Source organism: Sphingomonas sp. LR59, assembly GCF_036855945.1.
Lineage (GTDB): Bacteria > Pseudomonadota > Alphaproteobacteria > Sphingomonadales > Sphingomonadaceae > Sphingomonas.
Genome location: NZ_JASPFL010000001.1, coordinates 516,009 through 573,679, shown reverse-complemented (window position 1 = coordinate 573,679; position 57,671 = coordinate 516,009). Strand labels below are relative to the sequence as shown.

Annotated in this window: 49 protein-coding genes, 3 tRNA genes and 1 pseudogene (1 of these 53 only partly in view); 25 read left to right on the top strand and 28 right to left on the bottom strand. The window is 62.6% G+C overall.

Annotated features, from left to right (window positions below):
* The 6 genes from QP164_RS02690 to QP164_RS02665 form a co-directional block, all read left to right on the top strand.
* Window positions 1-242, top strand: partial view of an SNF2-related protein gene (locus QP164_RS02690; RefSeq protein ID WP_333922038.1) — the end only. 1,060 nt of this gene lie to the left of the window's left edge; the window shows 242 of its 1,302 coding nt (coding positions 1,061-1,302); its start codon lies beyond the left edge, outside the window; the stop codon is at window positions 240-242.
* Window positions 239-1,306 carry a hypothetical protein gene (locus tag QP164_RS02685; RefSeq protein WP_333922037.1) on the top strand — a complete coding sequence of 356 codons (1,068 nt, stop codon included), beginning with the start codon at window positions 239-241 and terminating at the stop codon, window positions 1,304-1,306. Before QP164_RS02690 ends, QP164_RS02685 begins: the two co-directional genes overlap by 4 nt.
* Window positions 1,267-2,067, top strand: coding sequence for a C-terminal helicase domain-containing protein (locus tag QP164_RS02680; RefSeq protein ID WP_333922036.1), 801 nt, complete (start codon window positions 1,267-1,269; stop codon window positions 2,065-2,067). The genes QP164_RS02685 and QP164_RS02680 overlap by 40 nt, the downstream gene beginning before the upstream one ends.
* Entirely contained in the window at window positions 2,067-5,486 is a 3,420-nt protein-coding gene (locus QP164_RS02675; RefSeq protein WP_333922035.1) for a type ISP restriction/modification enzyme, read from the top strand. The genes QP164_RS02680 and QP164_RS02675 overlap by 1 nt, the downstream gene beginning before the upstream one ends.
* Window positions 5,487-5,631: 145 nt before the next feature.
* Window positions 5,632-7,719 (top strand): AAA family ATPase, encoded by a 2,088-nt coding sequence (locus QP164_RS02670; RefSeq protein WP_333922034.1) that lies wholly within the window; start codon window positions 5,632-5,634, stop codon window positions 7,717-7,719.
* A gap of 17 nt (window positions 7,720-7,736) precedes the next feature.
* Window positions 7,737-9,098: an ATP-dependent DNA helicase gene (locus tag QP164_RS02665; RefSeq protein ID WP_443027411.1), complete on the top strand. Its 1,362-nt coding sequence runs from the start codon at window positions 7,737-7,739 to the stop codon at window positions 9,096-9,098.
* A gap of 563 nt (window positions 9,099-9,661) precedes the next feature.
* On the opposite strand, the gene QP164_RS02660 is transcribed toward QP164_RS02665, so the two are convergent.
* Window positions 9,662-10,012 carry a helix-turn-helix transcriptional regulator gene (locus QP164_RS02660; protein ID WP_333922032.1) on the bottom strand — a complete coding sequence of 117 codons (351 nt, stop codon included), beginning with the start codon at window positions 10,010-10,012 and terminating at the stop codon, window positions 9,662-9,664.
* Window positions 10,013-10,152: 140 nt separating this feature from the next.
* On the opposite strand from QP164_RS02660, the gene QP164_RS02655 reads away from it, so the two are divergent.
* Window positions 10,153-10,977 (top strand): hypothetical protein, encoded by an 825-nt coding sequence (locus tag QP164_RS02655; RefSeq protein WP_333922031.1) that lies wholly within the window; start codon window positions 10,153-10,155, stop codon window positions 10,975-10,977.
* Complete coding sequence (locus tag QP164_RS02650) at window positions 10,977-12,038, top strand: hypothetical protein (protein ID WP_333922030.1); 1,062 nt, start codon at window positions 10,977-10,979, stop codon at window positions 12,036-12,038. Before QP164_RS02655 ends, QP164_RS02650 begins: the two co-directional genes overlap by 1 nt.
* A 76-nt stretch (window positions 12,039-12,114) precedes the next feature.
* Here QP164_RS02650 and QP164_RS02645 read toward each other — a convergent pair whose 3' ends face one another.
* On the bottom strand, window positions 12,115-12,828 hold the full coding sequence (locus QP164_RS02645; protein ID WP_333922029.1) for a hypothetical protein: 714 nt from the start codon (window positions 12,826-12,828) through the stop codon (window positions 12,115-12,117).
* Window positions 12,825-13,751, bottom strand: a complete 927-nt coding sequence (locus tag QP164_RS02640; RefSeq protein WP_333922028.1) for an ArdC family protein — start codon at window positions 13,749-13,751, stop codon at window positions 12,825-12,827. The genes QP164_RS02645 and QP164_RS02640 overlap by 4 nt, the downstream gene beginning before the upstream one ends.
* A 432-nt stretch (window positions 13,752-14,183) precedes the next feature.
* Between QP164_RS02640 and QP164_RS02635 the strand changes: the two genes are divergently transcribed.
* Genes QP164_RS02635 through QP164_RS02625 form a run of 3 tightly spaced genes read left to right on the top strand, consistent with a single transcriptional unit; the run spans window position 14,184 to window position 22,624 of the window.
* Complete coding sequence (locus QP164_RS02635) at window positions 14,184-18,623, top strand: CHC2 zinc finger domain-containing protein (protein ID WP_333922027.1); 4,440 nt, start codon at window positions 14,184-14,186, stop codon at window positions 18,621-18,623.
* Window positions 18,620-21,703, top strand: coding sequence for a hypothetical protein (locus tag QP164_RS02630; protein WP_333922026.1), 3,084 nt, complete (start codon window positions 18,620-18,622; stop codon window positions 21,701-21,703). Before QP164_RS02635 ends, QP164_RS02630 begins: the two co-directional genes overlap by 4 nt.
* A complete protein-coding gene (locus QP164_RS02625; protein ID WP_333922025.1) occupies window positions 21,704-22,624 on the top strand; it encodes a 3'-5' exonuclease in 921 nt (306 codons plus the stop codon). It begins immediately after the preceding gene.
* Between the two features lie 432 nt (window positions 22,625-23,056).
* Here the strand turns inward: QP164_RS02625 and QP164_RS02620 are convergent, their stop codons facing one another.
* The 7 genes and pseudogenes from QP164_RS02620 to QP164_RS02595 form a co-directional block, all read right to left on the bottom strand.
* Complete coding sequence (locus QP164_RS02620) at window positions 23,057-23,404, bottom strand: DUF2958 domain-containing protein (protein WP_333922024.1); 348 nt, start codon at window positions 23,402-23,404, stop codon at window positions 23,057-23,059.
* A 7-nt stretch (window positions 23,405-23,411) separates the two neighbouring features.
* Window positions 23,412-24,515 carry a PGN_0703 family putative restriction endonuclease gene (locus QP164_RS02615; RefSeq protein WP_333922023.1) on the bottom strand — a complete coding sequence of 368 codons (1,104 nt, stop codon included), beginning with the start codon at window positions 24,513-24,515 and terminating at the stop codon, window positions 23,412-23,414.
* Between the two features lie 74 nt (window positions 24,516-24,589).
* Window positions 24,590-24,841 carry a hypothetical protein gene (locus QP164_RS02610; protein WP_333922022.1) on the bottom strand — a complete coding sequence of 84 codons (252 nt, stop codon included), beginning with the start codon at window positions 24,839-24,841 and terminating at the stop codon, window positions 24,590-24,592.
* Between the two features lie 200 nt (window positions 24,842-25,041).
* Window positions 25,042-26,565, bottom strand: coding sequence for a site-specific integrase (locus QP164_RS02605; protein WP_333922021.1), 1,524 nt, complete (start codon window positions 26,563-26,565; stop codon window positions 25,042-25,044).
* A gap of 33 nt (window positions 26,566-26,598) precedes the next feature.
* Window positions 26,599-26,766 (bottom strand): annotated as a pseudogene (locus tag QP164_RS19705) (DUF6538 domain-containing protein); the annotation flags it as partial.
* Window positions 26,767-26,869: 103 nt separating this feature from the next.
* Window positions 26,870-26,944: transfer RNA gene (locus QP164_RS02600), tRNA-Gln, on the bottom strand.
* 52 nt (window positions 26,945-26,996) lie between these two features.
* Window positions 26,997-28,106 (bottom strand): branched-chain amino acid aminotransferase, encoded by a 1,110-nt coding sequence (locus QP164_RS02595; RefSeq protein WP_277982235.1) that lies wholly within the window; start codon window positions 28,104-28,106, stop codon window positions 26,997-26,999.
* A gap of 40 nt (window positions 28,107-28,146) precedes the next feature.
* Here QP164_RS02595 and QP164_RS02590 point away from each other — a divergent pair, with 40 nt between their 5' ends.
* The gene (locus QP164_RS02590) at window positions 28,147-28,653 is read left to right on the top strand and encodes a MarR family transcriptional regulator (RefSeq protein WP_132738463.1); all 507 of its coding nucleotides are present in this window, start codon (window positions 28,147-28,149) and stop codon (window positions 28,651-28,653) included.
* A 407-nt stretch (window positions 28,654-29,060) separates the two neighbouring features.
* Here the strand turns inward: QP164_RS02590 and QP164_RS02585 are convergent, their stop codons facing one another.
* From QP164_RS02585 to QP164_RS02565, 5 genes are all read right to left on the bottom strand, one after another.
* Window positions 29,061-29,855 carry a pyrroline-5-carboxylate reductase family protein gene (locus QP164_RS02585; protein WP_435368398.1) on the bottom strand — a complete coding sequence of 265 codons (795 nt, stop codon included), beginning with the start codon at window positions 29,853-29,855 and terminating at the stop codon, window positions 29,061-29,063.
* Between the two features lie 2 nt (window positions 29,856-29,857).
* The gene (locus QP164_RS02580) at window positions 29,858-30,364 is read right to left on the bottom strand and encodes a YbjN domain-containing protein (protein WP_165886520.1); all 507 of its coding nucleotides are present in this window, start codon (window positions 30,362-30,364) and stop codon (window positions 29,858-29,860) included.
* A gap of 97 nt (window positions 30,365-30,461) precedes the next feature.
* Window positions 30,462-30,761 carry an accessory factor UbiK family protein gene (locus tag QP164_RS02575; RefSeq protein ID WP_333922019.1) on the bottom strand — a complete coding sequence of 100 codons (300 nt, stop codon included), beginning with the start codon at window positions 30,759-30,761 and terminating at the stop codon, window positions 30,462-30,464.
* A 28-nt stretch (window positions 30,762-30,789) separates the two neighbouring features.
* A complete protein-coding gene (locus QP164_RS02570) occupies window positions 30,790-31,308 on the bottom strand; it encodes a TspO/MBR family protein (protein WP_431358244.1) in 519 nt (172 codons plus the stop codon).
* 243 nt (window positions 31,309-31,551) lie between these two features.
* A complete protein-coding gene (locus QP164_RS02565; RefSeq protein ID WP_333922018.1) occupies window positions 31,552-32,325 on the bottom strand; it encodes a TlyA family RNA methyltransferase in 774 nt (257 codons plus the stop codon).
* 199 nt (window positions 32,326-32,524) lie between these two features.
* Between QP164_RS02565 and QP164_RS02560 the strand changes: the two genes are divergently transcribed.
* Window positions 32,525-33,196 (top strand): RBBP9/YdeN family alpha/beta hydrolase, encoded by a 672-nt coding sequence (locus QP164_RS02560; protein ID WP_132738478.1) that lies wholly within the window; start codon window positions 32,525-32,527, stop codon window positions 33,194-33,196.
* A 143-nt stretch (window positions 33,197-33,339) separates the two neighbouring features.
* Here the strand turns inward: QP164_RS02560 and QP164_RS02555 are convergent, their stop codons facing one another.
* Window positions 33,340-33,507: a hypothetical protein gene (locus tag QP164_RS02555; RefSeq protein WP_156362292.1), complete on the bottom strand. Its 168-nt coding sequence runs from the start codon at window positions 33,505-33,507 to the stop codon at window positions 33,340-33,342.
* Window positions 33,504-35,426: a 1-deoxy-D-xylulose-5-phosphate synthase gene (dxs, locus tag QP164_RS02550; protein ID WP_333922017.1), complete on the bottom strand. Its 1,923-nt coding sequence runs from the start codon at window positions 35,424-35,426 to the stop codon at window positions 33,504-33,506. Before dxs ends, QP164_RS02555 begins: the two co-directional genes overlap by 4 nt.
* Before the next feature lie 89 nt (window positions 35,427-35,515).
* Here dxs and QP164_RS02545 point away from each other — a divergent pair, with 89 nt between their 5' ends.
* On the top strand, window positions 35,516-36,049 hold the full coding sequence (locus QP164_RS02545) for a GNAT family N-acetyltransferase (protein ID WP_435368403.1): 534 nt from the start codon (window positions 35,516-35,518) through the stop codon (window positions 36,047-36,049).
* 141 nt (window positions 36,050-36,190) lie between these two features.
* On the opposite strand, the gene QP164_RS02540 is transcribed toward QP164_RS02545, so the two are convergent.
* Both QP164_RS02540 and QP164_RS02535 read right to left on the bottom strand, forming a co-directional pair.
* Window positions 36,191-36,658 (bottom strand): Fur family transcriptional regulator, encoded by a 468-nt coding sequence (locus QP164_RS02540; protein ID WP_333922015.1) that lies wholly within the window; start codon window positions 36,656-36,658, stop codon window positions 36,191-36,193.
* Window positions 36,659-36,699: 41 nt separating this feature from the next.
* Window positions 36,700-37,083 carry a MerC domain-containing protein gene (locus QP164_RS02535; RefSeq protein WP_093399248.1) on the bottom strand — a complete coding sequence of 128 codons (384 nt, stop codon included), beginning with the start codon at window positions 37,081-37,083 and terminating at the stop codon, window positions 36,700-36,702.
* Window positions 37,084-37,397: 314 nt separating this feature from the next.
* Between QP164_RS02535 and QP164_RS02530 the strand changes: the two genes are divergently transcribed.
* From QP164_RS02530 to rpsI, 3 genes are all read left to right on the top strand, one after another.
* On the top strand, window positions 37,398-38,465 hold the full coding sequence (locus tag QP164_RS02530; protein ID WP_333922014.1) for a COX15/CtaA family protein: 1,068 nt from the start codon (window positions 37,398-37,400) through the stop codon (window positions 38,463-38,465).
* Window positions 38,466-38,588: 123 nt separating this feature from the next.
* The gene (gene rplM, locus QP164_RS02525) at window positions 38,589-39,068 is read left to right on the top strand and encodes a 50S ribosomal protein L13 (protein WP_060524218.1); all 480 of its coding nucleotides are present in this window, start codon (window positions 38,589-38,591) and stop codon (window positions 39,066-39,068) included.
* Window positions 39,068-39,625 carry a 30S ribosomal protein S9 gene (gene rpsI, locus QP164_RS02520; protein ID WP_082441435.1) on the top strand — a complete coding sequence of 186 codons (558 nt, stop codon included), beginning with the start codon at window positions 39,068-39,070 and terminating at the stop codon, window positions 39,623-39,625. The genes rplM and rpsI overlap by 1 nt, the downstream gene beginning before the upstream one ends.
* A gap of 270 nt (window positions 39,626-39,895) precedes the next feature.
* Here the strand turns inward: rpsI and QP164_RS02515 are convergent, their stop codons facing one another.
* Both QP164_RS02515 and QP164_RS02510 read right to left on the bottom strand, forming a co-directional pair.
* A complete protein-coding gene (locus tag QP164_RS02515) occupies window positions 39,896-40,879 on the bottom strand; it encodes a polysaccharide deacetylase family protein (protein ID WP_333922013.1) in 984 nt (327 codons plus the stop codon).
* On the bottom strand, window positions 40,876-42,828 hold the full coding sequence (locus tag QP164_RS02510) for a sensor histidine kinase (protein ID WP_333922012.1): 1,953 nt from the start codon (window positions 42,826-42,828) through the stop codon (window positions 40,876-40,878). The genes QP164_RS02515 and QP164_RS02510 overlap by 4 nt, the downstream gene beginning before the upstream one ends.
* Before the next feature lie 197 nt (window positions 42,829-43,025).
* On the opposite strand from QP164_RS02510, the gene QP164_RS02505 reads away from it, so the two are divergent.
* Entirely contained in the window at window positions 43,026-43,493 is a 468-nt protein-coding gene (locus QP164_RS02505) for an Lrp/AsnC family transcriptional regulator (RefSeq protein ID WP_055880606.1), read from the top strand.
* Between the two features lie 220 nt (window positions 43,494-43,713).
* Here QP164_RS02505 and QP164_RS02500 read toward each other — a convergent pair whose 3' ends face one another.
* Complete coding sequence (locus QP164_RS02500) at window positions 43,714-45,006, bottom strand: hypothetical protein (protein ID WP_132738496.1); 1,293 nt, start codon at window positions 45,004-45,006, stop codon at window positions 43,714-43,716.
* Window positions 45,007-45,169: 163 nt separating this feature from the next.
* Here QP164_RS02500 and yaaA point away from each other — a divergent pair, with 163 nt between their 5' ends.
* The 5 genes from yaaA to QP164_RS02475 all read left to right on the top strand — a co-directional run bounded on the left by yaaA (window position 45,170) and on the right by QP164_RS02475 (window position 50,386).
* Window positions 45,170-45,919, top strand: a complete 750-nt coding sequence (yaaA, locus tag QP164_RS02495) for a peroxide stress protein YaaA (protein ID WP_333922011.1) — start codon at window positions 45,170-45,172, stop codon at window positions 45,917-45,919.
* Window positions 45,916-46,602: an SDR family NAD(P)-dependent oxidoreductase gene (locus QP164_RS02490; protein WP_333922010.1), complete on the top strand. Its 687-nt coding sequence runs from the start codon at window positions 45,916-45,918 to the stop codon at window positions 46,600-46,602. The genes yaaA and QP164_RS02490 overlap by 4 nt, the downstream gene beginning before the upstream one ends.
* A gap of 273 nt (window positions 46,603-46,875) precedes the next feature.
* Window positions 46,876-47,154: a hypothetical protein gene (locus tag QP164_RS02485; RefSeq protein ID WP_332755041.1), complete on the top strand. Its 279-nt coding sequence runs from the start codon at window positions 46,876-46,878 to the stop codon at window positions 47,152-47,154.
* Window positions 47,155-47,273: 119 nt separating this feature from the next.
* Window positions 47,274-50,039 carry a DNA gyrase subunit A gene (gene gyrA, locus QP164_RS02480; RefSeq protein ID WP_333922009.1) on the top strand — a complete coding sequence of 922 codons (2,766 nt, stop codon included), beginning with the start codon at window positions 47,274-47,276 and terminating at the stop codon, window positions 50,037-50,039.
* The gene (locus tag QP164_RS02475) at window positions 50,036-50,386 is read left to right on the top strand and encodes a DUF952 domain-containing protein (protein WP_333922007.1); all 351 of its coding nucleotides are present in this window, start codon (window positions 50,036-50,038) and stop codon (window positions 50,384-50,386) included. The genes gyrA and QP164_RS02475 overlap by 4 nt, the downstream gene beginning before the upstream one ends.
* 237 nt (window positions 50,387-50,623) lie before the next feature.
* On the opposite strand, the gene QP164_RS02470 is transcribed toward QP164_RS02475, so the two are convergent.
* From QP164_RS02470 to QP164_RS02460, 3 genes are all read right to left on the bottom strand, one after another.
* Window positions 50,624-51,574 (bottom strand): alpha/beta fold hydrolase, encoded by a 951-nt coding sequence (locus QP164_RS02470; protein WP_333922006.1) that lies wholly within the window; start codon window positions 51,572-51,574, stop codon window positions 50,624-50,626.
* Window positions 51,575-51,868: 294 nt separating this feature from the next.
* Window positions 51,869-51,945, bottom strand: a tRNA-Arg gene (locus QP164_RS02465).
* A 50-nt stretch (window positions 51,946-51,995) separates the two neighbouring features.
* Window positions 51,996-52,072 (bottom strand) — tRNA-Arg (locus QP164_RS02460).
* A 94-nt stretch (window positions 52,073-52,166) separates the two neighbouring features.
* On the opposite strand from QP164_RS02460, the gene QP164_RS02455 reads away from it, so the two are divergent.
* Window positions 52,167-52,676, top strand: a complete 510-nt coding sequence (locus QP164_RS02455) for a hypothetical protein (protein WP_333922005.1) — start codon at window positions 52,167-52,169, stop codon at window positions 52,674-52,676.
* Between the two features lie 141 nt (window positions 52,677-52,817).
* On the opposite strand, the gene QP164_RS02450 is transcribed toward QP164_RS02455, so the two are convergent.
* Genes QP164_RS02450 through hemB form a run of 3 tightly spaced genes read right to left on the bottom strand, consistent with a single transcriptional unit; the run spans window position 52,818 to window position 56,561 of the window.
* The gene (locus tag QP164_RS02450; RefSeq protein ID WP_333922004.1) at window positions 52,818-55,040 is read right to left on the bottom strand and encodes a fused MFS/spermidine synthase; all 2,223 of its coding nucleotides are present in this window, start codon (window positions 55,038-55,040) and stop codon (window positions 52,818-52,820) included.
* A complete protein-coding gene (locus tag QP164_RS02445; RefSeq protein WP_333922003.1) occupies window positions 55,033-55,572 on the bottom strand; it encodes a GNAT family N-acetyltransferase in 540 nt (179 codons plus the stop codon). Before QP164_RS02445 ends, QP164_RS02450 begins: the two co-directional genes overlap by 8 nt.
* Entirely contained in the window at window positions 55,569-56,561 is a 993-nt protein-coding gene (hemB, locus tag QP164_RS02440) for a porphobilinogen synthase (protein WP_333922002.1), read from the bottom strand. The genes QP164_RS02445 and hemB overlap by 4 nt, the downstream gene beginning before the upstream one ends.
* 91 nt (window positions 56,562-56,652) lie before the next feature.
* Between hemB and QP164_RS02435 the strand changes: the two genes are divergently transcribed.
* Window positions 56,653-57,537, top strand: coding sequence for a diacylglycerol/lipid kinase family protein (locus QP164_RS02435; protein WP_333922001.1), 885 nt, complete (start codon window positions 56,653-56,655; stop codon window positions 57,535-57,537).
* Window positions 57,538-57,671 lie beyond the last annotated feature (134 nt).

Sequence of the window (57,671 nt, the reverse complement as noted above, 5' to 3'; positions counted from 1 at the left end):
ACAACTTTCGCAATCCCGGCCTTGCGGGCGAAGGTCGCAAGCGCAAGTCGCGCTACCGCATCTTGCAGGAACTGGCGGCCGGCAAGCGGACCTTCCTGCTGACTGCGACGCCGGTCAACAATTCTCTGTTAGACCTGATGCACCTGATCGAGCTTTTTCTGGAGACGGCGCGAAGCTGCGGCAGGCTCCGCTGGGTGTACACTCGCTACGTGGGCATTTCCGTGCACTCGAAAAGCGGGTGAAAACGGCGCTCGGCGAAGCACAGGACGCTCCTGATATTGACGAGGATGTGACGAGCGCAGGCCCCGCGCACGAGCAGTATGCAACCGACCCGATCGTCGGGGAGCTGGTGGTTCAGCGGAGCCGCGCTTACGTCAAGGCCAGCCAGCAGACCGAGGCGAAAGGCGCGGCGATTTTCCCGACGCGCGAAGCTCCCAAGGTTGCCAATTATTCGCTCTCGCCACTCCAAGCAGAGCTACTCGAAGAGGTCGTTCGCTCATTCGACAGCACGCGGGCGCTGTTCAAGTTGGCAATCTACAATCCTGACGAAGATTTCCGCCGTCATCCCTTGGCCGAGCTTGACCAATTCGAGGCGGGCCGCCGCGGCCAGGTCGTTGCGCTGATCAAGGTCGGGTTTCTCAAGCGACTGGAAAGCTCGACGGCCGCGTTCGACCATAGCTGTCAAAACCTCTTCCTCAAGCTTTATGCCTTTGTCGAGCATCACGTATCAGCCGAACATCTCGGCGTTTGGGAACGATGGAAAGCGCAGCAAGCCCCGGTCATCGAACACGTGCGCGCTGCCCAAGCCGCATGGACGGGGGAAGAAGCGGAGGAAGGTGAGGATTTGATCCCGCCCGAGCTGCTTGGTGACGTGCGCACTTTGTCCAACGAGGAATATTTTGTCGACCGCATCGTGGAGGAAACCCGCGCGGACCTGGACCAGCTTTCGCGCCTACTGTTGATCCTGCGCGACTTTACACCAGATCAGGATGGTAAGGTTGCGGCATTGCTGGAAATGATCCGGTCGGACCCGGTGCTTGCCACCCAAAAGGTGCTAATTTTCTCGGAATTTATGACGACCGCGCGTTACGTTCGCGATCAGTTGCGTAAAGCGGGCTTTGAAAACGTCGAGGAAGTGGACTCCGCGACTAAGCTCGATCGAGGGGAGGTAATCAAGCGGTTCGCGCCCTATTACAACGGATCGAGCAGCGCCCAGCTGAAAAAGCGGGCCACCCCGAGACCCGCATACTCGTATCGACAGACGTTTTGTCGGAAGGCCTCAACCTTCAGGACGCGACACGACTGATCAACTACGACCTACACTGGAACCCGGTTCGGTTGATGCAACGGATTGGCCGCGTCGATCGACGCCTTAACCCCCAGACCGAAGCTGCGCTCGTCAAGGCGCATCCAGAGACGGCCGCGATACGGCGCACGGTCGTGTTCTGGAATTTTCTCCCCGCCGACGCACTGACGCCATACCTCAAACTTTATGAGCGAGTGGCCGGCAAGGTGCTGCGCATTTCGAAAACCTTTGGTATCGAGGGTCGGCAGTTGCTCACGGGCGACGACGATTATGACGATCTCCGCGATCTGGTGAGCCTCGACGGCGACAAGTCCGTCGAGGAGTCGCTCCAGCTCGAATGGGAAGCGCTGAAGGCCGAGAACCCCGATCTTGCAGCTCGCCTTGCGGGGCTGCCCAATCGCATTTTCAGCGGTCGTGAAAGTCCGCTTGGCGTAGTCAAAGGCGTCTTCTTCTGTCTGGCGCTGCCAGGTCTCAAACCGGGCGCGGCGGAGGATGCCGGGCCGGAGGGCTGGGACGCTTCAAGCGGTAGGCCTGCGTGGCTCTATGTGGACGGCGAGGGCACGGTGGCCGAAGGTCTCATGCAGATCGCCGAAACGATCCGAAGCACGACCGAGACCCCGCGCCATCTCGATACACCCCGCGAACGGCTGCGCGCAGCCCGCGATACCGTGCTCAAGTACGTCCGCAATGGATACATGAAGCGTATGCAGGCCCCACCAGGCGTTGAACCGCTGATCAAGGCTTGGATGGAGATCAATTGATGCCCAATGCTCTCGACAAGATTACCGACTTTCCGTCTCTAGTCGACTATTTACGTGACGAACTCGAGTGGCCGATTGCGGCAGATATCAGCCTGGATGAGGCAACTTATGACGTCACGCCCGAAGAGATCGGGCTGAAAAGTTCGGTCGTCGGCGGCGGCATCGAAATTAAGCAGCTTCGTCCGCTCACTCGTGCACAGCCTTGGGGCATATTCTTCCTCAACTTACCCAGCGCCAAGCTACCAGTCACGCTCGTGCGCAACATTTTGGGCAAGCTAGCGATCAAAAAGCGCGCATCGGCGAATCCGTCAGAGCGTGCGGCCTTTGCTAAGCACGACCTGCTGTTTATCGCCGCCACCGGCCCGGCATCCGAGAGGCGCCTGGCGTTCGCACATTTCGCCAACGAGGACGGCGACGGCGACGGCGACGCTGCAACACTCAAAGTGCTCGGATGGGATACGAACGACACGCCGCGCCGTTTTGGTCTGACGGAAGCGTCGCTCAAATCGAAATTGCATTGGCCCGAGAATCCCTCTGACGCAGACCACTGGCGCCGGCAGTGGAGTGAAGCGTTCGCGCATGCCGACACCCGTACAGTCGTGCGCGAATCCAAGCAGATGGCGAAGGAACTTGCTGGCCTGGCCCGACGCATCCGAGACCGCGCCGGGGAACTGATCGCAGCGCAAACTGATAATGGATCGCTCGTCAAGTTGCACAAGGCGTTCAAGGAAGCGTTGATCCAAGACCTGACTCCAGAGGGGTTCGCTGACACCTACGCACAGACCATCGCTTACGGGCTGCTGTCGGCCGCAATCAGCCGTGCATCGGGCGCGCTGACGCAGGATGACATGGCCGCCAATGTCGCTGGGACGAGTCCGTTCCTGAAGGAAATGCTCGGCACTTTCATTGAAGCCGGCGGTCGGAAGTCCGGCAAGGCGCAAGGGCTAGATTTTGACGAACTGGGCATCACTGACGTCGTCGAACTGCTGCGCAACGCCGACATGGAAGCCGTGCTCGCAGATTTTGATCGCAAGAATCCCGACGAAGACCCCGTCATCCATTTCTATGAGCTGTTCCTGAAAGAATACGATGCCGCACAGAAGGTAAAGCGCGGAGTATTTTACACGCCACGCCCGGTGGTCGGTTTCATTGTGCGCTCGGTCGACGCGGTTCTGCGCACCGAGTTTGGGCTGGAGGACGGCCTTGCCTCAACCGCGACGTGGGGTGACATAATTACGGCGTCGAAGAGCAAGGAAGGCTCACCGATCACGCTGCCGGAGCACGCGAAGGAAGGCGACGCCTTCGTCCGGATTCTCGATCCGGCGACCGGTACCGGCACCTTCATCGTTGAGTGCGTCGACCTAATTCACAAGACGATGGTCAAGAAATGGAAGGCGGCAGGCAAACGAGACGCCGAGATCAAGGAGCTATGGAACGCTTATGTGCCCTTGCATCTGCTACCGCGGTTAACCGGCTTCGAGTTGATGATGGCGCCTTATGCCATCGCGCACGTCAAGCTTGGCCTGAAACTTTCTGACACTGGCTATACGTTTGGCAGCGACGTTCGCGCGCAAATCTATTTGACCAACGCTTTAGAGCCAGCGCAACTTATACCGCAATTCGGGTTCATGAGCGCAGCATTGGCGCATGAGGCACAGGCAGCGAACAAAGCCAAGGAGACACCGTTCACAGTAGTAATTGGCAACCCTCCCTATGCGGGAGCTTCAGCCAATAACAGCGCATCTGCTCAGGCCCTGGTAGCTCCTTATCGGTCTATAAACGGGATATCCCTTGGCGAACGAAAAATGTGGGTTCAGAATGACTACGTTAAGTTCTTTGGATTGGCGGAAACGATAGCTGCTCGCGCTAATACGGGAGTATTAGGCTTTATCACGGACAATAGTTTTACTGATGGTCCAACCTTTCGCGGGTTGCGGCACGCTCTTCAAGCAAGATATCGAACAAGTTGGTTAGTTGACCTGGGAGGTAAGTCAACCGCGCTTCGCGACGACTCCGCGGATGCAAACGTCTTTGAAGATATACAGCAGGGAGTTGCCGTTATTGTCGGAGCAATGGTTGGCGACGGTCGTGTTACGTACAATCATAGACTGAAAGGTACGTTGAAGGAAAAGTATAGCATATCAAACAACAATACGGTGACCTCACTGGCGACGTGCCAGGGCTACCCCAGACACGAGTTCTACGACTTTTTCAGCGCGCCTTTGGTCAGTGCGGAAGCAGAGTTTGATAGCTACGCAAAACTGAACACAATCTTCACGTTGACCTGCACAGGCGTACAAACCTCGAGAGATGAGCTCGTCGTTAACTTTACTAAGAAGGAATTGCTCCAGACGGTTTCCGCATTCTACGACCCTTCGATTTCAGACAAAGATGCCCGCCTTTCGTTCTTCGGCCCGTCAAAGCCGGATAAAATGCCTGCGGGCGATACGCGGCATTGGAAGGTTCCGCACGTTCGGCAGTGGCTCAGATCTTCCAAGGATTGGAAAAGCACGTCTACCCCGATTTCTTATAGGCCGTTTGATAATAGATTTTTCTATGCAGACGAGCGATTGAGTGATTGGCCCCGACCCGAACTTAGTTCCGCAATGTCGAAGGGCGATAACGTAGCCTTAATCGCCGTGCGACGTACCGAGAATTCAGGACCATACACTTATGCGTTCGCAACCGATGCCACGCTTTCTAATCACTCCTTGTCTTCAAAAGACGGTAGCTATGGGATGCCACTATACCTTCGTTCTGATGGCGTTACGGGGTCGGAACGGACTAACATCACATCCGCCTTCGCTGCGCGCGTCGCGACGCTGACCGGCCTCACTTACGACGACTGCGTCGGAGCCCCCAAACAGGGCGCACTTGGCGGCATTCTACCGAAAATAGCCGAGCAGGTCGCGATGTTCGCGCCCGCGCGGCGCGAGCGTGGCAAGCCGGGCAAAAGCTTCGGCCCGCGTGACCTGTTCGATTATATCTATTCGCTGCTGCATTCGCCCGCCTATCGCGCCCGCTATGCCGATTATCTGAAAAGTGACTTTGCTCGCATCCCTCTCCCCGCCAACCGCGCGGTGTTCGAAGCGTTGGTCCCGCTTGGCACTGAACTCGTCGCGCTCCACTTACTCAAAGCCGAGACGCTGCCTGTCTTGGAGGACCCCAAGGGCATCCGCCTTGCCGGAAGTGGCGAAGCCCGCATCGCGTTCAAGCCGGAGTACGATTCAAAGCTTGGCCGCGTAACAATCAACACCACGCGCTGGATCGAGAGCGTGCCGGAGGTGGCCTGGAATTTTCAAGTTGGAGGCTACCAGCCGGCTCAGAAATGGCTCAAAGATCGCGCCGCTAGGGGGGCAAGAAGGCCAGTGAAGGCCGCTTACTCACCGACGACGACATCCTTCACTACCGTCGCATGATCGTTGCCCTTACCCGCACCGCTGAACTGATGCCGCACATCGACACGGTTGTGGAGACCCACGGCGGTTGGCCGGGCGCGTTTCGGGGAATGACGGATGCCCCGACCGCCGAAGCTGTCGCTTAAGCCAGATTTAGGAGCTACCGATGCCCGTTCATATCACCGCTCGCCTTGCCTGGCACGATGACGGCTGGAACGGCTCCGTCTGTCGCGAACCCGAACGCAATACCTATTGCATCGGATCAAAATCATATCCCGGCGATACGATCGCCCGCGGTCGCAATCTTGCGCTGGAGAAGTGTCAGGCCGGGTGCGGTGGAAAGCAGTTGATGGAAAGCGGTTATGTGCCGCCCTGCTGCTACACCTACAATGCTTTCGGCATCGAGGAAGCGCCGGCCGCTTCCGACCCGCCGGAATTCTTTTACGACGGCGCGGCGCGGCGCGAATGGACACTCGCGCCCTCAACAGTCTGCGTGTGGCCCTACGATGCAATGTACGCGGACAACGTATCGACCGGCGAGCGCCTGGACAACGATCAGCGTCGAGAGAACACACTTCCTTTCTTCGAGCAAATCGAGCGAGACACGAAGAGCAAGAAGGGGCGCAGCCTCATTTTCTATTATGCTAATTATTCCAATCCGCTCTCGGAAGAGGATGCGCAGCGCTACGTACTGATCGGCGTGTCAAGGATCACTGAAGTCGGCGAGCAGATTCATTACGAGGACGTGAGCGAGCAGGTTGCCGAGCGCTATGCCGGCGGCATGATCTGGGCGCGTGATATTACGTCCGCTTACCCAGCAGAGGGGGTACGGTTACCCTACCATCTCTATCGCGACGATCAGGAGATGCTTGCGCAACTCGCGGTCTATCCCGAAAATCCGATGGTATGCAAAATGGGGTCGCGCCATCTGTCGGATGACGACGCCATCGGACTACTCGAACAGTTCCTCGCGAAGGTTCGATGGCTTCAGGAGATTGGCGACACCTCAGAAAACTGGGCGGTTCGCGCCGAGTGGCTCACGGGCCAGATCGCCGCGCTTTGGACCCATCGCGGCCTTTATCCGGGGCTGCTGCGGGTCTTGGAGGCGTCCGGCGCCTCCGCATTGATCGATCGAACGAAAGCTGTGTCTGAGACGCAAGGACACGGCATCGCGTATTCCCAGGTGTTCGCGGTCCTTGAGCGGAAAGAAGATAATACCATCTCGGCCGGCTTGGGAAGCGCCGATCGTGCGAAGCTCGCGCGGAACTGGGCGTTGCTGGACGACGGCGCGCAAGACGTGCTTCGCGATGTGCTACCGCGCCTGTCCCTCAATGTAGAGACGATCAAGCACATCATTGATTCCGACAGAGCGGACCACGGCATCACCGCCAGCCTTTCCGACATCGCGGCCAACCCTTATATTCTCGCCGAGCAATATTGCGGCGATGATGCGAGCGACCGCATCGCGTGGAGCGGCATCGACCGCGGCGTGCTGCCGTCGCCCGAACTCGGAAGCCCGCTCGCCGACGTCGAGTACAACGATGCCAGGCGCTTTCGAGCGCTTTGTGTCGAGCACCTGCGCAACGAGGGTAGCCACAGCTTTCGTTTCGCCGCCGATCTGTTGGCTGAGATCGTGATGCGGGTGGCACGCCTGCCGGAATGGAAGCAGGCGGCATTCACGGAGCGCTATTTCAAAGTCGACGCGCAGTTCCTGTCGGAAGCATTGACGCTTCGGCTACAAGATCATGGTCTAACGGTCTACCTTCGGCCGGTGTTTGAAGACGAGAGGCTGGTCGAGCAAACACTGCGCGAGCTTGCAGCCCGTCCGGACATCTCGCTCAAGCGGCCCGTGACAAGCGCGGACTGGCGCACGTGGATATTCAAGCCAAGCAGTCCACTCGCAACCGCGGCGTCTAACTCGTACGACGAAGCCGTCGCGGAGCAGATCACGATCTGCACAGCTCTTTTGCCACGTCCGCTAGCGGCCGTGACCGGACCGGCAGGTACCGGCAAAACGACGGTGATCGAAGCGCTGGTCCGCGCGATCCGTCGAACGGATGGCGAAGGCGCCAGCATTCTGGTGCTCGCCCCCACCGGAAAGGCGACTGACCGGGTACGCGAGGTGTTCGGCAATGCCGGCCTGAAGAGCGTCGCGACGTCTACTGTACATTCGCTGCTCGCGCGTAACGGTTGGCTAAACGACAACATGACCTTCAAGCGCGAGCAAGGCACGAGGAACAAGTCGAAACGCTGATCCTCGACGAGACCTCGATGTTAGACCTCGAACTCGCCGCAACGCTGATCCGCGCGATCGACTGGATGCACATCCGCCGGCTTATTCTGGTGGGCGATGCCGGCCAGCTGCCGCCGATTGGCCGCGGGCGCGTGTTTGCCGACGTGCTCGACTGGCTCGCGAGTGAACGAACCGAAGGGCTTGGTCGCCTAGAGATAAACCTGCGTCAAATGCGTACCCGCGTCGAAGGCCATGGCGAAGCGATCGTGAGCCTATCGAAGTTGTTTGCCCGGGAGCATTTTCGGTCCATCGTCCCGGCCGACGCTGATGACGTGTCAAGCGAACGTGCGACTACCCTCGAGCAGGAGGCGCTGATCGAACGGCTACATGCCGGAGGACAGATAGATAGGGATGTAGACCTTATCTACTGGAACGAAGCGGACCAGCTCGCCGATATTCTGATACACGCGATCGAAACGAAGATGGGCGCACAGCCGGGTGACGAGCGTCCCGCCTACAAAATCTGGCAGGACGCACTAGGCGACGATCCCACCAGCTATCAGATCCTCACCCCGCATCGGGGAGAACTGCACGGCGTAGAATCCTTAAATCGCGCTTGCCAGAACCGTGTCGCGGCCAGTGTACTCAACCGTGTCGGAGCGGTCGGCGGCATCACGCTTTTCGATAAAGTCATTCAGACTCGAAACCGGTCAAACCGCAGCGCGATATGGGCGTACGACTGGGAAACTAGGCAGCAGCGCGCGGTAGAGGTGTTTAACGGGGAGATTGGTATCGTCAAGCCAATGGGCTTCGATAAAAGCGTCATCAAGCGATTGAAGACTGGCTATGGCGCGCGGCTCAAGCGGTTCGCCGTAACCTTCGCGCGCAAGACGACCCTCTCCATCGGCTACGGTAAAGGCGTGCCCGCTCAAACGAAATCCGGTGCAACAGTCAGCCGGACTGAGAAGGTCGAAGATAATCTGGAACTGGCTTACGCCGTTTCCATCCATAAGGCGCAGGGCAGCGAATTCGACCATACATTTGTCATCATTCCCGCCAACCGCGGTCGCAGCGTCACCACAGAACTTGTTTACACGGCGCTGACTCGAGCCAGTCGTCATTGCACTCTTTTAGTCGAACGCGATGTGTCCAGCCTGCTGGATGCGCGGCGCCGGGAGAACGCAAGGACACCGCAAATTAATTCGTCACTGTTCGTTTTTCGCTTCTCGCCTCCCGAACTCACGCAGCGCAAAGGCTGGTACGAGTCGGGGAAAATTCACCGCGCGCTTAGTGGCGACATGGTTCGATCGAAATCTGAGGTCATCATATCTAATCTTCTGCATCAGCATGAGGTCCCGTTTAACTACGAAACCCCCTACTCGCGCCAGATGGTACCATGAAGCTACCTGATTTCAGCATTACCTGGCAGGGCACAACTTACTATTGGGAGCATCTGGGCCTCCTCGATCAAAGAGATTACTCCGCACAGTGGGGCGCCAAGCGCGACTGGTACGACCGATGGTTTCCCAATCGTCTTTTGATAACCGAGGACGGCGCAAACCTAAGCCATGATGCTGCAGCCATAATTCAGACTCTGCTGAACGGTGCCAAGTCGACGTGCGGTAGCGTTGTGGTATCATGAGCAGGCAACCGCACCGGCACGCCAAGGGCACACTTTCTCTTACGTCTCCCCGAGCACCCCCGCCGCGCAGCCGGTTCATGAACCCAAGCGAGCTGCTCCTAGGCAACGATCGCGACGTCTAATTTCCTATCTAGAAGTTTGGCAACGTTGACCGGAAGCCCATGCCAATTTCTCCGAATGGTCAGCCGTGCATGGCATCGCTGATAAAGTGCATCCCAGCGAATAACTAACATTCGAGCCGCCATGCTAACGCGCCTTCATCGGCTTCATTGGCAGGCTTTATCTACGTCGATTAGTCACATGCCGTAAACCGATCGGAGACTATTCGTAGTTAAGCACGACCTTAAGCTGAACTTTTCGCTCATCAATACCTAGTACAGCAGCAACCGCTATCTTGCATTCAGAAAGGATAGCATCCACGCTATCTTCTCGGCCCACTGGAATGTTAGCTCCCTGCGCCGACAATGGTTTGGTTGATATACCCGGACGACTAACAAGTTGGTCCACAGTTGTTTCGAGTACTTCCGCAACCTTGACCAGCATCTCCGGCTTCGGCGAAGAGCTAGCGAAATCCCATGCTCTCGCGGCCTGACGCGAGACCCCGCACCGGCGTGCGAGCTCGGTGACGGAAATGCCTAATCGGACGCGAGCGTCTCTGATGTGATTTGCCATGCGTGCACCTTACCTTCGCGTGCCCTTTCGTCAACCACAGTGACAACTCGTACCTCACGTTTTAAAAAACTTGTCATGACGATGTCTAGACAGTGCTATCACTATAGCGCGACGATTCGCGCTTACTGTTGGAGACTGACGTGACGACATACACCGAACGCCTAATCGACCTCAGACCCGAGTTGCTCATGCGGGCGGCCGCGCTAAGGGATATCACGACGCTTCCCGAGGAGGCGTTGATCGACCGCTTGCAAGCGCCACATGCCAGATCACGCCTATCGCGTAGTTGCGTCGGCTTACACCGTAAGTGGACGAAAGCATCGACAGTCGCGGAGCAGGACCCGATATCTGCCCTGATTGCCGCAATGACTGAGGTCACCCGCGCCCGGGGCGCGGGGACCCTTCACGCAACCATTGCGCTCGATGACAGCTGGGGGTTCGGAGCGGCCGTGCGTGGCATTGCGCACGATGTCGCGTTGAGCGTCAGTCGGGTCATTACCGCAAGAGACGAGGTTCCGCTGCTCGAGACGATCTGTTCGGAAGCCGAGCGCGGAGAGGTCTCGATTTACGCGCCGTATTCGGAACGGGTTCTGAAATATGTCATCTGCCCTGCTCTACTGGAAAACGCTTTGCGCAAGCTGGCGGAGCTGCGGCTGAAAGCCGACGCGATCAGTTCAATCGACGCCCGGCGATTGGTCGTGTTTGCATTCGATCATCTCCTGTCTCGGTGCTTGCTGCCGCTGAAAGCTATCCTCGCGTCGCCCGTTTCGATTGATGGTCAAATCCACCTTATGGGCCCGCCTGAGCTTCACCCGCCGGCCTTTAACGGTACCGGCCAGCTTCGCCCGACGTGCGGACCGGATCGACCGCTGAGCGAGGCAACGCGCGACGATACTCCTGCCGTTGTAAACCCCCGTAACGTCGGAGCAGCGGAAGCATCGATGATCCGGGCGGGAGACGAGTGATGTATCTCGAAGATGGTGACATGTACCTTCGCGAGCTTAGCCGCGAGCAGCGCCGACGCCCGGACGTGTTGGTGCAGAAACTGCGGCGGCGGCGAGCAGCTCATGACCTTCATCCACTCCAACCGGCGTCGTTGATGAACGCAGAGAGCTTCGGTCAGGTGCATTCGGCGGCTGAATTCGCGGCCCGATGGAAGCTACCTCTCGATACGATGATCACCATCGATTTGGCACGAATGGGCGTTGCGACGGCACAGGGTGCTGCAAGTGAGGTTCGCCGCTTCCTCAAATGCAGCAATGATTATCTAAGTGGACAGCGCAAGATACCGGCGGCATGGATATATGCTATCGAGAACGGGGCGGGTGGTTTCCACGCCCATATTGCAATGCACGTGCCCGGCGTGACGCCCACTTTCAAGAATATCGTAGTCGACTTCCGTGCTCATTTTCGCGAGTGGGCAAGGGGATATACTGGACGTCAGTTCGGTAAGCACATCCCGCGGGCGATCTACCCCCGAGCACCCAAACAAGAGTCATGGCTCCGCCACTGGATCAACGTCAGCTATCTTTTGAAGGGATATGATCGATCAGTGATCGTTCGTGACGGACGAAACTGCGTTGACGGTCGAGCGATCTATTTAGGTGATTTGATCGCCGCACCTTTTGTCAATCCGGGTATTGTCGATCTTACCAATCGTGTTCGTGTTAGTCACTCTCTTGGACCGGCGCAGCGGGCAATCGGTTCTCCGCCAGGGCTCGAATATTGCCTGCCTCAGAAACCGAACTGGGCTGCATTCGATATAAATCGTTCCACGCCGCTTTCGCTAAACGAGCGCCTTAACACGGTGTGGACGCTCCCGACCGAGACTCCCTTTCAGTCTCGATGGGAAGCGGGGTTCCGAGACGCTCGTATGCTCTACCCATCTGAGTTCTACAGGTTCGTTACTAAGCAGGAACCGTTCAACTCGGCTCTGACCGGCGAAACAAGCTGCGAGTCATTGTTCTGCCAACTTGCCGCGATGGCAGATCCAATCTTCCAAGATCATCACAACCCGTTGATCTAAGAGGCCTTTATTGGGGCATTTTCAGGAAAGGCGCCCATATAAGCATTTTACATTTGTCCGCCCAAACTGTCCCTACCTATCTGCTCGCCGCGAACAACGGCATCGCTTCCGCGCGAGCGCAGTAGGGCTGGAATTCACAGGCGAACGGGCTCTCGCAGTGGCCGCCTGTTTCGCGACGGACCTCTGGCCCTTGGACAACCCGACAGGCGAGTTGCGCCACCGCGTCGCGGGTACGCAGGTAGCGCTCGATCCTGCGCGTAACGTCGGCATCGGAGAACCGCACGGCGGCAATATCCGGCCGCCGCCACGAGAACGGCGGCGCAATATGTCGGATGATTGCTTGGCGAACGCACAGGCCATTATTGCGCATGATCCACACCTGCGTTGCTATGTCGGCGAGCTGGTAGGCTTTGACCCGAGTAGAAGCCTTGACTTCGATTGCGCACCAGCCGCCGTCTTCATGGGGCTCAAGGATGTCGACCCTACAGAGTACATTCTGGTGCTGGAACGTCGCCTCAAAGATCGGTCGGGTTGGTCGCTGCTCGATAAGCTCGGCGGTACGAGCAAGCGCCGCCGGCATGTCCTCAGGTCCAGCCTCGACCATGATACCGTTTGGCACGAGGAACGCGGCGCGCTTGCCGACGTCGTGTCCAAACTGAAAACGGGCAAGCGTATGGGTATCAAAACGTGCTTCGCTGCGACGGTGAACCTGCAGCCACAGCCGGCGGGAGCAATGCTCGAATGCGGCGATCTTCGACTTGGAAAGGTGAGGACGCGTCGTGCTGCTCACGCCGCCTGCTCCACCGTGACGATTGGTATCCCCGCGGTAGCCGCTTGAGGATTCGGCGGCTCCGCGAGGGTAATAAGGTAGTCGGCGGCGGCCTGCGCCTTGCTTGCAGCAGTCACGATTGCTCGCGGATCAGCGCGCAGCACGCTAAGCCACGAGGCGATATAGGACGCGTGATCGTTGCGCGGCGTGGACGCTAGCCCAAGATACCCGACTGTGAAGGCGGCCCCCAATTCCGCCACCAGCTCTTCCATAGCATAAGATTCTGAGGCGAACCGTCCACTGAAATCGCGGTCGAGTCTCGCCTTTGCACCCGTCCAGTGGATCAGCTCATGAGCATAGACCGAGTAGTAGGCTTCAGCGGACGTGAACGCGCCGAACGCCGGCAGAAACACATTGTCGTTGACCGGATCGAAGAATGGATCGTCCGAGCCGTACGACACCTTTGCCGGCAGTGCGGCGAAGAATGACTCTGCGTTTGTGAAGCGGGCGGCTAGCGGAAGCGCACCCGGACCCGGCGTATAGCCGTCGACCTGCGCGGCGTTGAAAACGTAGACAGCTCGCGCCAGCACGCGCTGCGAACCAGGTTCGCGATGATCGTCACCGTCGCTTTTGTCGCCTTCCACAGCAGCAAGGGTACTCCAAAGCAACACGACCGTGGCACGCTCGCCCTTGCGAACCTGAGCACCGGCATCGACCCATTGACGATAGGTCGCCCACTCACCGCTTGGAAAATCCGCGTTGCCCGCCGCTGCCCATAGCAGCAGCGTGTTGATACCGCGGTAATTCCGACCAGAGATTGCATTCCGCGGCGTAGATATGCCACTGTCGCGGTGCCAGGGCATCCGGTACTGACCCGGCGCGGCTCCTTTCGCGATTTCGTCAATAATCGCTATGGTGATGGTCTGGTAGAGGTCGGCCCGCATGAACTCTCCGCATGTCTGGTTATGCAACTTGGTTCACGCAGCTAACGCTGGTATTTACACCGCCTGCCGGGTTGTGGTCGACCGCAGCTTCGCCGTGGGCGTGCACCGCAAAACAATCCTATGAATCGACAAGTCGACGCGCGTGCTTGAACAGGCGAGCTCATAGAATGCGGCAAGCGATCTGGATCTTTGGAATGCTGGTTACAGTGCAGGTCGGTCTTTGGTTGCTCTGATGGCGAACAGAGCTTTGTTCAACCTAGCGGCTGCCGTTGTGTCCGCCGACGTCCAAACCGTCGATGCCGGGCCGTGATACGCTAATCGGTTATCCGTCGAGCAGCAGGCTATGTGGTGGCGCCTCTGACCCCTTTCGGGCATGTAGTTTGATGATCGTCAAACTGGAAATCTAGAACGCCGATCGAAACCAGGGGGCCATTGACGTTGAAACCAAGGGAAAATGCCGACGTTAGGGACATAATCCAGCGAAGCGACATCGTGGCTGTCGCGGCTGCGCTTAAGATTGGGATCGATCGAAAAGAGTCGCGGCCTCGCAAAGCGCTTTGCCCCTTCCATGACGATCGCAACCCCTCACTTAACCTCTATCAACGGGCAAACCAGCGCGATAATTTCCATTGCTTCGCGTGCGGCGCGCATGGCGATGTCGTCTCACTTGTGCAGCGCCGAAATGGGCTCGAATTTTGGGACGCAATCAAATGGCTGGCCCCATACGCAGGCGTGTCGCTTGCCGAGGGCGTTCGGAGGCCCGCCGTTGATCGGCGGAGCGGCGCGAAGCAATTTGCTCAGCGGATACGCGGTGGATCCGACGAAGAAGAATTAGCGCGCGTTGCGGAGCAACGTGGCTTTGAACCTGAGATTCTTCGGCGAATCGGCGCAGGCGTCTTCAATCTTACCGCGCTGCGTCGCGAAGCGTCTGCTGATCGCATCTTGGAAGAAGCCCTCTGCGGTGTCGGGATTTTGCGTCCCGAAGCCGCACCCCTTTCAGATAGCGAAGCACGGAACTGGCTACGCGGATTTTATTCAGGCTCGCGGATCGTCTTTCCAATAGGCAACGAGGGGGCGCCCACCGGGTTCGCCGCGCGCGCACTTGGGAATGAAGATCCCCGTTACCTCTATTCATTCGATTTTCCGCGCCGAAACACGCTTTATGGCTCGGAACGCGTCGAAGCTAAGCTGGGCCGGCGCGAATTGCGAGGAACCGCGACGCACATCTATATCGTCGAAGGGATTTTCGATCAGTTGAGACTGGAGTCGCTCGACTTCGAAGCAGTCGCTCTGCTTGGATCGCGCGCGGCACCCGGTCAAGTCGCGGCGCTCGCGCGTCTCGCGGACATTGCCAGCCAAGCAGATCGGCCCCTCCAGTTTCGCCTATTTCTCGATCCAGACTCCGCTGGCCGAGATGGCGCTTACGATCTCATCCTCTCATTGCTGCGCCTGCTCGACGGCGGCGCGGCGTTCGGGATCGAGGTGGTGCTGCCGCCTCCGCATGCAGACAAAGCGGATCCCGATACCTATCTCCGCGGACAAAATCACGCGAATGCGGTCGCTCTGCTCGAACAGAACGCCTATGCGGCGCTCGAATTTATGCTTGGGGTGCGAACGGGCCAGAGCGAGCTTCCAGTTGATTTTGCCGCGCTGTCCCCGGTGCAATTGGCGAGCAGTGCGCGTCGCATTGCTCACAGCCTTCCTAATGTAAATTGGGACCGAGTCTTAGCGCCCCTAGGAGCTCGTGGGGGACTGGCAAATTTCGCCGCGACAATCCGCACCTATGGCGACAGCGCACCCGTTACAGCACCGAACCCCTTGGAAGTACGCGAGACGTCGAGCGATCCGCGAGCCGACCTGATCACGGCTTTGACGGTGGGCCGGTCATCCACGCAGCGCCGCGAATATCCTCTCGATGACGAGGCATGGGAGCGGCTGGCGGTTGCGGCCTCGCCTTTGTTCCATATCCATCGTGAGCGACTGCGGGTCGGCGATGGCCCGATGGCGCCGCTTCTCGCCCGCCATCTTCCCAAGGGAGGCGGGCGCAACCGTCTAAAAGCGGGGCCGGTCGCGGCCGACGCGTTGCTCCAACAATACGCGCTGATCGAGCTGCTGCGCGACCGTCCTGGCGCGCCCGGATTTTCCAATTCTGTTCCCGCAGTCCGCTTCGATCGGCGAACAGGCGGTAAGGGCATTTACCGGACGGGGGCCGAGGGCGAGACCGAGGCGCTGAGCTTCGCCTACCAAGTCGACATGGGAATCGTGAACGGCGAAGCCCCGCCGGTGCGAGAGGGCATCTTTCGACCATACTTCGAATGCTGGCGCGCCTTTATCGACCATCTCGACGGTAAGATCCGCCGCTATAGGCACGATGATCTACAAATCCTGCGGCTCGATATCACCGGCTTCTACGAGTATGTTCGGCGCGACGTGATCGGTGACGCGCTGCAAGGGCCGCTGGAGCGTGCACTCGCCCAATTTGCACAGTCAGACCGCGGGCCGCTTGGTTTCGCACCAATGCTCCTGCCCGATGCGGGTGTCGATGCGGCCAATCGCGCCAACGTCTTCACCGACTTCGTCCTTCGTCATGCCTTTCACCGCGAGCACGCCGATCCGGAAACGGGCAATCTTGCACGCCTTAGCGGTCTACCTCAAGGTCCTGATCTGTCGGCTTACCTCGCCAATATTTCACTCTTCGACCTCGACGACATGATGCGTGCCGAGGTGCAGCGTATCGACGCAACTTATGAAGAGAATGAGGCCGAGAGCGACCAAGATTTAGGCCGGCAGGATTTCAGCGACCCGCCTGCGAACCGCGACGACGCTAGGCGAGCACGACGCCAAGGCGGGTGCAGTGCGGCCTACGCCCGCTATGTCGACGACATTATCATCATCTGCCCAAGTGCCGACGTCGCCGGTTTGTTGCGACGAAAGATCGAAACCCACCTCCAACTGAGGGGACTGTCTCTCAATCGCAAGAACCCGACGCCACCTCTTATGACCCGCGAGGAGGCGCGCGAGTGGCTTACCGATAGCCGCATGGGATTCGGATTTTCAGGCCCATTGGCTGACATGCCCGTGACGGACACGATGGATCCCCTTGCCGATGCTGGTGATATCGATCGCCGCACCGCACTCGGTCTCCTGTTCGATCCGGAACTCGACGATCTGCGGCACCCTGACCGCATCTACGAGCGACTGGAACGTGCGTTTCGCGCGACTGAAGTGCGATTTGGCGACCGCGCAAATGCCTACCGCCGACTTTGGCTGATTGCGGCGGGACAAGAGGCCTTGGGCGCGGCGGAGATTGCTCGCTCATTTCGAACCGAAGCCCTTCGCGTGGACGTCGGCGCGCGAATGGCCGACGCTCCTTTCGATATCGCACTTGCGGCGCTGGAAGCGATCGAGCGCGCGCTGCGCGCCTATATACCTGAGGCGTTGGAGGAGGATGCACGCGACTGCTGGGCAGATCGCCGAGTTCGGCTAGGTCGGGCGGTTCTTGCCGACATCTTTACCCCTTTGGCCAGTGCGTTCCTAGGTGCGGGCGCACAGCGTTTCCTGGGTCGCCATGATGTCTGCTGCCAAATCGCTATCATCGCCTGTCTCGCGCTGGCGGTCCTCGAAGACGCGAATATTCTGGTTGAGGACCACCCCTTCGCGGCTTTGACGCGGTTTCTATCGCCGGCCGAAGGCGCAAATCTTTTGCCGGAAGGATTGCGGCTGTCGCTCTATCGGCACGATGGAGACCTCGATCCAGGCCTCGCCGGGCTCACCGTCCCCTCCGAGCAGCAAGCCCGCAGTGCCTTTCGTCGCCTAGAGGTTGCACTCGTCAGCCTGCAACGGCTCGATGGCGGAGCGCCCGATCTATCACCGGCTGCGCCGGTCGATCCCCTGTCGACGGGGATTGAGCGGGTCGTCGAGAACATTCTCAAAATCTGGAGGCCCGGCGCGACCGAAGAGGCCGGGATCGATACGATTGAAGTCGACGCTGCGGCGACGCTCGTCAACGTAACATACCGACATTTTGCAAGAGTCGCATTTTCACGGCCACGGCTGATACGGATGATCGCGAACCAGAACAACGCGACCGCACTGCCGTCGCCACCAGGTCTCGAAGCGTCTGGCTTGCTTTTGTGGTGCGCGACCGGTCAACTGCTTTTCGCTGCGCCGCGGGGCGATGCTCCGCTTCCAGTCGGCGCGCAGTGGCGCCAGGATCCCGCCAGCGGACCCAATTTTCTCCATCTGTGGAAAGCCGATTTGGCCGCCAATATCAGGCCGCTCGTCGAGATCGAGACTGACTGGGATGCACGGAATATAGCCTCGCTGTACGAGGGGGATATGGTTCTTATCGTGGCCTTCTTGCAGCCGCGACCGAACAAATACCTGTTCCAACCGCCTTCTCGTTCTTTGCCCCTGTCGATGCGAACAACGCGCCTGACATTCACAGCGCAACACTCATTTGTTGGACTGCACCCCGCGCGGCCGTCGATGGTCACGCCTTTGTGCGAAACGGCAGCGCCCTCGAAGCACGGCCAGTTCATCTTCTCGACGCCGACCATTGGCGTTACGGTTGGGCAGTACGTGACCTTTGCCGCCGGCCAGAAGGCCCCGCTGAGGACATCGCGGCCTTGGAAGGCCACGGCGATACTAAGCTCGATCGCGTGGGTCACCGCCGCGACGCCATCTTGGCTCGCGTGCTGCCCCGACTTTCAGGTGCTGATCAATGGGGCGCCGGCTTGCAATCCGAAGACGGGGCCATACCAACCCGTATCGCTCGGGCGCTCCGGCTGCTCACTGCGTTTGGCACCACCGAACTCCCTGACCGACACGCAACCTATCTCGTTGCGGCAACGGCCGAAGGCGTGTTCATGAGCGAACGGCTGAGCACGGCCGGCGATACGAGCCATAGCGGCCGTCCTGCTGCGATCGCAGCGCGGGCTGCGCGGCGAGTGAGCAGGGCTCTTCCAGCTGCAGGTCGCTTGTGGCCGGACGGTCATCCGCTTGCGCTTGGTCAGCGAAGGAGCGCATCCGCTTGGTTTGCCGCGGCCGATCGAGTCGAGGCGCGGGTCGAGGACCTCGACAAGGCTGCAGCCGTTCCGCTTGCGGCGCTCGGGCTGGGGCTCACACTTCTCGGAACGATGGCTGAGTTGCGTGCGCAAGCCTTTGAAATGGCGGCTGCCCTGCCTTTGGGCAGTATCGAGCGACTGCAAACTCTTCCGATCGACCTGTCGTTCGTCACGCCGCAACTAGGCGGCGAAATCGCGCTGATTGATGATAACGAAGGCCCCATCGACGGCGACCCGGACGTTCAGTTACAGCGCACATTGAAAATCTTCGGGCAGATCATCGAGGGTCGCCGTACTGCGGCGGCAGCGGCGCGCGACACGATTACGCCGCTCGGGTGGCTGATCCTCGTATCGACCCTATTGCAAGTAACACCTCCATCAACGACCGCGTCTGGAGAAAATCGACCAGCCCTGTGGCGCATGACACCTGAGGGGTTCGAACAAGCGGCAAGGGCGATCTCCGCTTTGTTGCCATTTGCCGCAGCTGCGGCGCTTGAAACCACCGATGACAGCGACTGGCCCTGGAACGCGTTTACGCCCCTTCGTGCTGCGATGCCCCAGAGACTCAGACACCATCTGGCCGAGTTATCTGCTGCCGCGGCGCTCCGGATCGACGTCGTGCGTTCGACCATTAATCCGCGGACCGGTGAAGTCGTCGACGGAAGACCGGTACTGCGCCTGGCGGATGGCAGCTCGCATCGACTGTCCGAGTGGCAGATCGACGTGGCCTATGTCGCGGGCGAGAGACGGTTGTCGACAGAGTGCGACGATCAAGACGGCCGCATTCGCTATAACTATTCCGTGGCCTGGAACAACGATCGAGTCGTTGGACTTCATCTTGTTTCGCAAAGCCTTGCTGAAGTCGCGTTCACCGCTTCGTCGGGACCGGCAGACAACGGCGAGCAGCTGGCTGGCGAAGGGCGTTTAGGAAACCTACTAGCCGATCCAATCGAAAATCTCAGCACGCCGCCGAAGCTCCCAGCTGCGGACGAGGCGCGGTCCGGCACGGCAATCGCCGCCTCGGACGCTAGAAGCGATGGCATAAACGGGGAGAGTGATTCTCGCCCTAAAGATGCGGTGTCCGAACCGCTCGCCACGGCGCCATCGAAGGACGGCAAAGGACCAGCCGGTACACTATCGCCCGCCAACGCTATGGCACGCATCATTCAGTGGCAAGACAGCCTATGGCGCGCGCGCGCCAAGCGCGACCCTGGTATTCAGCGCTTGGCTTTGGTGCAATGGGATGTCGCCGACACCTATTACGCGCCCGGTACCGGTGGCGGAAAGCACGAGGGGTTGCGCGGGCTCGACGGGGAGGCAATCGATGCGAAGACCGCAAATGGCGGAGGCGTCTTTCAATCTGTCGCCGAAGGCCGGCGGCGAGCAATCATGCTTGAAGTGCTCCGCGCCTGCGACCGCTTCAAAGTAGATGGCCTCGTACTTCCGGAATACAGCCTGCGCGCCGAGACGATTAATTGGTTGACCCGCCAGCTTGCAGCGAGGAAATTGTCGCTCACGATCTGGTGCGGGACTTTCCGCGTTCCTGATGGCACTTCGATCTCGACGGCAATTCCGTCGAACGGGCCCTCGCCTTTCTTTCAGCCGATCACACCTGGAACGCCCGGCACTGTAGAGTGGGAAATGCATTCAGCCTTGCTGACCTGCATCGATGCATTGGCGTCCGAAGACAAAGTCCGAATTCGGTGCACGGTCCGGCGCAAGCGATATCCTTCGCCGGCGGCGGGCGAACTTATAAGACCTTCGGTGAAGGAAGTCTGGCAGCCCATGCTGACGCATGAGAAAGATCCATTCCGGCTCGGAACCTACACAGTGGAACTCGTGTGCTCGGAGATGTTCCTGCACGCCAGCACCTCCAATTTTATCGGGATCCTCGAGGAAAACAGGACTCTCGCCGCACGCTACGCGATACATTGGCCGCCGTCGGGCGCTCTCGATTCTCTTAACGACGACATGCATGTGTTCGCCCGCTGGACGTCGTATCGCAGTGTTGAGGAGCCTCCAGAACTTTCGCGCGGCAAAGCCATGCAGCGGACATTGATCATCCTCCCGGCCATGACGTCCCGCTCAGCCGACTATCACATCTTCGGGCAGAACCAGTATCTCGCAGCCGGGCTTGTGACCGCGTTTTGCAACGCAGTCGAGCCAACGGCTGGTGTCGGCGGGAGCGCTTTTATAGGGCTGGACGGATGGAAGACCGGAATGGAGGTGGCGACGCCTTACGGCTCACTGGCGCCGGGAATCTTCCAGCTTGAAAGCAAGCATAGCGGGGCGCTCGGCGCGAAAGAGACGGCGATGGTAATCGCAGACATCGACCCGATACGCACCACCGACCTTAAGCCGCGTCCCCATTATCAGGGACGATCGCTTCAGCTCGTCGCGCATCTTCCGCTCTTTTTCTCGACAGAGTCCGATCCGTCACCTGAGGCCCGGGGCACGCGCGAACGAATGCCACGGAAGCGGTTCGTCGATGGAGCGCTAAAGGGCTTTCTGGAAGCGGCTGCGGCCGTACAGGAGGTGCTGGACGCACCGGAGCCAAGTTGGCGTCATGAGCGTGCTGTTCCCGACCCCGACCCTACGGTGGAGCAGCGGCGGACGGCGATCCTGCAAAAAACCGCAGCAGCAATCGACATGCTTGCCTGCTTTGCCGACGATCCTGGATGGTTACGCCGGCGCGCCGGCGCGTTTCGGGAGAAAAGGTGGCATTACTCGCCGCCGTTGATCCTTCCGGCTCTGACCGACTGGCTGTACGTCGACGATAGCTGGTACGAAGTGCCCGTCGATTTAGGCGACAAGCATCCGTGGGAGGCCGACGAAAATGTAATCGACGTCCCGCGCGATTGCGGCACGTCCAACTTCGAGGCGTGAGTGCGTACCTTAACTGGGAATACGGCATCGGAGGAAATGTTGGAGGCCGCTGCCCGCCAACTTGAAGCGTCGGGACGTTACCGCGTGCTTCGCCGGTTGGACCTACCCGCCTCGCTGACCGAACCTGATGGCAGTCTTACGCGACTCGGTATGTTTCTCGATATCGAGAGCACAAGTCTCGATCCCTTGACATGCGAACCGATCGAACTGGCGATCGTGCCCTTTGAGTATCGGCTCGATGGAGCAATCGTAGCTATCCATCCCTCGTTCCATCAGTTCAACCAACCGGCCGCACCGATTTCTGAGGAAATTACTAGGATCACAGGAATTACAAACGACATGGTTGCCGGACAGTGCATAGATCCCAACGCCGTCGCAAACTTCATCACCGACGCGGCAATCATTGTCGCGCATAACGCAAGTTTCGATCGGCCTATCGCCGAGCGCATTTCACCCGCGTTCATCACGAAACCGTGGGCCTGCACGATGTCGGATGTTAATTGGAAGGAGGAAGGGTTCGAAAGCCGACGACTAAAAGATTTACTGGCCGCGTTTGGAATATTCTTCGATGCTCACCGAGCTTTAGATGACTGTGAGGCAGGAATAGCGCTTCTTGCTCAGATAATCCCACGTTCGAGCCGCCGCGTCCTCGAGACGATTCTAACAATGGCACGCAAGTCATATTGGCGTGTCTTTGCGGTAGAGGCCCCTTACGACACCAGAGATACCCTTCGACAGCGCGGTTATCGCTGGAACACTGCCCCGGCTTTCGGTCCGCGTTCCTGGTGGGTTGATCTGGAGATGAAGCAAGTCGAGCCCGAGTTACGCTTTCTTGAAGGCGAGATTTTCAAGCGCGTGATAAATCTGCCGATGCAAGAAATTACCGCGTACAACCGCTTCTCGTGCCGAGTGACCACATAGCCGTCACGCGAGGGTGCTCGAGAACACGACGCGCGCAGCTCCGCCGTTCTCGTTTACGTCCAGGCTGTCAAAAATCCTGCCGGCATATGCGACATGACGCACTGGCATACGCGCTTCCCAATGAACCCATCGCCCTCGACGGCTGTTCGAGCGGGGATCGTCACACAGATTGCATCTCAGGAATCCTGATACCACGGGGCGGCGGGTGTGTTCAGCTGACGGATCAGCACCCCATAATCACGCGGGCTCCAGACGTCTTTTCGGGCCGAGCCGGCAGGGAACACGCGGTAGTCGCTCCCCCTTACCGCGTCCTCGTCCGGGTCGATCAAAACACGACCGTTGTCTTTGAACGCTCTAATTACGCCAAATCCGCTACTTCCGCGTCCAGTCCACCAAAAACCTTCTGCCCAATCTTAAAGACTTCTTCGGTGCTCAATGGAAGTCTCCTGCCGTTGATGCCGTAATTTCAACCACCTTGCCCGCGGCCCTAGCGGTGTCCGCATAACGAGACAGCAGCTCCGTCGCGACGAAAGTGGCATCCACCTCGACCAGTAGACCGAGCCTGCTGCGAATGGCTGCCAGCTGAGCGAGGCTGACGTAGCCAAGCTCGGGATGGCCAAGACCCAAATCGCAGAGTCCGAACGCGATATCTTGGTTGCCGGGGTCCACTTCGGTCAGCAACCATGTCGCGCCCCCATCTGCCAAGAAGACCTTCAAGATCGGCGACGGATCGGCGTCGGACGATACGTTGGCGCGATGACCATTCGCGAGGAGCCGCATCCATTCGCTAGGCGGGATGAAGGATGGTCGGCTCATGTGAGGCGGCCAGCCCGATAAGCTTGAGCGAGGGGACCGTTGCCTTCGTCTTCTGCCAATTGCCGACACGCGCCTTCAATGCGGCGGCGACAAGAGCGTGGACTTTTCCCCAATCCAAGTAGCGATCGAAGAGAGCCGCCGCGGCGTCAGGTGCACCGGCGACCGCGATTGCGTTGATGACCGCATCCAGAGTGAGATGGTGGAACGGCACCTGTCCCTCAAGCGTGGGTTTGAGGAACGCAGCATACAAATCCGCCTGACGTTGCACACGATCTGCTGCGGCGGGCGCAACCGTGACCATAACCCCCGAAGGCCAGTCACCCCGGATCACAGCCGCCTGGGCCAGCAGATGCTCCCGAAATAGCTGCTGGAGCGGGTTGACCCTCAAGGCGCCATGGTAGGGCTCCTTAAACAGCCCCGACGCCTCGGCGAGGTCGTCGTAACGGCCAGGTCGGCAGGGCGCGCTCTCATAAAGGCTTTCAGAGAGCTTCCATTCCATCGCGAGGACGCCGACCCGCTGCGCGTGGCGACTGCGGCGCTTGCGGGTAAACCAGACACAGCAATCGTGCGCGCTGCGGTCATTCTCGCCGATCCCGCGCTTTGCAGGCGAATGCTCGAAACGAACCGTGGTGACGGTGTCCACATCTTGATCGGGCAACAGCCGCCGCAACACGCGGGCTGCGAGATCGAGGTCGAAGGCAAGGAGACCCATAACGTTCAAACAGAGGCTAGTGGACGATAGGGCGTTCCCAAGCGTCCGGTCATGATCGAGGAACGCGCCGGGCTCTCGGTAGGCGATCGTTCGATGCGCCAGTTCCGCAAGGCCGGGGCTGAGAAAGTTGCGGCCGGCCATAGCCGCCGTGGCACTGAGGCGGGAACCGAGGCGACGGGGCGTCCCGTCTCGGCCGATGTGAACGCCGGTAGGCACCTTTCGCTGGCGCAGCCACAACGCCTGCATCAGACGCAGGCAGCTCTTCAGGCGGTCGTCATGACGTTCGTGGACATGGAAGCGCTTGAGCACTTCGACCGGCACGAGTGGCAGCAACAGGTTCGATTGACCGAGCTTCGGTTTCATGAGTCCTCCGTGACGAACGCCCGTGTCGATACGGACGAGGAGGATTCATCTGCGGCCGCGACCTATTTACCGAATTATTCGCGTTGTCGCGCCAGGAGCTCGATCAGCGCATCGACGCCGCGTTCCGGTTGAGCTGGGCCGCCATCAAAAAGCATTCGCCCCGTCGTCGGGTAGAAGCTCAAATCGGGTGTTACCTTGATCTGATGTGGATTACCGATAGGCCTTCGGGCCTCGGCCCCCGCCATTAACAACCGCTCTATCGCTCGGATCATCGACGGGCTGTCGTTCTCTCGCGCCGCCGCCATTGGCATATCTTCAAATCTCATTTCACCTTCCTTCTTATATCCCCCTCCGGGGCATAGAGATAAGGGTTATGGGTGAAGGTATAGGGTAAAGGTATAGGTATAGGTATAGGGTAAAGGCAGATAGGTAGCGGTAAGGCAGGGGGTAGGCGTAGGGCGCCTAAAACTTATGCGCTTCAAGCACACCTCTGTCTACGCAAACTAACGCCAACTGCCCCATCGTTTCATGGCATATTTACCAAATGGAGATGGGAAAGATCGATGCCGATCTCGATCGTCTCAACGGCATCTTTGATATTATCGATCGTAAATCCTTTGGTATATCGTGCCGTCTCGCCTGCAGTCTCATGCCCCGTTACTTCGTCAACTATCGGGCCGTCTACGCCCGCTTGGCGCATGAACGTTGTCGCGGTGTGCCGAAATGAGTGAAAGTCGCGGCGAAAAACGTAGACATCTGCTTCCTGGCGGTAGCGGCTGAACCACTTTGAATAATTGTGACCTAGGCGGTCATCCGCGCCGCCAGGGTTCAGATCAGGAAAAAGCATCCTATCTTTTGCCTCTTGGCGCTCGTTAAGATGCACGAGCAGGCCTAGCCTCACCAGTTCGGAGTGCAGTGGCACCCGTCGAACGGCATTGACGTTCTTGAGCTGCTGTCCGTCTCTGTTATTGATGTCAAACACCCAGACCCCTTCTTCTCGTCGAACATCCACAAGCCGAAGCTGGCAAATCTCTTCCTGCCGCATCCCGGAGAATACCGCGATTAGCGGCAGCCAGAACTTTGCGTCGCGAACGATCAAATCCCCCGGCTTGGAACGTCGGGTTAGCGACTGACATCCGCTCCAGAGAGGAGTCGCAAACAAACCGGCGAGTTGGTCACGGCTCCAATGCTCTCGCTGGTCGCGCGCGCGCTTCGCCGACGGAAATTTCCATTTAGCGAAAATATTGGTCGTCGCGTGTCCCTGCTCAACCGCCATTGCCCATAAAGCGGCCAAAGCATTGAAATGCCGCTGGATCGTGCGAGGCGATAAGCGTTCAATGGACTGATCTGCGGTGGCAGCAATGATTTCAGACGCGAGCATGCCCCGAAACTCCGCCGCTTTGCCGTAATTTGCGGGCAGATCGCTTAGGAGTTGCTTGAACGCCGCCGCATCCGTGCGAACGAAACTGGCAAGCGGTCGATCGCCGAAGTGTTCGAGGAACAACGCGTAAGATTTTCGTGCCTGCAAAGCTGTCTGCTTTTCCCACTCGCCGCGCCGTACCTGCGCTTCACGAAAGCGATCTGCCTCGACGGAGAAAAGTGGCCCTGATGGTGGCTCAGCAGGAGCCGAGAACGCAGGAGCCTGAGCGGTGCCCGGCGCATGGGGAGCTACCGCCGCCAGAGCGGCAATCAGAAGCTTGTCGCGCGGCTCGTAATTGAAATCCCCTTCCGCACGCGCACGGAGCGATTCAGCAACTTCCACACCGGCGCGCAACATCGCCTGCCCAGCCTTACGCACGCTTAGCTTATCGAAAGTCGTCTCCATGCCATACCGTCGCGCCAGCATAACGGCGGTGATCTGCCGAACGGACCCGAAGGCGTTGCTAGCGAGGTCGATCCGACTGCGTTCGGCAAGTTGCCTATAATACTCCGCGCGATGCTCCTGAAAGGCGTCCGGCTCGTCGGCCAGCAACCGCTGCGTATCATCCTGCTGAAGGATAGTAGCGTAAAAATCTTTCACAAGCGCGGCGATATCATCGTCGCTCAGCATGGGCGCACATTCGAGAACACCGAATAGTTCCTCCGACCGCAGATACAGGCAGCGCGAGAGCGTCCTCGCCAGAGCAGCTTCATGCGTGTGGAGGCTGCATGTCAATTCATCCCGCGCCAACAGCCCTCGTAAAGCCGCGGGCACCACTCGGCGGAAATGATAGACGCCGCGGCGTCGGACCGTATTTGGGATGCCTCCCATACCTACAAAGCTCCGGCTCTGTAGCAGGGCGCTGTAGCAACGCCCCACCACGGTTCCGGCACCGCTTGCAAAACCGCTTTAGGTCAGCAGCTTAGGTAAAACCTGGCTGGGGCGGCAGGGTTCGAACCTGCGCATGGCGGCATCAAAAGCCGCTGCCTTACCACTTGGCGACGCCCCAACAGAGGCGGCCTTATAGCGGGGCGGCGGCGTCTGAAAAGCCCCCGCGGACGTCAATCCGCGAGATGGTGCAGCCAGTTGTTGTCGTCGGGTGCGGTGCCGCGCTGGATCGACACCAACGCGTCGCGCATCCGCATCGTCAATGCCCCCGGGCCACCGCTGCCGATTGTGAAGCGACCCTCGGGACTCGCCACCGTGCCGATCGGCGTCACCACCGCCGCGGTGCCGCACGCAAACGCCTCGACCAGCCGGCCGCTCGCCGCATCGGCGCGCCACTGGTCGATCGTGTAACCCTCTTCGCGGACCTCGATGCCCTGCGCGCGCGCGAGCGTCAGGATCGAGTCGCGCGTGATCCCGGGGAGGATCGTGCCGGTCAGTGCGGGCGTCGCCATGCTGCCGTCGTCGAACACGAAGAAGATGTTCATCCCGCCCAATTCCTCGACCCAGCGACGCTCGGCCGCGTCGAGGAAGACGACCTGATCGCAGCCGTTGCGGATCGCCTCGGACTGCGCGAGCAGGCTGGCGGCGTAGTTGCCGCCGCACTTGGCCGCGCCGGTGCCGCCCTGCGCGGCGCGCGTGTATTGCTGGCTTACCCAGATCGACACGGTCGGGGCGCCGCCCTTGAAATACGCGCCGACCGACGAGGCGAGCACCATGTAGAGATATTCGGCGGACGGCTTTACGCCGAGGAACACCTCGGAGGCGAACATGAACGGGCGCAGGTACAGCGCGCCGCCGTCGCTCTCCGGAATCCAGTTCGCGTCGGTCTTGACGAGCCGCTCGACCGATTCGAGGAACAGCTCTTCGGGCAGTTCGGGCATCGCGAGGCGTCGCGCCGAATCCTGGAAGCGGCGCGCGTTCGCTTCGGGGCGAAACAGCGCGGTGCCGCCATCGGCGAGGCGATACGCCTTCATCCCCTCGAAGATTTCCTGCGCATAATGCAGCACCGACGAGGCAGGATCGATCGTCAGCGGCGCGCGCGCGGTGATGCGGGCGTCATGCCAGCCTTCGGTCTCGCTGTAGCGGATCATCGCCATATGATCGGTGAAGACGCGGCCGAAACCGGGGTCGATCAGCCGTTTCGCGCGCTCGTTCGCCTCGACCGGGGTCGCATTCGGTTCGTGCCGAAAGGCGGAGGGCGACGTAAAAGCTGGAGCGGACATCGAATTCTCTCTCAAGGCGGGTTGCCGACGACTACGGGCGATGGCTAAACCGGTCAACATGTCTGCCACAGCTTCGCCTGCCTCACCCCTGTTCCTTCGCGAACCCGAGCTCCGCCGTGGCATGGAGCTGTTGTACTTCGGCTACAGCCACCTGACGCGATCGATCGACGAGGGACTCGCGCAGGAGGGCTTGGGGCGCGCGCATCATCGTGCGCTGTATTTCATCGCGCGCAAACCCGACATGACGGTGAGCGAATTGCTGTCGTTGCTGGCGATCACCAAGCAGTCGCTCGGGCGCGTCCTGAACGAACTGGCCGACCGCAAGCTGGTCGAGACCCGGCCAGGTGAGCGCGATCGGCGGCAGCGGTTGCTAAGACTGACGCCGGAAGGCTCGATCATGGAGCGAGAGCTGTTCGAGGCGGCGCGGGTACAGATGTCGGCGGCGTATGCGAGTGCGGGACAGAGCGCGGTGTCGGGCTTCTGGGCGGTTCTGGAGGGCCTGGTGCCGGAGAGCGAGCGGTCACAGGTGATCGGGCTGCGCGGGTAAGCGCACGAGCGCGGAGTGCTGATGCCTGAAGCGCGTTGCGTGCCGGAATGTTGCTCGATACCCGATGCCTGCCGGACCAAAGTCTGATGCACGCCTTACTGAGACTTTCCCGACTGATGACTGCCTGACTGTCAGCTGCTGCCGCCGCCACTGCTCTTCACCCCGCATCCATTCTTGCCCACTCCTCAACCGTCATCCCAGCGAAAGCTGGGATCTCATGGTTTGGCAGATGTCGCGAGCCACGCTGGGATACCCCAGCTTTCGCTGGGGTGACGGGATAGGGGCGGAGTGACGGGTAAGGTTAGAATGACGCGGTTAGGTTAGAATGACGGGGTAAGGTTGGAATGGCACGGCAAGGTTCGGATAGCGACTGAAGCTGGAGTGACGACCCGCCTACCCTCCACGGCCTAGCGCGCGGCGGCCGCCATTTCAGCGTTGCGGCGTTCGGAGGCGGCTAGCGTTTCCTTGAGCAACGTTACCAGCGCATCGTTGCGGTCGAGGACGTTCAGACCTTCGCGGGTCGATCCGCCGGGGCTCGCCACGCGGTCCGCGAGCACGGCGGGCGACACGTCCGCATCGGCGGCCATGATCGCCGAGCCCTCTAGCGTGGCGATCGCCAAGCGTGCGGCTTGGTCCGCCGGCAGGCCGAGCGCAGCGCCCGCCTTGGCGAGTGCGTCGGCGAAGCGGAACACGAAGCCGGGGCCGCAGCCTGCGAGTGCCGTAACCGCATCGAAATGCGCTTCGTCGGCAATCCATTCGTAATGACCGAGGGGGGCCGCAAAGGCTTCTGCCGCTACAATAGGTTCGCCGGGGGCGTAGAGCGACGTCACGCCCTTGCCGATCGCGACCGGTAGGTTGGGCATCGCGCGGACGATAATGTCGGCGGTGAACCGCTCCGACAGTGCGGCATGATCGACCCCGGCGAGGATCGACAACAGCAGCGTCGGTGCGCCCTTCATCGGCGCCAGCAACGCCTGCGCCGCATCGATCTGCTGCGGCTTGAGCGCGAGCATCAGCGTGGCAGGCGCCTTCTCGTCGGGCAGCGCAGTCAGCGAGCGGACACCCTCGGGGGCGCCCTTCCCGCTCCGCGTGATCACCGTCACGGTCGCCGGATCAAGCCCCGCGGCGGTCCAGCGGCGCAGCATCGCGCCGCCCATGTTGCCGCAACCGATCAGCCACAGCGGGCCTTCGGGGAAACTCACGCTCACGCCTCGCCGTGCGTTTCGATCAGCGCCGCAGCGATTGCCTCCTTGGGGCTCTTGCCGCCCCACAACACGAACTGGAACACGGGGTAGAAACGCTCGCATTCCTCTATCGCCGATTCGACTAGCAGTTCGGCGGCGTCCAGCGACATCGTTCCTTCATCGCCACCGTCGACCATCGCCGCATGCCGGAACAGTAATATGCCGCTCGACGACCATAGCTCGAAATGGCCGATCCAGAGCTGCTCGTTGACCAGCCCGATCGTCTCATAGACAGCCTGGCGCCGCTCATCGGGCACCTTGATGTCGGGAAAAGCGAGGAATTGCAGCACGCTATCGTCTTCGCGCCACAGCGCGCGGAGTTCGTACGTCGTCCAGCTACCCTTTACGGTCGCAACGATCTCATCCTCATGACGCTCGTGCTCCCAGCCATGCGCGGCATAGTAGCTCTCAAGCATGTCGATCGGGGCGGCGTCTTCGTGGTCGTGGTCTACTTGGTCGAGCATCATAGGGTCCTGGCGGTCCTTATCGCACGACAAAGGGTGCCGAGGCAAAAACGCCACGGCAACCCCATCGAACCCGTTTCTGCGGAAAACTGTGGAAAAGTCAGTCGACCGCCGCCCCGTATGACGCCCCGGACGGCGCATTTACTGTGGATTGCGCTGCGAACTTAGCATCGAGCGCGTCGAGCCGTGCCTTGAGCACGTCGTTTTCGTCGCGGGCTGCGGCGGCCATCGCCTTGACCGCATCGAACTCTTCGCGGCTGACGAAGTCGAGCCCGCCGAGCCATTCGCGGGCACGCTCACGCGCGCCCGAACCGGCTTCGCGCCCGACGCCCGCAAGCGTACCGGCCGCACCGTTCAAGACCTTGACGATATCGTCGAACACGCGGTTTTCGGACTGCATTGCTTCAAATTCCCGTAAGATCAGTTCGTCACAGCATTTGGGACGTATGGCTGGCGGGTGCAAGTGTCTCGGCGCCGGGGTTCAACTGCCCGATGCTGAACGCGAGCACGCCGGCAAAGCTGATCCAGACCATATACGGCACCATCAGCCAAGCCGCGGCGGGCCGTATCCGCGCGAAGACGAAGGTCGCGGCGATCGACAAGGCGAGCATCGCGACGATCACCAGCACCGATGCGCCGATCCTGTGCGCGCCGAAGAACATCGGTGTCCAGGCGAGGTTGAACGCGAACTGCCCGACGAACAGCGCAACCGCAAGCCCACGCAGCCGCGCCCCACGCGCGTTGAGGATCATCGCCAACGCAAGCCCGATCAGGATGTAGAGCGTCGTCCAGACGACCGGAAACACCCAGCCCGGCGGGTTCAGCGCAGGCTTGGCGAGGGCCATGTACCAAGCATTGTCGCTACCGACGCTGACCGAGCGACCGGAGAGGAAACCAAGCAACAGGATCAGGGGCACGGTCACGACCGCCCAGCGGAGGAACGACATCCTCAACTGGCCCTTCGAAGCGATACCGCCCACACAAATCCTTCCGTCTCTACGCGCGCTCGTCCTGGCGCGCATTTTGCGATCGGTAAACCGTGCGTTGGCGAGAATCGTTCCGCTAGTGGTTCATTCCGGCACGGTGGGTGGCGGTTAGGCACGCATCAACAACGTCCTCCGTCATCCTGACGAAAGTCAGGACCCAGAGCCAAGCAGGATCGCCCTCGGTATCCTGGGTCCTGACTTTCGTCAGGATGACGGGAGAGTTTGGGTCTGCTCGGGAGATTCACCGCCATGCATCGCGGCAATCAGGAATTCGACGTTACCCTCGGGTCCCGTGATCGGGCTCTCGACCACGCCCTCGACATGCCAGCCTTGCCCGATCAGCCATGCCGCGACCTCATCGCAGACGCGCTGGTGGATCGCGGAATCGCGGACGACGCCGCCCTTCCCCACTTCCTCGCGCCCCGCCTCGAACTGCGGCTTCACCAGCGCCATCAGCCTTGCATCGGGCTTGGCGAAGGACATCGGCCGTTCGAGTACCTTGGCGAGCCCAATGAAGCTCGCGTCGCATACGATCAGGTCGATCGGTTCGGGAATATGCGCGGGCGTGAGAATGCGGGCGCTGGTCTGCTCGTGGACGATCACGCGGTCGTCCTGGCGTAGCGACCAGGCGAGCTGGTTGGTGCCGCTATCGACCGCGTACACGCGCGCCACGCCATTCTTCAGCATGACGTCGGTGAAACCGCCCGTCGAAGAGCCGACGTCGATCGCGACCGCGCCGGTCACGTCCCAGCCAAAATGCGCGAGGCCGTGCGCGAGCTTGATCCCGCCGCGCGAGACCCAGGGATGATCGCGTCCGCGAACGTCGAGCAGCACGTCGTCGGGGAGCGTCTGGCCGGGCTTGTCGACCTTCTTGGTCCCCGCAAAAACGAGGCCCGCCATGATCAGCGCCTGGGCGCGCGTCCGCGACTCGACCAGCCCTCTATCGACCAGCATCTGGTCTGCCCGTAACTTTGCCATGCAACCGCCTATCGCCCTCCGATCCGATCGCCGCAAGCTGCCTTCCTTTCGCCGCAATGCTATTGCCTACCTATCAAGTAGGATTACGTTGAGGCTTGGGAAGCGTGATCAGCCGGCGTCCCCTAGAGCGTCCCCCGGTCACGCTTTCCACCCCGAAACGGGCCACCCCGAAACGGGGCCTTGGAGAAGGAGAAGCGCTGTGGGTAGTTTCGCACCGTATGATTCCGTCCAGCCGACCATCCTGACCGTGCCGGGTCTCGGCGGTTCGGGCCCCTCGCATTGGCAGACTTTATGGGAGGACGCGCGGCCCGACACGGTGCGTGTCGAACTCGGCATGTGGAACACGCCGCACCGCAACGCTTGGGTGACGCGCCTCGACGAGGCGATCCGCCGCGCCGACGCACCGGTGATCCTTGCCGCGCACAGCCTCGGATGCCTCGCGGTGGCGTGGTGGGCCGAACTCAGCCCGCAGCCTTATGGCTGGCCGGTGGCGGGCGCGTTGCTGGTCGCGCCGGCGGATGTCGATCGCGGCGGCGCGCAGGCGGAGTTGAAGGGCTTCTCGCCGACGCCGCGGACGCCGCTGCCGTTCCCGTCGATCGTGGTGGCGAGCAGCGACGACCCTTGGGTCACGCCGCAGCGCGCGCACAGCATGGCGGCGGACTGGGGTAGCCATTTCGTCGACGCGGGGCCGCAGGGGCATCTGAACGCGGCAAGCGGGATCGGCTGGTGGCGCGAGGGGCAGGATCTGCTGGAGCGGGTGATCGCGGCGAGTGGCGATGGCCGGGGGCAGGCGCTGCCGCCGAGCAAGGCGCGGTCGATCCTTGCGGTGAGCGCAACGGACGCCGCACAAACGCACTACCTAGGCGGCTAAACCAACTCGTCAAAAGATGCACCACCCCGGCGAAGGCCGGGGCCCAGTTGGGGGACGTTGCTAACTGAGCGCCATCCCCCGGCACTGCGACCTCTCCAACTGGGCCCCGGCCTTCGCCGGGGTGGTGTGTTGGGGTTGGCCGCTCACGAAATCCGCGAACCGTCCTCATCAAACAGCTCGGGATTGGCCGCCTGCTCAGCCTTCGCCGCTGCCAGACCACCGCGCATCCGCCGCCACATCGCAATATTCAACGACACCATCACGATCACCGCCAAAACGATGATCACGAGGCCCTTGGTCGGCCCGGTCATGCGCGCGCTTCAGCAACCCCGCGCGAATTGTGGCGGAGCGCCTTGAGGACGGTGTCGACCAGCGCAGTCGCATCGAGACCGGCTTCGGCATACTGGACTTCGGGCTTATCCTGATCCTGGTAGACATCAGGCAGACGCAGCGTGCGGAGCTTGAGGCCGCCGTCGATCAGCCCTTCGTCGGAGGCCATCGTCAAGACATGCGCGCCGAAGCCGCCGACCGAATTCTCCTCGATCGTCACAGCAACTTCGTGCGTGGTCAGCAGCTTGCGGATCAGGTCGACATCGAGCGGCTTGGCGAAGCGGAGATCGGCGACGGTCGTCGACAGCCCCTTGGCCTCGAGAATTTCGGCGGCCTTCAAAGCCTCCTCGAGACGCGTGCCGAGCGACAGGATCGCGACGGTCTTGCCCTCGCGCACGACACGGCCCTTGCCGATTTCCAGCAACTGCGGCGTCTCGGGCAGCGCGACGCCGGTGCCGTTGCCGCGCGGATAACGGACCGCGATCGGGCCCGTGTCGTACTGCGCCGCAGTATGCGTCATGTGAACGAGTTCGGCCTCGTCCGCCGCCGCCATCACGACGAAGTTCGGGAGCGTCGCGAGATATGTGACGTCGAACGAGCCGGCATGGGTCGCGCCGTCCGCGCCGACCAGACCCGCGCGGTCGATCGCGAAGCGGACCGGCAGGTTCTGGATCGCGACGTCGTGGACGACTTGGTCGTATGCGCGCTGGAGGAACGTCGAGTAGATCGCGCAGAACGGGCGCATCCCCTGTGCGGCCAGACCGGCGGCAAAGGTGACGCCGTGTTGCTCGGCGATGCCTACGTCGAAGAACCGGTCGGGATACGCCTTGGCGAACGCGTCGAGCCCGGTGCCCGACGGCATCGCCGCGGTGATCGCGCAGATCCGCGGATCCTTGGCGGCCTCGGCAACGAGCTGCGCGCCGAACACGTTCTGGTATTGCGGCGGGCCTGGGGGCGCCTTGGTCTGGACGCCCGAGATCACGTCGAACTTCTGCACGCCGTGATACTTGTCCGCCGCGGCCTCGGCGGGAGCGTAACCCTTGCCCTTCTTGGTGACGACGTGGACGAGGATCGGGCCCTCCTCGGCATCGCGGACGTTCTCGAGCACCGGAATCAGATGTTCGAGGTTATGGCCGTCGATCGGGCCGACATAATAAAAGCCGAGTTCCTCGAACAGCGTGCCGCCCATCGTCATGCCGCGCGCGAACTCGTCGGTCTTGCGCATCCCGCTGGCAATCGGCCGTGGCAGCCTCTTGGCGAGTTTCCGAGCCAGCTCGCGGAAGCCGAGGAACTCGCGACTCGACACGATCCGGCTCAGATACGCCGACAGCCCGCCGACCGGGGGCGCGATCGACATGTCGTTGTCGTTGAGGATGACGACCAGGCGGTTGCCCGCCTGCGCGGCATTGTTCATCGCCTCGTACGCCATACCCGCCGACATCGCGCCGTCGCCGATCACGGCGATGCCCTTGCCGGGCGTCCCCGCGATCTTGTTGGCGACCGCAAAGCCAAGTGCGGCCGAGATCGAGGTCGAGGAATGCGCCGCGCCGAACGGGTCGTATTCACTCTCGCTGCGCTTGGTGAAGCCGCTTAGCCCGCCGCCCTGGCGCAGCGTCCGAATCCGGTCGCGACGCCCCGTAAGGATCTTGTGCGGATAGCATTGGTGACCAACGTCCCACACCAGCCGATCGCGCGGGGTATCGAACACGTAATGGATCGCGGTGGTCAGCTCGACCACGCCGAGACCCGAGCCGAGATGGCCGCCGGTGGTCCCGACCGCCGAAATCGTCTCGGTCCGCAGTTCGTCGGCAAGTTGGCGGAGCTGGTCCGGACGCAACTTGCGGAGGTCGGCGGGTGTCGAAACGGTATCGAGCAGCGGTGTCGAGGGAAGGTCAGCCATCGGACGGGCTTAATGCAGCGCGCGTATCGTGTCGATTGTTACCGTGTCTTGACGTAGCATTCGCGCTGAAATCGCTCGGGAAGTGCACAATTATGAACTTTACGCATCGTGTTGCCGTCGCGGCGGATATCCCGGCGATCTCGGCGCTGATGGCGCGGGCGATCGGCGCGTTGCAGGGGGACTTCCTGACGCCGGCGCAGGTCGAGGCGAGCCGCGCGGTGATGGGGCTCGATACGCAGTTGATCGCGGACGGGACGTATCTGCTGGTCGAGGCGGCGGGTCGGCTGGCCGGATGTGGCGGCTGGAGTCGGCGCGCGACGCTGTATGGGGGCGATCACAGCAAGGCGTTGCGCGATGCGGCGTTGCTCGATCCGGTGCGCGACGCGGCACGGATCCGCGCGATGTATACCGATCCGGATTTTACGCGGCGGGGCGTCGGGCGGCTGGTGCTGTTGGTTTGCGAAACTGCCGCGCGAGAGGCCGGGTTTGCAAGGGCGGAGATGATGGCGACGCTGGCCGGAGAGCCGCTGTACCGAGCCTGCGGGTATCTGCCGATCGAGCGGATCGAGACGCCGGGCGAGGTCCCGGTGCCGATGATCCGGATGGGGAAGGATCTGGGGTAGAACCCGATCCTCCCCCGCCAGGGGGAGGTGGCACCGAAGGTGACGGAAGGGGAGGACACGGAGCAAAGGTTGCCCCTTCCTTCCCCTCCGTCTGGCAAACGCCAGCCACCCCCTGGCGGGGGAGGATCGGCGATGGCGAGACTATTTCGCTTCGCAGTCGGCACATCGCCCACGGACTTCGATCACCGGACGGACCGGGGAGAAGCCGGCCGCCTCCGCCGCGTTGCGAACGCCCTTAGTGATCGTGTCGTTATCGAGATGCGTCGTCTGCCCGCACGCGTCGCAGACCAGGAAGATGCAGTCGTGCAGGCAATTCGGGTGCGCATTGGCGACATAGGCGTTGGCGCTCTCGACTCGCCGCGCGAGGTTCGCGCCGACGAACAGGTCGAGGATGCGGTACACGCTGTTGGCGGCGACGCGGCGGCCTTCGGCTTTCGAGACGGCTTCGGCGATGTCGTAGGCGGAGGCCGGCTTTTCGAAGCTCGCCAGCGCGGCGAACACGCTGGCGCGCATCGTGGTCCACTGCTCGCCGGCCTTTTCGAGCGTCGACTGTGCTGCGACGGTGAGATCGGCGCCTTGCGGTTCGGTGTGGGTGTGAGCGTGCGCCATGCTGGATGAAGTAGGATGCCGGAAGGATTCCAGCAACCCGCTCAAGTCTCCGCGCGGCGGTTGAGATCGTGGCCGAATGCGAGCAGCCCGACGCCCACAATCGTCCACAAGGTCTCGCCGCCACCGCTGTCGTGCGGCAGCGTCATCGCGCCCGCCATGATGCCGAGTCCGAGCGCACCCATCGCGGCGGGCATCATATAGCCGTGATTGAGCACGCCGCGGCCGAGCGCGAGCGCGCCCAGGCCGATCGCGATCGTCAAGCCGACTTCGTGGAAGATCGGGTCGAGCAGGAAACCGCCCGCGGTCGACATCAGCGCGACCAGCACGGAGGTTGCCAAGCAATGCACCATGCACAGGCCCGACAGCCCGATCGCATAGCGATCGAGACCGGCGAAGCGGTGGGTATGCGTGGCCGAGGGCGTCATCGTTCGTCGAATATAGATGGGCAGTTGAAAGGATACAACATTACATTGCAGATTTTCTTGCGAGGAATTTTAGGTTCGTCAGGTCGGATCGCCGCCAGAGATCGCGTAGTGGCTATCCGTCGTCATCCTGACGAAAGTCAGGATCCAGAGCCTCAGGCGGCAGCGTGCGTAACTCTGGATCCTGACTTTCGTCAGGATGACGGGAGGAGCGGCAGGACGCTGCACCCCCTGCACCTCCGCCAGTCCGGCAATATGAAGCAATGCCTCACCATGAAGGAATGGCGCCGGGCTGCGCAAAGGACTATCTCATCGCCATGCTTCAACCCAGTGCCGCCTTTCTCACCAAAGCCCGTCCTCGTGCGGTCGCCCTGTGGCTGTACACGGTCGCGGGCCTGATCGTCGCGATGGTCGTCATCGGCGGAATCACGCGGCTGACCGAATCGGGGCTGTCGATCACGCAGTGGAAGCCGATCAGCGGGATCATCCCGCCGCTCAACGACGCACAGTGGCAGGCCGAGTTCGACGCCTATAAGCGCATCCCCGAATACGCCGCGTTCAACGCCGACATGACGGTCGGCGGGTTCAAGGCGATATTCTTCTGGGAATATCTGCATCGGCTATGGGGTCGACTGATCGGCCTCGTGTTCGCGGCGCCGCTGATCTGGTTCGCGGTGCGCAAGCGCATCCCGGTCGGCTATGGCTGGCGGCTGTCGGCGCTGCTGGCGCTCGGCGCGTTCCAGGGCGCGATCGGCTGGTGGATGGTCGCCTCGGGCCTGTCGGTGCGCACCGACGTCAGCCACATCCGACTCGCCGTCCATCTGCTGACCGCGCTGACGATCCTCGCGGGGATCGTCTGGACCGCGCTAGACCTGATGGCGCTACACCGCAATCCGCTCGCCGCCCCTGCCCGCCTCGCACCCGTAGCGATCGTCGCGCTGGCGCTGTTGTTCGTACAGCTCGTCTACGGTGCGTTCACCGCCGGTCTCGACGCGGGGTACGCGTTCGCCAGCTGGCCGCTGATGGGCGACGGGCTGTTCCCTGCTGACGTGCCGATGGTGAACCCCGCCTGGAGCAACGCGGTCGACAACCCTATCGTCGTCCAGTTCATCCACCGCTGGTTCGCGTTCGCCGCCGCCGCCGGGCTGATCTGGCTGGCTATCAAAGCGACCAAGACCGGCAGCAGCGCGGGATTCTTTGTCGTCGGACTCGTCACGCTTCAGATCATGCTCGGCATCGCGACGCTGATGACCGGCGTGCAGATCGACGTCGCGGTCGCGCACCAGGGCAACGCCGCGCTCCTCCTGATCGCGGCGATGTTCGCCGCGCACGCGGTCGGCAGCGCACCCCGCCTGAATCAACGGGGCCTGAGGCAGCGGGTATAATAATACCCGTCAGGAAACCGGCGGAAAGCTTGACTTGAAGCCCCCTTTCAGCATTAGGCCGGCATTCGCGCTGCGGGGCTTCCCCTTGGTGCGCTTGCATTCAATCTGGAAGGTCTAACGCCCATGAAGGCGCTCATGAAGACCACCAAGTCGGCGAAGCCGGCTGAGGTGGAGAAGCAGTGGCATATCGTCGACGCGGAAGGTCTCGTCGTCGGTCGTGCCGCATCGATCATCGCCAACGTCCTGCGCGGCAAGCACAAGGTGTCGTTCACCCCGCATGTCGATTGCGGTGACAACGTCGTCGTGATCAATGCCGACAAGATCCGCTTCACCGGCAACAAGGCCGCGAAGAAGATTTATTACAAGCACACCGGTTATGCCGGCGGCATCAAGGGCATCACTGCCGCCAAGGTCCTCGACGGCCGCTTCCCGGAGCGCGTTCTCGAAAAGGCTGTCGAGCGCATGATCCCGCGCGGCCCGCTGGGTCGTGAGCAGATGCGCAACCTGCGTATCTTCAAGGGCACCGAGCATCCGCACGAGGCACAGAACCCTGCCGTGCTCGACATCGGCAGCATGAACCGCAAGAACAAGGTGGGCGCATAATGTCCGACAACCGCCAGTCGCTCGCCGATCTCGCGAGCCTGACCAACCAGCCCGCGCCGGCTGCCCCCGCCGAGCAGGCTCTGCCGACCAGCGAAGGTGATATCGCAGCGCCGGTCTCGAACGAACCCGTCCGCGAGCCGATGCCACTGCGCGAGCAGATCCTCGACAAGCAGGGCCGCGCCTATGCGACCGGCCGTCGCAAGGACGCCGTCGCGCGCGTCTGGGTCAAGCCCGGCACCGGCAAGATCACGATCAACGGTCGTGACCAGGAAGTGTATTTCGCACGTCCGACGCTGCGTCTCGTCATCAACCAGGTGTTCGGCATCACCGAGCGCGAAGGTCAGTACGACGTCGTCTGCACCGTCAAGGGCGGTGGCCTTTCGGGCCAGGCCGGCGCGGTCAAGCACGGCATCAGCCAGGCGCTGACCCGCTTCGAGCCGGTGCTGCGCGCATCGGTGAAGGCAGCAGGCTTCCTGACCCGCGACAGCCGCGTCGTCGAGCGCAAGAAGTACGGCAAGGCGAAGGCCCGTCGCAGCTTCCAGTTCTCGAAGCGCTAAACCCGCTTTCAGTATCTGCGTATCAGAAGGGCGGTCCGGCAACGGGCCGCCCTTTTTCGGTTTGGGCATTGGTGCAGGACGACATCGTTCTGCCGCGCACAGGAGCCCAAGATAGAAAGCCGCGTCTGCGGCGATCCTCCCCCGCCAGGGGGAGGTGGCAGGCACTTGCCAGACGGAGCGGGAGGTAAGGGAAACCTCTGTTCCGCCCTCCCCCTCCGTCACCTTCGGCGCCACCCCCCTTGCGGGGGAGGATCGTTCGGAAGCGACGGCCTAGCCTAGCGCGGCAATGATCTCGCCGAGCGACGCATTGCGAATGCCGCGACGGTCGAACTCGTCTAGCATCGTCGTCCACCACGTGTAGAAACGCTTCAGGTCTGCGGCGTCGCGGACATAAGGTGTGTTACCCGGGGCCAAGGACGGCGAGTGGAACGACAGGTTGAACAGACGCAACCCCTCGCCCGCCGCGACCGCAACCGCCTCCAGCGCAGCCTCGATCGGCATGTCCTCGGGCGTCAGCGCGATCCGCGACAACAGGCGCGCGCGGGCGAACACGCCCCTGCCCTTCGGCACATGTCCGAGCGCAGTGTACAACCTGCCGCCGCCCCTTCGCGCGTGGCCAGTGAAAACGGTGGTTAGCGGCAGTTCGACGATACCGCCTTCGCGATACGCACCGGCATCCGCCAGCGAGAAGTCCGGACCGCCATCGCCGCTATAATCGTAGCCGGGGCGGATCGAGCTATCGATCCGGTAGCCGAGCCCTGCCAGCAGTTCGAAACTGTTCGGGCCGATGCCATAGCGACCAGCGCGATACGCACGCGGGGCGGTGCCGAATGCGGTCTTGATCGCGGCCGTGAGCGTCTCAAGCTTGGCCGCCTCCAGCGTCCGCGGCAGGTTGCCCGCGTAGCTTGACGCCGATGTCGCTACCTCCTCGAACGGCGGATTGACCCAGGCGTGCAACTGCGTGCCGATCTCCGACCGCCCATCTTCGAGGACGCGCGACAGGACCGCCACCGAAGCGGGATCGGTGGCGATCGGGTGGTCGACCATGCAGTTGAGCGCGACACCGCGCTCCGCGAACCGACGGTGCGCGTCGGGAAACGCCGCCATCGCGGTCGTCGCGCGGTTGCGGCGATCGAGCGGCGCGCGCCAGTCGAACTCTTCCTCGACGTCCACGAAGACAGTGAAGCGGGTACCAAAATCCTCAGGCCAGATTACCCGCTGCGCGTCGGTTGGCCGCGGCGGGCGGTAGGTCACCGCTGATCGTCGGCGGTGCGCTCCGCTTCCGCGACATCGGCGGTCGGGCACTCCGCTTCCACGACATCGGCAGCGGGAAGTTGCAGCGTCAGGCGTTCCGCGCCGATCGTCAGGACGCCGCCGAGTTCTACCGCGAGATTCTGCGCGAGACGCAGCGCGAAGCCGGTGCCGAGTAGTGGTGCGCCGTCGTTCTCCTGTTCTGTGTCGATGCTGAGCAGCACGTCGGTCGCATGCGCGGCGAGCGCGGCGGGGCGATCGAACTCGATCGTGATCGTGTCGCCCACCGGCCGCACGACGATCCCGAGTTGCTCGCCCTGGCGCCCGGCCGACACCAGCGCGGCGAGCAGGCGACCGACCAGCCGCTCGACCGCGCGATCGTCACCGAGGATATCGCAGTCACTCGCAGGCATCGCCACCGACAGGCTCGCCCCGCGTAATGCGGCGAGCGGCTGGAGGTCCGAGGTGACGCGGTCGAGCAACGCACGGACCGGCACCGTCGTCGGTCGCAGATCGAGCGCATGGCCTTCGATCCGCGCCGCGGTGTCGAGATCGTCGATCGCGGCGAGCAGGTCGCCCGCCTGCGTACGGATCGCTGTCGCGCGGTCGCGATAGGTCGGCGAGACGGGGCCGAGCAACTGCGTCTCGATCAGTTCGGCGAACCCGGCGATCGCATTGGTCGGCGTGCGCAGTTCGTGGACCAGCTGGCGGAGCGAATCGGCGACCGGCGACGATGCGGGCTTTGCCGGCGCCGCGGTCTCGTCGCGACGTGGGCGGCGCGCGGTGCCGCGGAAGCCGATGAAGCGGCCGGATGCGTGTTCGAACGCAGGCACGCCCGACAACCGCCACGATCCGAACGCGTCCGAAAGTCCGCCGACCTCGAGCCGCGCGTCGCTGAACCGTGAACGACGACGGAATGCGCCAGCCGCGACGCCATCGAGATGCGCCTCGCCCTGTTGCGCGGCATAGGCGAGCGACACGCCGATCAGCGCGGAGCGGGCGACGCCATCGATCATCCGGATGACGCCTTGCGCATCGGTTTCGAAGCGGAAGCCCTCGATTTCGGCCGCCGCGGGTGTTGGCGTGGCGACGTCGACGGTGCGGTCGCGATTGAACGCCTCGATCCGTGCGACGAGGTCAGATATTTCGAAGCGGTCTGCTGGCGCCGGTTCAGCCGGTTCAGCGACGGCCGCTTCCGTCTCGGCGAGCTTGGCATGGCGAAACGCCTCGGCGACGAACGGCAGGCCACGGGCGACCGCGCCGAGCGCCATGAACGGAGTTTCGCTGAGTGGAGTTTCGCTGGGAGGTGCGGAATAGAGCGACGGTTCGCGTGCCTTGGCAAAGGGCGTGTCGACCGGAGATGTGTCGAACACCCCCGCAACCAGGTTTTCAGCTAAAGGCGGCTCTTCAGCTAACGGCGCCTCTTCGGCCACAGTCGGCTCTGCGATCGGCGCCGGCTTGATAGCGATCGGCTCTGCAACGACCCGCTCGGCTTCGACAGGCTCGGGCTCGGCCGGCACATCGGGTTGCGGCAGCACGAAGTCGGTCGGACCGAAGCTCTGCAAGCCACGTTGGACCGATGCGGGCAAGTCGCGGCGATGGCGCAGTACCGAACGGCTAGCCGGCGTCAGCCGCGGCAGGATCGCCAGCCATTCGTCGGGCTCCAGAGTCGCGGTCCGCAGCACCGGTGCGGCGATCGCCAGCGCGTCCTCGGCGAAGAACCCGACCAGGTTCGCATCGGGCCGGGCGAAAGCGAGCGCGCGGGCACTGGCGGCACGCACCTCGACCGGCACCGTCTGGCGCAACAGCCGCAACCGCGCGATCGCCGGTTCATCGACCGCCGTCCGCCCGCGGCCCATCAGGTCGACCAGTTGCCGCCACGCGGATTCCGCGCCGAAACCGGTGGCCATGTCGGCAGCGAGGATCGTCTTCAGGCTATCGTCGAACCGCACATCGTTCCCCGGCTTAGGTGGGCGTACCACGCTCTCCGTACCGATTCCTTAACGCCGCCGACTCATCGAAGGAACAATCCATTTTGGTGCGGATACGGGTTCGTCGCATAGTGGGACAATTGCGTTTCACCGCAACAATCTTATCGCTATGAGGAATGAATCGCTTGGTTTGCGATGCCTATCGGGAGTTGCGTGAAATGAGTTTTGACCGGATCGATCGGCAGATCCTGTCGCTGTTGCAGGCCGACGGTCGGATGACCAATGTCGACCTGGCCGACCAGGTGGGGCTTACCGCCCCGCCCTGCCTGCGCCGCGTCCGCGCGCTCGAAGAGGCAGGCGCGATCCGTGGCTATCACGCCGATCTCGATGCGAGCCGACTGGGCTTTCCGATCACGGTGTTCGCCATGGTGTCGCTGCGCAGCCAGGCCGAGCACGACCTCGCCGCGTTCGAGCATCATATCGCGGATATTCCTGAAATCCGGGAATGCCACATGCTCAATGGCGAGATCGACTTCATCCTGAAGATCGTCGCGGCGGATCTGAAGAGCTTCCAGGAAATCCTGACGACGCATCTGACGCCAGCGCCGAACGTGGCGAGCGTGAAGACGTCGCTGACGATCCGGACGGCCAAGGCGCTGTCGGGGATCCCGGTGGTGGTCGACTAAGGGACGACTGCGATCCTCCCCTACAAGGGGGTGGCCGGTGCTTGCCAGACGGAGGGGTGACACCCTCGCGACGGCGCGACACCCCTCCGTCAGTCCTGCGGACTGCCACCTCCCCTGACAGGACCCTGACAGGGGAGGATCAAGCTTCGAAGCTCCCCTCCTCAAACGAAAACGGGGCGGCATCGCTGCCACCCCGTTCTTTAGCCAGAGACCGGACCGCTTACGCAGCCGGTGCGCCGAGCCAGGTCGTCCACAGGCTCGCGATGTCCGCCTTGGGCGATGCCTTCACCGCCGAGAACGCCGTCGCTGCGCCAGCCTTGTCGCCCGAGCGCGCAAGCGCGATGCCCAGATGCAGGTTCACGTCATCCGCGTCGATGCCGCCCTTGGTCAGCGCCAGGCGATAGAGTTCGATCGACTTCGCGTAGTTGTTCTGACCGAGATACGCATCTGCCGTACCCGCGGCGAGCTTGCCGTTCGGCGCCGTCGCAGCGCGCTTTTCGAGACCCGACAAGGGACCGTCTGCGGCGATGTTCTTGGTCGCATCTGCGAGCAGACCCTTGGCCATCGTGTTCGACGCCGGGATTTTGCCCGAGGCGAGACCTTCCTTGATCACTGCCTGCGCTTCGCTCGGCAGTCCGCGACGGTTCACGCTGTCCGCATATTGCAGATAGTCGGTCTGATCGGCGAGCGAGTTGGTTGCGCGCATCAGACGGAAGATGTCGACCTTCTGCGGTTCGTCGAGCGTGATCAAAGCGTCCTTTTGGATACCCGACAGGATCAATACGTCACGCCAGTTCTTGGCCGACGGATACGCGGTGATCCACTTCTTGAGCCACGCCATCGTCTCTGGCTTGCGCTTGGCTGCGTACGACTTGGCGATCGCGTAGCGGTAATATTCCTCCGGCGCCTTCTGGCCCGACGCGGTCATCTGCGTGATCGCGGCATCGAGATCGGCAGTGGCGCCAGCGACGTCGCCGCTATCCATCTTCGCCTTGATGATCTGCAGCGACAGGTTGGGATCGGTGTAGCCGAGTTCCTTCGCCTTCGAGAAATACTGAAGTGCAATCGGATACTGCTTGCCGTTGAACGCCAGCGCACCGCGGCGATAAGCATAGCGACCACGATCCGCGGCGGGCGTCGCCGGGTTGGCGATCAGCGCGTCGAGCGGCGTGGCGAGGGTCGTCTCGTTGATCGGTGCGTTGGGGTTGGCGGTCTGCGCAGCGACGAGCTTCTCCGACTCAAGCTGATACCGGAGCGCGGCACCGATATACTTCTCGTAATCGGTCTTCGCGGCGGCATCGATCTGGTCGATCGCGGTCTGCGCGGTCGGGTAATCCTTGGCCGCCAGCGCGGTCTGCGCGGCAAGGCCGGGCTTCTGGACTTCGGGGCTGAGCTTAACCGTCGGAGCGGCGTCAGCCTTCTTGTCCTTGGCGAAGGCGGGCGTGGTGATCGCCATGCTGCTTGCGCCGGTCGCGAACGCCGCAACCAGTGCAAGCTTGGAAATGGTCTTCATGCGGAAACTCTCCCTCTGCGTCGGCCCGCTTACGTAAGTGGCGCGCCGCGACGCTATATGGTCCGTGGTGCATACGTTCAAGCAAGCGGTCCGGATCCCCTGCCTGCAAATTAGCTGGTGAACGTCGATTGAACGCGCTCACGGCGGTCGCTAGATCGCGAGGATGATCGCTGTCCTTTCGCCCGCCAAGACGCTCGATTACGAGAGCGCGCTGCCCAAGCTCGAGCCTACGACGCCGCGGTTTGCCGACGAGGCGAAAACGCTGGCACACGCTGCCGCGCATCTGACGCAGAAGAAGCTGTCGGAACTGATGCACATCTCGCCCGCGCTGGCGAAGCTGAACGCGGACCGGTATCGGGATTTCGACACGCTGCCCGAGCGTCCGGCGATGTTCGCGTTCGCGGGCGACGTCTATACCGGGTTGGAAGCGAAGACGCTTGACGAGGCGGCGGTGGATTACGCGCAGGATCACGTGCGGATGTTGTCGGGGCTGTACGGCCTGCTACGGCCGCTCGACCTGATGCGGCCCTACCGGCTGGAAATGGGCACGCGTTGGGCGCCGCGGAAAACCAAGCTGACCGACTGGTGGGGGGACCGGATCGCCAAGCTGCTCGCGGACGATGTCGAGGCGGAGGGATCAGGCACGATCCTCAACCTCGCCAGCCAGGAATATTGGGCTGCGGCGGACGGCAAGCTGCCCTCCTCCATACGCGTCGTGGCGATCGATTTCCGCGAGGGCGAGGCGCAGAAGTTCGTTAGCTTCCATGCAAAGAAGGCACGCGGGATGGTGGCGCGGTGGCTGGTCGAGCACCGCGTCGACACGATCGAGGGGATCAAGGGGTTCGACAGCGACGGCTATGCCTATGACGCGGCGGGCAGCAGCGACGCGCAGTTCCGGTTCGTCCGCAAGTGAGCAGCGCGGTCGTCATCGGCGTCTCGGGCGGGATCGGCAAGGCGCTGGAAGAGGCGCTGATCGAGGAAGGGGCTTTCGACAAGGTCTACGGGTTCGCGCGATCCGAGAGCGGCGATCGGCATCTCGATCTGGAGAAGGAGGCTAGCATTGCGGCAGCGGCTTCGCGGGTTGGGTCTCCGACGCTGGTGATCGTCGCGACGGGGTTGCTGCACGACGGCGATAATGGGCCTGAGAAGGCAATGCGCGAGCTCGACCCGGTCTGGATGGCGCGCAACTTCGCGATCAATGCGATCGGGCCGGCGTTGGTGGCGAAGCACTTCCTGCCGACGACGCCGAAGGCAGGGCGGATCGTGTTCGCGGTGTTGTCGGCGCGCGTTGGGAGCATTGGCGATAACAAGCTCGGCGGCTGGTACGGCTATCGTGCGTCGAAGGCGGCGTTGAACCAGCTGGTGAAGACGATCTCGATCGAGGACAAGCGGCGGAACTCGAGCGGGATCGTCGTGGGGTTGCATCCGGGGACGGTCGACACCGGTTTGTCGAAGCCGTTCCAGGGGAATGTGACGCCAGGCAACCTGTTCAAGCCGGACCGCGCGGCGGTGCAGTTGCTCGACGTCATCGACGGCCTGCGCGCTCCGGACAGCGGCAAGCTGTTCGCGTGGGATGGGGCGGAAGTTACCCCATAGCGCCCTCCTCCTTCACGTCATCCCAGCGGAAGCTGGGATATCATCGTGTGGCGAACGCCGGCCGCCAAACGGGGATACCCCAGCTTTCGCTGGGGTGACGAGTGGGCGATTCAGGGGCCGCCACCTAAATCCCTGCGGCGGACGTCCGGCGCTCTTCAGCTCTTCCACACCCCTAGCATGACGCGGATTTCACCTGTCCGCCACAATCCGTTCAGGTCCCCCGGCGCACTCTCCGACCATCGTCCACCAAGGCCGAAACAGAGAGGATATCCTATGACCAAGTCTCTCCCCCTCGCGATCCTCGCCGGCGGCGCGCTCTTGTCCGGCACCGCCGCGATCGCCGCGACGCAGGCCAAGACCGTCCAGCCGAAGACCGTCGCGACGCACACCACGACGACCAAGACCACCACGCCGATGGGCAACACCAAGGTCGCCAAGCGCACCACTACGGTCAAGAAAGGCCGCATGGTCACCGCTAAGCTCGCGAACGGCAAGACCGTCACCTATGATTGCTCGCTCGCCGGCAACAAGACCAAGACTGCCTGCAAATAACCCTCAAATTAACGATGAAACCTCCTTCCCTCGCGTGCGTACGCGTGCGCGGGGGTAGTAAGGTGCCCCCCTCGGCTAAGGTGTGTCACAACACCGCAACAAGCCGAAAGCGTTCAGATTTGACCGACGAGACCACACTCGCCGAACCCCAGGGCGGCGAGCCCGCCGGCATCGCCACGATCTCGATCGTCGACGAGATGAAGTCGAGCTATCTCGACTATGCGATGAGCGTCATCGTCGCGCGCGCGCTGCCCGACGTCCGCGACGGCCTGAAGCCCGTCCATCGCCGCATCCTGTACGGCGCGCACGAAAGCGGCTTCGTCGCCGGCAAGCCCTATCGCAAGTCCGCACGCATCGTCGGCGACGTGATGGGTAAATACCATCCGCACGGCGACAGCTCGATCTACGACGCATTGGCCCGCATGACGCAGGACTGGTCGATGCGCGTGCCGCTGATCGACGGCCAGGGCAACTTCGGCTCGATGGATCCCGATCCACCCGCGGCGATGCGCTACACCGAGGCGCGTCTCGGCAAGGTCGCGAACGCGCTGCTCGGCGATCTCGACAAGGATACGGTCGACTTCACGCCCAACTATGACGGCTCGGAGCGCGAGCCTTCGGTGTTACCGGCGCGCTTCCCCAACCTGCTGGTCAACGGCGCCGGCGGCATCGCGGTCGGCATGGCGACCAACATTCCGCCGCACAATCTCGGCGAAGTCATCGCCGCGTGCCTCGCCTACATGGACAATGGCGCGATCACGACCGAGGAACTGTTCGAGATCGTCCCCGGCCCCGACTTCCCGACCGGCGCGATCATCCTCGGCCGTGCGGGCGCCAAGTCCGCCTACGAGACCGGCCGCGGTTCCATTATCGTCCGCTCGCGGCACATCGTCGAGGAGGGCAAGGGCGATCGTCGCTCGATCGTTCTCACCGAAATCCCGTTCCAGACCGGCAAGAACGGCCTGGTCGAGAAGATCGCCGAAGCCGCCAAGGACAAGCGGATCGAAGGCGTCAGCGACATCCGCGACGAATCGAGCCGCATGGGCGTCCGCATCGTCATCGACCTGAAGCGTGACGCGACCGTCGACGTGGTGCTCAACCAGCTCTGGCGGCACACGCCGGCGCAGTCGAGCTTCCCCGCCAACATGCTGGCGATCCGCGGCGGCCGTCCCGAACTGCTCAACCTGCGCGACATCATCGGCGCGTTCATCACGTTCCGCGAGCAGGTCATCACCCGCCGCTCGAAATTCGAACTGGCGAAGGCCCGCGAGCGCGCGCATCTGTTGCTCGGCCTCGTCATCGCGGTCACCAACCTCGACGAGGTCGTCAAGATCATCCGCGGCTCGTCGAGCCCGGCGGAAGCGCGCGGCAAGCTGCTCGCCCGCGAATGGCCGGTCGAGGAGATCGCGCCGTACATCGCGCTGGTCGAGGCGGTCGAGGACAAGCAGGCCGACGGCATCTACAAGCTGTCCGAGCCGCAAGTCCGCGCGATCCTCGATCTCCGCCTGCACCGCCTCACGCTGCTCGGCCGCGACGAGATCGGCGACGAGCTGAAGGCGCTGGCCGCGACGATCGGTGAGCTGCTCCACATCCTCGGCGACCGCGCGAAGCTGTACGAAGTGATGCGCGGCGAGCTGATCGCGATCCGCGACGAATTCGCCACGCCGCGCCGCTCCGAGATTGCGGCTGCCGCCAACGGCATCGACGACGAGGACCTGATCGAGCGCGAGGACATGGTCGTCACCGTGACCATGCAGGGCTATATCAAGCGCACCAGCCTCGACACGTTCCGCGCGCAGGCGCGTGGCGGCAAGGGTCGCGCGGGCATGTCGACGAAGGACGAGGACGTCGTCACCGAGCTGTTCGTCACCTCGACGCACACCCCGGTGCTGTTCTTCTCGAACCTCGGCAAGGTCTATCGCTACAAGGTCTGGCGCCTGCCCGAGGGTGGCCCGGCCACACGTGGTCGGCCGATGATCAACCTGCTGCCGCTGGCGCCGGGCGAGACGATCTCGACCGTGCTCCCGCTGCCCGAGGATCTCAGCGAGTGGAGCCGCCTGCACGTGATGTTCGCGACGCAGCGCGGCACGGTACGTCGCAATTCGATGGATGCGTTCACCAACGTACCGTCGAACGGCAAGATCGCGATGCGCTTCGAGGAAGGGTCTGAGGACAAGCTGATCGGCGTCGCGCTACTCAGTGAGCATGACGACATCCTGCTCGCCACCAAGCTCGGCAAGGCGATCCGCTTCGCCGGTGATGACGTCCGCGAGTTCCAGAGCCGTACGTCAACAGGCGTCCGCGGCATCACGCTGAAGAACGACGACGAGGTTATCTCGCTGTCGGTCCTCCACCGGGTCGAAGCCACCCCCGCCGATCGCGAAACCTACCTTAAATTCGCGCCTTGGAAGGGCGAGCGGGAGGGCGACCATGATCTGGGGCTCGATCGCTACAACGATCTCAAGGACCGCGAGCAGTTCATCCTCACGATCTGCGAGAACGGCTACGGCAAGCTGTCCAGTGCGTACGACTATCGTCAGACCGGCCGCGGTGGCCAGGGCATCACCAACATCGACAACATCGCGCGAAATGGCCCCGTCGTGGCGAGCTTCGCCGCGGCGAAGGGCCATCAGCTGATGCTGGTGACCAACCAGGCAAAACTGATCCGCACGACGCTCGCGTCGCTCCGCGTCATCAGCCGTAACTCGGCGGGCGTGAAGCTGTTCGACGTCGCGAAGGGCGAACATGTCGTCTCCGCCGCACGGATCGAGGAAACCGAGGAAGACGCCGAGATCAACCTGGCGGATGCCGTGCCGGAGGTCGCGCCTGATACCGGCGCGACGATCGGCGAGGACGACGCAGCAGGCCCGGAGGACGGCGAATGAGCCGCGATCCGATCGCCTACAAGGTGCTGACGGGGGAGCAGCTGGCGACCCTGGAAAGCGGGAGCTTTGCGGGCGCGCCGGTGGATGTGGCTGACGGCTATATCCACCTGTCCACTGCCGAGCAGCTGACGGAGACGGTCGACAAGCACTTCGCCGGCCAGTCGGACCTGCACGTCGCGGCGATCGATCTCGAAGCGCTCGGCGACGACGTGAAGTGGGAAGAGTCGCGCGGGGGACAGCTGTTCCCGCACATCTACGGCGGGCCGTTGTTGCTGGAAGTCGTGCTGTCTTACGGTCCTCTGGAACGCGACGACGCGGGCAAGGTGAAGCTCCCCGTCGCGGGCTGAACCCAGCCCAGAGCGTGTTCTCCCGCGAAGGCGGGAGAACAAGGAGCCAGGTGCTGCCTTTGGGATGATGACTGTTCGATGCCGATTAAGTAGCCACCACCCCGGCGAAGGCCGGGGCCCAGGTGGAGATGGTAGCTAATCGAGCGCATCGCTCCATTACATCGACCTTTCCAACTGGGCCCCGGCCTTCGGCGGGGTGGTACTATGTCGGTTAGGTTGGTCTGTTTGCCCTCGCCCTCACCCCGCCGCGAACGCAGCCCTCACAAACCGCGCACAAGCCTCCGGCGCCGTCACCGGGATCATGTGCCCGCCTTCGATCGTATCGATCTTCGCCCCCGGGATAGCCGCCGCCGTCCGGTGGCCGTTATACGCAGGATCGAGGATCGCATCCTGCCGCCCGAACAGGATCCGGGTCGGCACGCCGATCTCGCCATACCGCTCGACCATCGGCGTCAGATCATCGTTCACGCCGCCAAGATCGGCCGCCGCCGCCGCGATCGCGATTGGCCGCTGCGATAGCGCACCACCGCCGCGAATCGCGAAATCCTCGGGCACCGCCTCGGGCGCGAAGATGCCTTCGAGCGTCTTTGCAGAGGTCAGCCGGCTCAGCGGCGTCCCGATGATCTGCGCGAACCCGCGACGCGCGCCCGCCGGCACGCGTGCGAGCCCGCGGAAGCTCTCCGGCACCTCTTCCTGCGGCCGGGTCAGCGGCGAGATCAGCGCGAGCGCGCGGACCAGGTGCGGATGGTCCAGCCCTACAGCCAAGCCGATCGCGCCGCCAAGCGAATGCCCGACGAGCAACGGCCGATCGAGCCCGAGCTTCTGGATGAAGTCGGCGATGATCGCGCCCTGCGCGACGATCCCCGGCGTTGTGTTGCCGGTCGCGGTCGAATAGCCCGAGCCCGGCCGGTCGACGACGATCACGCGGTAGTCGTCCTTGAGCAGGTCGACGAGCGCGTAGCTGAAGTTCCGCAACTGCCCGCCAAGGCCGTGCACCATCACGATCGCTGGCCCCGACCCCACATCGATATAATGGAGCCGGGCGCCCGCGACATCGAGGAAGCGCCCCTCCGCAGGCACCAGTTCCTCGGCCCGCCGCGCGACCCGGCTAGAATAGAGCGACAGCGCGATCCCCGACACCGCCGCGAGCACCGCGCCACCGATCAATCCCTTGCCCGTCCGCCTCATCACCATCTCCTTCACTTCGCTTGTGCCCCGAACGCGCAACCAAGTCCAAAGTCGCAACACATTCGAGGCTCTCCGCCCGGGTCGAACGCCCGACCCACGAAAGCGGTGCGCCCGCAGATAGACAAGCTCGCACGATACCGGACACGACCGCCAGGCAAAGCCCGCGTTACAGTCGATCGACAGAAGGGCGGAATGATGCACGTGCTCGTACAGATGGGCACTCGGCTCGACGCGACGCGACGCCGCAATTGCTCGATCGCATCGCCGCGTGGCCGAAAACCCGATGATGAAGAATGGTGCACCCAGAGCGATTCGAACGCCCGACCCTCAGATTCGTAGTCTGATGCTCTATCCAGCTGAGCTATGGGTGCATCGCCGTTCCGTGTCCGGTTCGACAAGCCCGCTATGAAGCGGAAAATCCTGGTGCACCCAGAGCGATTCGAACGCCCGACCCTCAGATTCGTAGTCTGATGCTCTATCCAGCTGAGCTATGGGTGCACTGGAGGGGCGCTGATAGCAGGCATTTTCGGGGGCGCAAGGGTTTGCCGCGAGAAAGTTGTGCACGAACGCTTGGCGGCATAGAGCGGCAGGCATGAAACACGCCTTTTCGCTCCGCTTCGCATCGTTCGCGCTGGTCCTCGCAACCGGCGCGTGCAGCGAGGATCCGAACACCTATCCGTCACTCGGCGTCCGGCCAGTTGAAAAGCTGGGATTTGCCGAGCCCGAGGTCAAGGCGGCGGTGGCGGCACCTGATCCCGCGCTCGACAAGGACATCGCGGCGATCTCGGGCAAGCTCGATGCCATCACGACCGGCTTTGCGCGCGATGCGGCGAAGGCGGAGACGCTGGCACGATCGGCACGCGGTGCGGCGGTCGGCAGCGACGCATGGATTACCGCGCAGACCGCCCTGGCGGGTCTAGACGACTGGCGTGCGCAGGGCTCGTCGCTGGTGACCGATATCGAGGCACTGGCGACCGACCGTGCGGCGAAGCTCCAGCCGGATTATCCGGCGCTAGCGGCGATCCGCGCGAAGGCGCAGGCGGAGAGCGATCGTCAGGGCGCGACGATCACCCGCATCCAGGCGAGCATGCCGTCGGCGTAAGCGCACCCTTCTAGTCCTCCCCCGCCAGGGGGAGGTGGCGCGAAGCGACGGAGGGGAGGACACGGAGCGGCGGTTGCACTGACCTCCCCCTCCGTCTGGCAAGCGCCAGCCACCTCCCCCGGCGGGGGAGGATCGAGAAACTCAGAACCCCTTCAGCAGCGGCAGGATCGTCGAGTAATCGTCGGTCCACGCCGCAAAGCCTTTCCGCGGTGTCAGCGGGACCCAATCCAGATCCTTCGCCCGCAACGCCGCAATTCCCCGCGGGTTGCGCGACAACGCCACCCAGTCCGACGCCGAAGCACGATCGACCAGCAAACTCGACGGCCGGTATTTCATCTCGACCGCGATCCAGCCGCCTTCCTGCGCCGCCGCGGCGATCACCGGTTCGAGATCGATGAACCGGTTCGAGATGTGCACGAGCAACAGCCCGTCTCGTGCCAGCACCCTGCCATAGGTCGCGAACGCCTCGCGCGTCATCAGATGCATCGGCACCGAATCCGACGAGAACGCATCGAGCGCGAGCAAATCGAGACTGTTCGACGCATCGTGCGCGAGCGCCACGCGGGCATCGCCCAACCGGATCTCCGGGTTCGGCAGGCACCGCGACAGATAGGTGAACTGGCCGGTATCGCGCGCGATGCGGACGACCGCCGGGTCGATCTCGTAGAACCGCCAGCGCTGTCCTGGCTTCGCGTAACACGACAGCGTACCCGTCCCGAGCCCGACGACCCCGATCCGCGCGGCCGGACCGTATAACGCCGGTGCGGCCTGCATCGCCTGCCCGACGCCCGAGCCTGCCGCGTAATAGGTGGTCGGCGTGCGCTCGCGGTCGGTCGAGCCGCGCAACTGGATGCCGTGGACGGTCGTACCATGGTCGAGCTCGCGCGTGCCGCCATTGGGTCCCGGCTCGTCACGCACGGTATAGACGCCAAAATAACTCCGGACGCGCGCGCCCGACTCGATCGAGAGCTCGAGGCTGCGATACCCGCCGAACAGGACGAGCGCGCCCGCCAGCACGATTATGTACGGGACGCGCGCGCCGATGACGGCAAAGCCGAGTGTCGCGATGACGAGGAAGTCGAGCCCCTGCCGGCTTTCACCGAACACGCCGGTCGGGTCGGTAATCCGCAGCCCCGCCACCACCGCGAGAACTACCGTTATCACCGCGAGCGCGACCCACTTGGTCGGCCCCTGCGCCATCCAGATGCTGCGGAACTGGCCGAACAGATACTTCTGCGGCACCAGCGCGCCGGCCGCCAGGATCAGCAGCGGATACTCATAGGTCCAGTCGAACACCACCGGCGCGACTAGCGCGGCAAACACCCCGCCAAGCGCCCCACCCGCCGACATTGCCAGATAGAAGCCGGTGAGCCGATCGGGCGCAGGCCGCTTCCGGTACAGCGTGGTGTGCAGCGCGACCGAGATCATGAACAGCAGCACCAGCGCGATACCCGCGCTGAAGAACGGGCGTTCGTTGACGCCGCCCATAATGATGCCGCCGAACAGCAATATCGTGATCGGGGCGATCCGTGTCAGCAGGTCGGCGAGCCAGCGATCGTTCGCGAACGCCACGCTGAAGCTCAACAGATACAGCCCGAGCGGGATCACCCATAGCAGCGGCATCGCGACAATGTCGGTGGTGATATAGGTCGACGTCGCGAGCATCAGCCCCGACGGCACGAGGGCGAGCGCGATCCAGTGCGCGATCCGTTTGGTCGCTGGCGGCAGGCTGGTCGCGGCGACGTGGTCGACCGCCGCAGTCTTGGGCAGCCGCGTGGCGCAGGCGAGCACCAGCACGATCAGCAGCAGATACCCGCCGCTCCAGAGCAGGCTCTGGCCGTGCACCGCCATCAGCGGCTCGACCAGCAAAGGATAGGCGATCAGGCCCGCGAAACTGCCGAGGTTGGAAGCGGCATACAGCGCGTAGGGATCCCCGCCGCCGCTCGCATCGCTGAACCAGCGTTGGATCAGCGGCGCCTGCGCGGAGACCGCAAAGAACAGCGGTCCGATCGACAGCCCTAGCAGCCAAGGCACCCACAGCGCCGGCTGCGCCTCCGCCGACGGCGCCATCGCGACCAGTCCGATCGGCAGCCACAGCGCCGCAACGATCAGCACGCCGAGGTGGATCGCCGCCTGCGCACGCGGTCGCACCCGCCCGAGCCAATGCGCATAGGCATACCCCGCGAGCAGCAACGCCTGGTATACCAGCATCGCCGAGTTCCACACCGCCGGCGCGCCGCCGAGCCGCGGCAACGCCATCCGCGCGACCATCGGCTGGACGAGGAACAGCAGGAACGAGCCGGTAAGGATCGTGGCGACGAACATCGTCCGGCACCAGCGCGCCATCAAAGGGCTTTCAGACATGAGCGGGTCGGTCAATCCGGTAGAGGATGTGGCGACGGAGACGGTCGTCTTCGGCGAGCTTCGGGTGGTCGAAATCGCCATCGACCACGCGGGCCATCCCGAGCCGCTCCATGAGCGCCCGGCTGGCCGTGTTTGCAGGGACCGTGATTGCCCAGACCGTCGGGAGGTTCAACACCCGCCAGCCCCAGGCAAGCGCCGAATCGGCTGCCGCGCGCGCGTAACCCCGCCCCCAATGCTCGCGCACGAGGCTCCAGCCGATTTCCGGCTCAGCGTCGATCGGCGTCCCGACCGGGCCCGGCTTGATCCCGCACCAGCCGATGAACGCGCCGGTATCGCGTCGTTCGAGCGCCCAGAAGCACGCGCCATAGTCGGCGAGGATCGCGTTCTGGCGCTTAACCCAAGCGGCGGAATCGGTCGGCGACGGTGCCGGCCCGAGAAACGCCATCACCGCCGGATCGGCGCACATCGCGTGATGCGCGGCGGCATCGTCCTCGTGCCAACCGCGCAAGATCAGCCGCTTGGTCTCGATCATCCGCCGAGCAATTTCGCCGCATGCGCCGCGTGGTAGGTCAGCACACCCGAGCAGCCGGCGCGCTTGAACGCCATCAGCGTCTCCAGCACCATGACGTCACGCTCCGCCGCGCCCGCCGCAACCGCATGCTCGATCATCGCATACTCGCCAGACACCTGATACGCGAACACGGGTACCTCGAACGCCTGGCGAACGCGAACGATGATGTCGAGATACGGCAGGCCGGGCTTGACCATCACCGTGTCAGCGCCCTCGGCCAAGTCCATCGCGACCTCGCGCAGGGCTTCTTCCGCGTTGGCATTGTCCATCTGGTACGTCTTCTTGTCGCCCTTGAGCAGCCCGCGCGAGCCGACCGCATCGCGGAACGGCCCGTAGAATGCGCTCGCATATTTGGCGGCGTAGGACATGATCTGGACGTTATGGTGCGACTCCGCTTCCAGCGCGTTGCGGATCATGCCGATCCGACCATCCATCATGTCCGACGGCGCGATGATGTCCGCGCCCGCATTCGCCTGGTTGAGCGCCTGCGCGACGAGCATCTCCGCAGTGGTGTCGTTGACGACATAGCCGGCAGCGTCGACCAGCCCGTCATGGCCGTGGCTCGTGTACGGATCGAGCGCGACGTCGGTCAGCACGCCGACCTCCGGCACTGCGTCCTTCAGCGCGCGGATCGCCTGGCACATCAGATTGTCAGGGTTGAGTGCCTCGCGGCCGTCCTCGGTCCGGCGCTCGACCTGCGTATACGGGAACAGCGCAATGCACGGGATGCCGAGATCGCGCGCCTCGCGACCCCGCGCGACGATGCCATCGACCGACCAGCGCGACACACCCGGCAGGCTGGCGATCGGTTGCTCGACGCCCTCTCCTTCGGCAACGAACAGCGGCCAGATCAGGTCGGCGGGAGTCAGCACGGTCTCGGCATGGAGGCGGCGGCTCCAGGCGGAGGCGCGGGTGCGACGGAGGCGAAGCGCGGGATAGCTTGCGGTCATGCGGCGAGCTTTGCGGGATGCGCGCGGACGGATCAAGCGTTACGCAAGAGCGTTACGGGTGCGAAACCGCATGCCGTGCGTTGGGGGCCTTATGTCGAACGATACGATCACGTCCGCGGCGCTCGTCGTCAACGCCAAGTCGCGCAAGGGCCAGAAGCTGTTCAAGCGCGCCTGTGCGGCGATGTCGGGGCTGCCCTATGAGGTCGATGCGCATGCGGTCGAGGATCCGAAGGACCTTGAGTCCACCGTCCTGCGCGCGCTGGCGAAGAAGCCCGACCTGCTGATCCTTGGCGGCGGGGACGGTACGGTCAGCGGCTTGGTCGACCTCATGGTCGGCCACGACGTGATCCTTGGCGTTCTGCCGCTCGGCACCGCCAACAGTTTCGCACGCACGCTTGGCATTCCGCTGAGTATCGAGGGCGCGGTCGAAGTCATCCGCACCGGCAAGCCACGGCGGATCGATCTCGGCATGATCGACGGCGATTATTTCGCGAACTGCGCCGCGATGGGCATCAGCCCGAAGATCGCCGAGACCGTGCCGCACGGACTGAAAAAGGTCTTCGGCAAGGTCGGCTATCTGGCCTGGGCGACGTACCAATATATGCGCTTCCGCCCGTTCACGCTAATCGTCGGCGAGGGTCCGACCGCGGTGAAGATCCGCGTCGTCGAAGTGCGGATCTCGAACGGGCCGTATCACGGCGGCACCGAACTGGTGGATGCAGCCGCGGTCGATTCGGGCGAGATCGTCGTGCAGGCGGTGATGGGCCATGTGAAGCGCCGACTGGTGCAGAACTGGTTCTCCAGCGTGTTCCGGCTCGAATCGCGGCATGAGAAGGTGCGCGATTTCCGCGGCAAGAGCCTGAAGATCAACACGATCCCACCGCTGCCGATCTCGATCGATGGCGAGGTCCTGGCGAAGACGCCGGTGACGGCGAAGGTGGCGGCCGGGATCATCCGCGTGATGGCGCCGGCCTAAGGGCGCGGTCGCAAGTAGCGTCACCTCTAACTTCCTTGTTCTCCCGCGAAGGCGGGAGCCCAGTCTGGATCCCCGCCTTCGCGGGGAAACAATTACCGGGCAACATCGTCTGAGATCGCACCACCCCGGCGAAG

Excerpts from the sequence above, each read along its gene's own strand:
- QP164_RS02675 (WP_333922035.1), top strand. The coding sequence starts at position 2,067 with ATGCCCAATGCTCTCGACAAGATTACCGACTTTCCGTCTCTAGTCGAC.
- QP164_RS02670 (WP_333922034.1), top strand. The coding sequence starts at position 5,632 with ATGCCCGTTCATATCACCGCTCGCCTTGCCTGGCACGATGACGGCTGG.
- QP164_RS02665 (WP_443027411.1), top strand. The coding sequence starts at position 7,737 with ATGTTAGACCTCGAACTCGCCGCAACGCTGATCCGCGCGATCGACTGG.
- QP164_RS02660 (WP_333922032.1), bottom strand. The coding sequence starts at position 10,012 with ATGGCAAATCACATCAGAGACGCTCGCGTCCGATTAGGCATTTCCGTC.
- QP164_RS02650 (WP_333922030.1), top strand. The coding sequence starts at position 10,977 with ATGTATCTCGAAGATGGTGACATGTACCTTCGCGAGCTTAGCCGCGAG.
- QP164_RS02640 (WP_333922028.1), bottom strand. The coding sequence starts at position 13,751 with ATGCGGGCCGACCTCTACCAGACCATCACCATAGCGATTATTGACGAA.
- QP164_RS02630 (WP_333922026.1), top strand. The coding sequence starts at position 18,620 with ATGAGCGAACGGCTGAGCACGGCCGGCGATACGAGCCATAGCGGCCGT.
- QP164_RS02620 (WP_333922024.1), bottom strand. The coding sequence starts at position 23,404 with ATGCGGCTCCTCGCGAATGGTCATCGCGCCAACGTATCGTCCGACGCC.
- QP164_RS02615 (WP_333922023.1), bottom strand. The coding sequence starts at position 24,515 with ATGAAACCGAAGCTCGGTCAATCGAACCTGTTGCTGCCACTCGTGCCG.
- QP164_RS02610 (WP_333922022.1), bottom strand. The coding sequence starts at position 24,841 with ATGAGATTTGAAGATATGCCAATGGCGGCGGCGCGAGAGAACGACAGC.
- QP164_RS02605 (WP_333922021.1), bottom strand. The coding sequence starts at position 26,565 with ATGCTGAGCGACGATGATATCGCCGCGCTTGTGAAAGATTTTTACGCT.
- QP164_RS02595 (WP_277982235.1), bottom strand. The coding sequence starts at position 28,106 with ATGTCCGCTCCAGCTTTTACGTCGCCCTCCGCCTTTCGGCACGAACCG.
- QP164_RS02590 (WP_132738463.1), top strand. The coding sequence starts at position 28,147 with ATGGCTAAACCGGTCAACATGTCTGCCACAGCTTCGCCTGCCTCACCC.
- QP164_RS02580 (WP_165886520.1), bottom strand. The coding sequence starts at position 30,364 with ATGATGCTCGACCAAGTAGACCACGACCACGAAGACGCCGCCCCGATC.
- QP164_RS02575 (WP_333922019.1), bottom strand. The coding sequence starts at position 30,761 with ATGCAGTCCGAAAACCGCGTGTTCGACGATATCGTCAAGGTCTTGAAC.
- QP164_RS02570 (WP_431358244.1), bottom strand. The coding sequence starts at position 31,308 with ATGTCGTTCCTCCGCTGGGCGGTCGTGACCGTGCCCCTGATCCTGTTG.
- QP164_RS02565 (WP_333922018.1), bottom strand. The coding sequence starts at position 32,325 with ATGGCAAAGTTACGGGCAGACCAGATGCTGGTCGATAGAGGGCTGGTC.
- QP164_RS02555 (WP_156362292.1), bottom strand. The coding sequence starts at position 33,507 with ATGACCGGGCCGACCAAGGGCCTCGTGATCATCGTTTTGGCGGTGATC.
- dxs (WP_333922017.1), bottom strand. The coding sequence starts at position 35,426 with ATGGCTGACCTTCCCTCGACACCGCTGCTCGATACCGTTTCGACACCC.
- QP164_RS02540 (WP_333922015.1), bottom strand. The coding sequence starts at position 36,658 with ATGGCGCACGCTCACACCCACACCGAACCGCAAGGCGCCGATCTCACC.
- QP164_RS02535 (WP_093399248.1), bottom strand. The coding sequence starts at position 37,083 with ATGACGCCCTCGGCCACGCATACCCACCGCTTCGCCGGTCTCGATCGC.
- QP164_RS02530 (WP_333922014.1), top strand. The coding sequence starts at position 37,398 with ATGCTTCAACCCAGTGCCGCCTTTCTCACCAAAGCCCGTCCTCGTGCG.
- rplM (WP_060524218.1), top strand. The coding sequence starts at position 38,589 with ATGAAGGCGCTCATGAAGACCACCAAGTCGGCGAAGCCGGCTGAGGTG.
- rpsI (WP_082441435.1), top strand. The coding sequence starts at position 39,068 with ATGTCCGACAACCGCCAGTCGCTCGCCGATCTCGCGAGCCTGACCAAC.
- QP164_RS02505 (WP_055880606.1), top strand. The coding sequence starts at position 43,026 with ATGAGTTTTGACCGGATCGATCGGCAGATCCTGTCGCTGTTGCAGGCC.
- QP164_RS02500 (WP_132738496.1), bottom strand. The coding sequence starts at position 45,006 with ATGAAGACCATTTCCAAGCTTGCACTGGTTGCGGCGTTCGCGACCGGC.
- yaaA (WP_333922011.1), top strand. The coding sequence starts at position 45,170 with ATGATCGCTGTCCTTTCGCCCGCCAAGACGCTCGATTACGAGAGCGCG.
- QP164_RS02485 (WP_332755041.1), top strand. The coding sequence starts at position 46,876 with ATGACCAAGTCTCTCCCCCTCGCGATCCTCGCCGGCGGCGCGCTCTTG.
- QP164_RS02475 (WP_333922007.1), top strand. The coding sequence starts at position 50,036 with ATGAGCCGCGATCCGATCGCCTACAAGGTGCTGACGGGGGAGCAGCTG.
- QP164_RS02470 (WP_333922006.1), bottom strand. The coding sequence starts at position 51,574 with ATGAGGCGGACGGGCAAGGGATTGATCGGTGGCGCGGTGCTCGCGGCG.
- QP164_RS02455 (WP_333922005.1), top strand. The coding sequence starts at position 52,167 with ATGAAACACGCCTTTTCGCTCCGCTTCGCATCGTTCGCGCTGGTCCTC.
- QP164_RS02450 (WP_333922004.1), bottom strand. The coding sequence starts at position 55,040 with ATGTCTGAAAGCCCTTTGATGGCGCGCTGGTGCCGGACGATGTTCGTC.
- QP164_RS02445 (WP_333922003.1), bottom strand. The coding sequence starts at position 55,572 with ATGATCGAGACCAAGCGGCTGATCTTGCGCGGTTGGCACGAGGACGAT.
- hemB (WP_333922002.1), bottom strand. The coding sequence starts at position 56,561 with ATGACCGCAAGCTATCCCGCGCTTCGCCTCCGTCGCACCCGCGCCTCC.
- QP164_RS02435 (WP_333922001.1), top strand. The coding sequence starts at position 56,653 with ATGTCGAACGATACGATCACGTCCGCGGCGCTCGTCGTCAACGCCAAG.